This is a genomic window from Maribacter sp. PR1, from assembly GCF_028464145.1.
Lineage (GTDB): Bacteria > Bacteroidota > Bacteroidia > Flavobacteriales > Flavobacteriaceae > Maribacter.
The window spans coordinates 115,343-173,013 of sequence record NZ_JAQPCG010000004.1; the positions used below are offsets into that span (position 1 = coordinate 115,343).

At 42.7% G+C, this 57,671-nt stretch carries 54 protein-coding genes (2 of these 54 running past the window's edge); 50 read left to right on the forward strand and 4 right to left on the reverse strand.

The annotated features are described in order from the left end of the window. Both PP182_RS09445 and PP182_RS09450 read right to left on the reverse strand, forming a co-directional pair. On the reverse strand, positions 1–2,807 hold the 5' portion of the coding sequence (locus PP182_RS09445; RefSeq protein WP_272651002.1) for an efflux RND transporter permease subunit. The gene continues 961 nt to the left of window position 1, outside the view; only the first 2,807 of its 3,768 coding nucleotides appear in the window; the start codon lies at positions 2,805–2,807; the stop codon falls past the left edge of the window. A 104-nt stretch (positions 2,808–2,911) separates the two neighbouring features. Then, positions 2,912–3,328: an HYC_CC_PP family protein gene (locus PP182_RS09450; protein WP_272651003.1), complete on the reverse strand. Its 417-nt coding sequence runs from the start codon at positions 3,326–3,328 to the stop codon at positions 2,912–2,914. A 268-nt stretch (positions 3,329–3,596) separates the two neighbouring features. Between PP182_RS09450 and PP182_RS09455 the strand changes: the two genes are divergently transcribed. Continuing rightward, a complete protein-coding gene (locus PP182_RS09455; RefSeq protein ID WP_272651004.1) occupies positions 3,597–5,831 on the forward strand; it encodes a TonB-dependent receptor family protein in 2,235 nt (744 codons plus the stop codon). Positions 5,832–5,890: 59 nt separating this feature from the next. Here the strand turns inward: PP182_RS09455 and PP182_RS09460 are convergent, their stop codons facing one another. Then, positions 5,891–6,475 carry an RNA polymerase sigma factor gene (locus PP182_RS09460; protein ID WP_272651005.1) on the reverse strand — a complete coding sequence of 195 codons (585 nt, stop codon included), beginning with the start codon at positions 6,473–6,475 and terminating at the stop codon, positions 5,891–5,893. 115 nt (positions 6,476–6,590) lie between these two features. On the opposite strand from PP182_RS09460, the gene PP182_RS09465 reads away from it, so the two are divergent. The 5 genes from PP182_RS09465 to PP182_RS09485 all read left to right on the forward strand — a co-directional run bounded on the left by PP182_RS09465 (position 6,591) and on the right by PP182_RS09485 (position 15,927). Next, positions 6,591–7,745 carry a FecR family protein gene (locus PP182_RS09465; RefSeq protein ID WP_272651006.1) on the forward strand — a complete coding sequence of 385 codons (1,155 nt, stop codon included), beginning with the start codon at positions 6,591–6,593 and terminating at the stop codon, positions 7,743–7,745. A gap of 101 nt (positions 7,746–7,846) precedes the next feature. Then, the gene (locus PP182_RS09470) at positions 7,847–11,110 is read left to right on the forward strand and encodes a SusC/RagA family TonB-linked outer membrane protein (RefSeq protein WP_272651007.1); all 3,264 of its coding nucleotides are present in this window, start codon (positions 7,847–7,849) and stop codon (positions 11,108–11,110) included. A 16-nt stretch (positions 11,111–11,126) separates the two neighbouring features. Beyond that, positions 11,127–12,464 carry a hypothetical protein gene (locus PP182_RS09475; protein ID WP_272651008.1) on the forward strand — a complete coding sequence of 446 codons (1,338 nt, stop codon included), beginning with the start codon at positions 11,127–11,129 and terminating at the stop codon, positions 12,462–12,464. 95 nt (positions 12,465–12,559) lie between these two features. Beyond that, entirely contained in the window at positions 12,560–15,106 is a 2,547-nt protein-coding gene (locus tag PP182_RS09480; RefSeq protein WP_272651009.1) for a fused MFS/spermidine synthase, read from the forward strand. A gap of 56 nt (positions 15,107–15,162) precedes the next feature. Beyond that, positions 15,163–15,927, forward strand: a complete 765-nt coding sequence (locus PP182_RS09485) for a DUF6503 family protein (protein WP_272651010.1) — start codon at positions 15,163–15,165, stop codon at positions 15,925–15,927. A gap of 61 nt (positions 15,928–15,988) precedes the next feature. Here PP182_RS09485 and PP182_RS09490 read toward each other — a convergent pair whose 3' ends face one another. Then, positions 15,989–16,432, reverse strand: a complete 444-nt coding sequence (locus PP182_RS09490; RefSeq protein WP_272651011.1) for a QcrA and Rieske domain-containing protein — start codon at positions 16,430–16,432, stop codon at positions 15,989–15,991. A 270-nt stretch (positions 16,433–16,702) separates the two neighbouring features. On the opposite strand from PP182_RS09490, the gene PP182_RS09495 reads away from it, so the two are divergent. From PP182_RS09495 to PP182_RS09710, 44 genes are all read left to right on the forward strand, one after another. Continuing rightward, positions 16,703–17,125 carry an HYC_CC_PP family protein gene (locus PP182_RS09495; RefSeq protein WP_272651012.1) on the forward strand — a complete coding sequence of 141 codons (423 nt, stop codon included), beginning with the start codon at positions 16,703–16,705 and terminating at the stop codon, positions 17,123–17,125. Positions 17,126–17,306: 181 nt separating this feature from the next. Continuing rightward, positions 17,307–17,888 (forward strand): helix-turn-helix domain-containing protein, encoded by a 582-nt coding sequence (locus PP182_RS09500; protein ID WP_272651013.1) that lies wholly within the window; start codon positions 17,307–17,309, stop codon positions 17,886–17,888. Between the two features lie 114 nt (positions 17,889–18,002). Then, positions 18,003–18,365: a c-type cytochrome gene (locus tag PP182_RS09505; RefSeq protein WP_272651014.1), complete on the forward strand. Its 363-nt coding sequence runs from the start codon at positions 18,003–18,005 to the stop codon at positions 18,363–18,365. Then, positions 18,365–19,522, forward strand: a complete 1,158-nt coding sequence (locus tag PP182_RS09510) for a hypothetical protein (protein ID WP_272651015.1) — start codon at positions 18,365–18,367, stop codon at positions 19,520–19,522. The genes PP182_RS09505 and PP182_RS09510 overlap by 1 nt, the downstream gene beginning before the upstream one ends. Positions 19,523–19,547: 25 nt before the next feature. Beyond that, positions 19,548–19,868 carry a hypothetical protein gene (locus tag PP182_RS09515; protein WP_272651016.1) on the forward strand — a complete coding sequence of 107 codons (321 nt, stop codon included), beginning with the start codon at positions 19,548–19,550 and terminating at the stop codon, positions 19,866–19,868. Between the two features lie 114 nt (positions 19,869–19,982). Next, a complete protein-coding gene (locus tag PP182_RS09520) occupies positions 19,983–20,798 on the forward strand; it encodes a prohibitin family protein (RefSeq protein ID WP_272651017.1) in 816 nt (271 codons plus the stop codon). Between the two features lie 237 nt (positions 20,799–21,035). Then, positions 21,036–21,434, forward strand: coding sequence for a hypothetical protein (locus PP182_RS09525; protein ID WP_330097987.1), 399 nt, complete (start codon positions 21,036–21,038; stop codon positions 21,432–21,434). Positions 21,435–21,466: 32 nt separating this feature from the next. Then, on the forward strand, positions 21,467–21,733 hold the full coding sequence (locus PP182_RS09530; protein WP_272651019.1) for a hypothetical protein: 267 nt from the start codon (positions 21,467–21,469) through the stop codon (positions 21,731–21,733). A 20-nt stretch (positions 21,734–21,753) separates the two neighbouring features. Further along, positions 21,754–21,969, forward strand: a complete 216-nt coding sequence (locus PP182_RS09535) for a heavy-metal-associated domain-containing protein (protein WP_027066207.1) — start codon at positions 21,754–21,756, stop codon at positions 21,967–21,969. Positions 21,970–21,997: 28 nt separating this feature from the next. Next, entirely contained in the window at positions 21,998–22,216 is a 219-nt protein-coding gene (locus tag PP182_RS09540; RefSeq protein WP_093978458.1) for an SHOCT domain-containing protein, read from the forward strand. 38 nt (positions 22,217–22,254) lie between these two features. Beyond that, positions 22,255–22,470: an SHOCT domain-containing protein gene (locus PP182_RS09545; RefSeq protein WP_027066205.1), complete on the forward strand. Its 216-nt coding sequence runs from the start codon at positions 22,255–22,257 to the stop codon at positions 22,468–22,470. Positions 22,471–22,596: 126 nt separating this feature from the next. Beyond that, complete coding sequence (locus tag PP182_RS09550) at positions 22,597–23,043, forward strand: hypothetical protein (RefSeq protein WP_272651020.1); 447 nt, start codon at positions 22,597–22,599, stop codon at positions 23,041–23,043. Positions 23,044–23,096: 53 nt separating this feature from the next. Then, positions 23,097–23,372: a DUF5676 family membrane protein gene (locus PP182_RS09555; protein WP_027066203.1), complete on the forward strand. Its 276-nt coding sequence runs from the start codon at positions 23,097–23,099 to the stop codon at positions 23,370–23,372. An 8-nt stretch (positions 23,373–23,380) separates the two neighbouring features. Continuing rightward, positions 23,381–24,664 (forward strand): multicopper oxidase family protein, encoded by a 1,284-nt coding sequence (locus tag PP182_RS09560; protein WP_027066202.1) that lies wholly within the window; start codon positions 23,381–23,383, stop codon positions 24,662–24,664. 27 nt (positions 24,665–24,691) lie between these two features. Continuing rightward, complete coding sequence (locus tag PP182_RS09565) at positions 24,692–25,846, forward strand: hypothetical protein (protein ID WP_027066201.1); 1,155 nt, start codon at positions 24,692–24,694, stop codon at positions 25,844–25,846. A gap of 4 nt (positions 25,847–25,850) precedes the next feature. Then, a complete protein-coding gene (locus tag PP182_RS09570) occupies positions 25,851–26,555 on the forward strand; it encodes a lycopene cyclase domain-containing protein (RefSeq protein ID WP_272651021.1) in 705 nt (234 codons plus the stop codon). Between the two features lie 46 nt (positions 26,556–26,601). Beyond that, positions 26,602–27,072 (forward strand): universal stress protein, encoded by a 471-nt coding sequence (locus PP182_RS09575; RefSeq protein WP_272651022.1) that lies wholly within the window; start codon positions 26,602–26,604, stop codon positions 27,070–27,072. A 65-nt stretch (positions 27,073–27,137) separates the two neighbouring features. Beyond that, a complete protein-coding gene (locus PP182_RS09580) occupies positions 27,138–28,550 on the forward strand; it encodes an NAD(P)/FAD-dependent oxidoreductase (RefSeq protein ID WP_272651023.1) in 1,413 nt (470 codons plus the stop codon). Then, positions 28,543–29,871: a Na+/H+ antiporter NhaA gene (gene nhaA, locus PP182_RS09585; RefSeq protein WP_272651024.1), complete on the forward strand. Its 1,329-nt coding sequence runs from the start codon at positions 28,543–28,545 to the stop codon at positions 29,869–29,871. Before PP182_RS09580 ends, nhaA begins: the two co-directional genes overlap by 8 nt. A gap of 6 nt (positions 29,872–29,877) precedes the next feature. Continuing rightward, complete coding sequence (locus PP182_RS09590; protein ID WP_272651025.1) at positions 29,878–30,891, forward strand: type II glyceraldehyde-3-phosphate dehydrogenase; 1,014 nt, start codon at positions 29,878–29,880, stop codon at positions 30,889–30,891. A gap of 10 nt (positions 30,892–30,901) precedes the next feature. After that, entirely contained in the window at positions 30,902–31,963 is a 1,062-nt protein-coding gene (locus tag PP182_RS09595) for a class I fructose-bisphosphate aldolase (protein WP_272651026.1), read from the forward strand. A gap of 13 nt (positions 31,964–31,976) precedes the next feature. After that, on the forward strand, positions 31,977–33,341 hold the full coding sequence (locus tag PP182_RS09600; protein WP_272651027.1) for a dicarboxylate/amino acid:cation symporter: 1,365 nt from the start codon (positions 31,977–31,979) through the stop codon (positions 33,339–33,341). A gap of 12 nt (positions 33,342–33,353) precedes the next feature. After that, positions 33,354–35,039, forward strand: a complete 1,686-nt coding sequence (locus tag PP182_RS09605) for an alpha-amylase family glycosyl hydrolase (protein WP_272651028.1) — start codon at positions 33,354–33,356, stop codon at positions 35,037–35,039. A gap of 68 nt (positions 35,040–35,107) precedes the next feature. Next, positions 35,108–36,013 carry an alpha/beta fold hydrolase gene (locus tag PP182_RS09610; RefSeq protein ID WP_272651029.1) on the forward strand — a complete coding sequence of 302 codons (906 nt, stop codon included), beginning with the start codon at positions 35,108–35,110 and terminating at the stop codon, positions 36,011–36,013. A 48-nt stretch (positions 36,014–36,061) separates the two neighbouring features. Next, positions 36,062–38,602 (forward strand): alpha-glucan family phosphorylase, encoded by a 2,541-nt coding sequence (glgP, locus tag PP182_RS09615; RefSeq protein ID WP_272651030.1) that lies wholly within the window; start codon positions 36,062–36,064, stop codon positions 38,600–38,602. A gap of 31 nt (positions 38,603–38,633) precedes the next feature. Next, positions 38,634–38,846, forward strand: a complete 213-nt coding sequence (locus PP182_RS09620) for a hypothetical protein (RefSeq protein WP_036146060.1) — start codon at positions 38,634–38,636, stop codon at positions 38,844–38,846. A gap of 87 nt (positions 38,847–38,933) precedes the next feature. Next, positions 38,934–40,181 (forward strand): acetate/propionate family kinase, encoded by a 1,248-nt coding sequence (locus tag PP182_RS09625; protein WP_051638239.1) that lies wholly within the window; start codon positions 38,934–38,936, stop codon positions 40,179–40,181. After that, complete coding sequence (locus tag PP182_RS09630) at positions 40,157–42,547, forward strand: phosphoketolase family protein (RefSeq protein ID WP_272651031.1); 2,391 nt, start codon at positions 40,157–40,159, stop codon at positions 42,545–42,547. The genes PP182_RS09625 and PP182_RS09630 overlap by 25 nt, the downstream gene beginning before the upstream one ends. A gap of 55 nt (positions 42,548–42,602) precedes the next feature. After that, complete coding sequence (locus PP182_RS09635) at positions 42,603–43,577, forward strand: 6-phosphofructokinase (protein ID WP_272651032.1); 975 nt, start codon at positions 42,603–42,605, stop codon at positions 43,575–43,577. Between the two features lie 3 nt (positions 43,578–43,580). Further along, entirely contained in the window at positions 43,581–44,849 is a 1,269-nt protein-coding gene (locus tag PP182_RS09640) for an MgtC/SapB family protein (protein ID WP_272651033.1), read from the forward strand. 10 nt (positions 44,850–44,859) lie between these two features. Continuing rightward, on the forward strand, positions 44,860–45,849 hold the full coding sequence (locus PP182_RS09645) for a 2-hydroxyacid dehydrogenase (protein WP_272651034.1): 990 nt from the start codon (positions 44,860–44,862) through the stop codon (positions 45,847–45,849). A gap of 46 nt (positions 45,850–45,895) precedes the next feature. Then, positions 45,896–46,669, forward strand: coding sequence for an SDR family oxidoreductase (locus tag PP182_RS09650; RefSeq protein WP_272651035.1), 774 nt, complete (start codon positions 45,896–45,898; stop codon positions 46,667–46,669). Positions 46,670–46,693: 24 nt separating this feature from the next. Continuing rightward, positions 46,694–47,524 (forward strand): universal stress protein, encoded by an 831-nt coding sequence (locus PP182_RS09655; protein ID WP_272651036.1) that lies wholly within the window; start codon positions 46,694–46,696, stop codon positions 47,522–47,524. 15 nt (positions 47,525–47,539) lie between these two features. Next, positions 47,540–48,094 (forward strand): potassium channel family protein, encoded by a 555-nt coding sequence (locus PP182_RS09660; protein WP_272651037.1) that lies wholly within the window; start codon positions 47,540–47,542, stop codon positions 48,092–48,094. Continuing rightward, entirely contained in the window at positions 48,087–48,926 is an 840-nt protein-coding gene (locus PP182_RS09665; RefSeq protein ID WP_272651038.1) for an ATP cone domain-containing protein, read from the forward strand. The genes PP182_RS09660 and PP182_RS09665 overlap by 8 nt, the downstream gene beginning before the upstream one ends. A gap of 38 nt (positions 48,927–48,964) precedes the next feature. Beyond that, positions 48,965–49,219 (forward strand): hypothetical protein, encoded by a 255-nt coding sequence (locus PP182_RS09670; RefSeq protein ID WP_272651039.1) that lies wholly within the window; start codon positions 48,965–48,967, stop codon positions 49,217–49,219. Between the two features lie 198 nt (positions 49,220–49,417). Continuing rightward, positions 49,418–50,794: an MBL fold metallo-hydrolase gene (locus PP182_RS09675; protein WP_272651040.1), complete on the forward strand. Its 1,377-nt coding sequence runs from the start codon at positions 49,418–49,420 to the stop codon at positions 50,792–50,794. Positions 50,795–50,825: 31 nt separating this feature from the next. Further along, positions 50,826–52,328 carry a thymidine phosphorylase family protein gene (locus tag PP182_RS09680; RefSeq protein WP_272651041.1) on the forward strand — a complete coding sequence of 501 codons (1,503 nt, stop codon included), beginning with the start codon at positions 50,826–50,828 and terminating at the stop codon, positions 52,326–52,328. 3 nt (positions 52,329–52,331) lie between these two features. Beyond that, positions 52,332–53,471, forward strand: a complete 1,140-nt coding sequence (locus tag PP182_RS09685) for a hypothetical protein (RefSeq protein WP_272651042.1) — start codon at positions 52,332–52,334, stop codon at positions 53,469–53,471. Further along, a complete protein-coding gene (locus tag PP182_RS09690; protein ID WP_272651043.1) occupies positions 53,413–54,306 on the forward strand; it encodes a ribose-phosphate pyrophosphokinase in 894 nt (297 codons plus the stop codon). The genes PP182_RS09685 and PP182_RS09690 overlap by 59 nt, the downstream gene beginning before the upstream one ends. Beyond that, complete coding sequence (locus PP182_RS09695; protein ID WP_272651044.1) at positions 54,303–54,953, forward strand: hypothetical protein; 651 nt, start codon at positions 54,303–54,305, stop codon at positions 54,951–54,953. The genes PP182_RS09690 and PP182_RS09695 overlap by 4 nt, the downstream gene beginning before the upstream one ends. A gap of 6 nt (positions 54,954–54,959) precedes the next feature. Further along, on the forward strand, positions 54,960–55,253 hold the full coding sequence (locus tag PP182_RS09700) for a phosphoribosylpyrophosphate synthetase (RefSeq protein ID WP_272651045.1): 294 nt from the start codon (positions 54,960–54,962) through the stop codon (positions 55,251–55,253). A gap of 17 nt (positions 55,254–55,270) precedes the next feature. Further along, positions 55,271–57,403 (forward strand): copper-translocating P-type ATPase, encoded by a 2,133-nt coding sequence (locus PP182_RS09705; RefSeq protein WP_272651046.1) that lies wholly within the window; start codon positions 55,271–55,273, stop codon positions 57,401–57,403. Beyond that, a protein-coding gene (locus tag PP182_RS09710; protein WP_272651047.1) for an MFS transporter crosses the window boundary here: on the forward strand, positions 57,403–57,671 show its start. It continues 940 nt past the right edge of the window; the window shows 269 of its 1,209 coding nt (coding positions 1–269); the start codon lies at positions 57,403–57,405; the stop codon falls past the right edge of the window. The genes PP182_RS09705 and PP182_RS09710 overlap by 1 nt, the downstream gene beginning before the upstream one ends.

The window sequence follows — 57,671 nt, forward strand, 5'->3', positions numbered from 1 at the left end:
GCCACCTGCAATACACTTTGTACATCTTCAATGGTAATACCATAGCGGGCTAATCGTTCCCTATCGATATCTATCAAGAGATAGGGTTTGCCGACGATCCTATCGGCGAAGACCGCTTCGTCCTTGACCCCCTCGGCCTGTTTGAGAATGTCTTCCAATTGAAGACCGAAGGCTTCGATTTGTTTGAGATCCTGACCTTTGACCTTAATCCCCATGGGTGCCCGCATTCCGGTCTGTAACATGACCAGTCGGGTTTCGATGGGCTGTAGTTTCGGGGCGGAGGTAACACCAGGGATTTTGGTTACCTTGACAATTTCTTTCCAAATATCGTCGGGCGACTTTATTTCGGGTCGCCAGTTTCGGAAATACTCTCCGTCCTCATCTGGTATCAGGTCTTTTTGCTGTACGGAAAAGGGAGATTTTATCGATGATTCCTTATAATCCGCATCATCAGTATCGACCTCTAAATTCGGATTGGTCACAAAAGTACCGTCCCTCAGTTCGAACATGCCATCTTCATTGACTTTGTAACGTTGCCACTTTCTATCTTCATTGAGCATGTATTCCGGTTTGTACTGAATAACATTTTCGTACATCGAGAGTGGAGCGGGATCCAAGGCCGATTCCGTTCTTCCCGCCTTACCGACTACGGTCGCTATCTCGGGAATACTGGCCACGGCCATATCGAGTTGCTGAAGTACGCGTTTGTTCTCCTCTACCCCTGCGTGCGGCAACGATGTGGGCATTAGCAGGAAGGAACCTTCATTAAGTGAGGGCATAAATTCCTTTCCGGTATTTCGCATAATCATCACACCGAATACAACTATTGCGGTCGGGATAGAGAGAAAAATAAGTTTGTTACGCAAGGCCCAACGTAAGATTCGGGTATAATAATTTCGGAAAACCGTAAAGAAACCCAAAAGCCCGAAACAGATAAGACCCACGAACATCAGGTTCCAGAAAATGCTTTTGTCCAACCCCAAGGGCCTCCAGTATTCGGCCAGGACAAAAACAATGGCAAATGCCGAAATGATGATATTGATCAAATTGGCACGCTTATCGGAAATCGAGAATCCCGATGAAATTTTTGAGGCCAATTCGGGATATTTCAATAGACCTACCACACCAAAGGCTATCAATATCAACCCTAACCAAGAGCCATAGACAATGGCAAGGATACCCAAAACGATAAGCACCCCATTGATACCATAACCCAGCGTATTTTTTATACTCTTTTTACGAAACAGAAATGCTGCAAAGGGCGGTATCAAGAATAAGGCGACGATAATGGATGCAGTCAATGCAAAGGTCTTGGTAAAGGCCAGCGGGCGAAAGAGCTTCCCTTCTGCCCCTATCATGGTAAAGACCGGTATAAAGCTGATAATAGTGGTCATTACCGCCGTTAAAATGGCACCGGACACTTCCGCCGTTGCCGTATAAACGACAGTATTAATGGATTCTTTCCCATCGGATTCGTCCAAATGCCGTATAATATTCTCTGAGAGGATGACCCCTACATCGACCATGGTGCCGATAGCGATAGCGATACCCGACAGCGCTACGATATTGGCATCCACGCCAAATAGTTTCATGGCGATAAAGACCATCAACACTGCAACCGGCAAGAGTCCGGAAATCAAAATGGAAGCCCTTAGATTAAAGACCATGATGATAATGACCAAAATTGTGATCAGTATTTCCAAGGTCAATGCCTCATCTAGGGTTCCAAGTGTTTCCTGAATCAACTCGGTTCTATCATAAAAAGGGACAATGGTCAGTTGCGATGTCGTCCCATCGCTAAGTTCTTTTGAAGGAAGCCCCGCACTGAGTTCATTTATTTGGTCCTTTACATTGTTGATGACCTCCATGGGGTTGGCTCCATATCTGGCCACCACAACGCCACCAACGACCTCGGCACCTTCCTTATCCAATATTCCCCTTCGGGTAGCCGGGCCATGTGTTACCCTGGCAATATCCTTAATACGTATCGAGGTAAAATCGCTCGAAGTAACCACGGCGTTCTCTAAATCAGACAATGATTTGACATAACCCAGCCCGCGAATCAGGTATTCGGCCTGATTGATTTCCAAGGTTTGCGCACCGATGTCCCTGTTGCTCTGTTTTACGGCTTTTACGACTTGTTGCAGACCGATACCGTACTGCTTCATCAATTCTGGATTTACGTCTACCTGATATTCCAGAACATACCCCCCGATGGAAGCCACTTCGGAAACGCCGCTCGCCGAAGAAAGGGCATATTTGACATAGAAATCCTGTATGCTGCGAAGTTCCTGAAGATCCCAACCTCCGGTAACATTGCCATCCTTATCACGGCCTTCGAGCGTATACCAAAAAATTTGGCCTAATCCCGTCGCATCCGGTCCCAATGCGGGGTTAACACCTTCTGGTAACAGTCCTGCCGGTAATGAATTCAATTTTTCAAGGATACGGCTACGGCTCCAATAGAACTCAATATCTTCCTCAAAAATGATATAGATACTCGAAAAGCCGAACATGGAGGAACTACGGATGGTCCTTACACCAGGAATCCCCAATAAAGATGTGGTCAACGGGTAGGTTATCTGATCTTCGATATCCTGTGGGGAGCGACCGTCCCATTTCGTAAATACGATTTGTTGGTTTTCCCCAATATCGGGAATGGCATCAACAGCAACCGGGTTTCTAGGTAGTGCACCGGTATTCCATTCAAAGGGTGCGTTTACGATTCCCCAGCCTACAAAAAGGACAAGGAGCAAAACCGCTACCAATTTATTTTCTATGAGAAACTTTATGCTCTTATTTAGCATGATTTGGATAATTAAGTAATTGGAAATTCAAGTTGAAAAAGTCAACAAAAACAGCTTGACCCGAACAAAAATATGTTGGGCCTAAATGGTCAATTACCTAAAAATCAAATCAGGAAAGTCTGATTTAGAACTTGAACGTCCCGTATCAGTGGAGGGGGGGAATAGTCCCTAAAAGGAACGATTTTCGTATCGAATCCTTCATAAAAGTTTATATAGGAGTATATAAATGAAACAACAAAGAGTTGTTGCTCCGAGCTTAGTTTTTCAAATGAAATCTTTAAATCATCTTGGCCCGCAATGGCCAAGGTCTGATCCTCGCAACAACCTTTTTTATCAAGACTGTCGTCATATGATTCACTGGATTGTTGCATTTCCATACCACAGGATTCCGCTTTGCCGAAAAAAGAAAAATCCACCAAAACATCGCCACAATAATGCTGATCAACGGCAAAGGAGAACGTCGATAACAGCACTACGATTGCCATTACAAAAGATGATATCTTGAAAAAACTTTTTTTCATTCGTATTGCAAAACTACAAAAATTTTAACATATGGTATATGTTTAACAAAATTTTGGCCTAGAAATTTCCCGATTTTCTAAAATGGAAAAATAATCGATTCCGCTTTCTCACAACATGATATATATCATCATTTTGAAAAGGATGCTTCCAGATTGAATCATAGGGCTTCATAAAAATTTATTTAGAATCTTTCTTAATAGTATTGTGAGATATGTGCAAATAAACTACGTTTGCACTTTATTAATATTAAATCTAAATAAATATAACATGTGGAAGCCATTTCTAATATCCCTCTTTTTTATTTCTTTTCACACTAACGTGCTGAGCCAAGACAATCAAGATCGGAAAGATTCTACGGCCTTTAAGACTGAAATGTTGAACGAGGTCATTGTAAACGGTAACGCTATACTAGGTAGTACGTTCGAAGCAAAGAACAGAACAGGTTCTGCGGTCTACATATCAGAAAAAGAACTACTAAAATTTAATTACAATGATATTAACAGAACGCTAAAAAGTGTACCCGGGGTAAATATATATGAAGAAGATGGGTTTGGTCTTCGGCCAAATATTAGCTTACGCGGTACTTCACCGGAGCGGAGTGCGAAGATTAACCTTATGGAAGACGGTGTCTTAATTGCCCCGGCCCCATATAGTGCCCCGGCGGCGTATTATTTCCCTACCATTGGCCGAATGCAAGCTGTCGAAATATTAAAAGGAAGCAGTCAAATTCAATATGGGCCAAATACGACAGGCGGAGCGATCAACATGATTTCAACTCGCATTCCTGACGAATTTTCTGGACGAGCTTCCATTGCCGCAGGAAATTATGGCTCAAGAAACACGCAATTAGTCATTGGTGATAGCTATCAAAACTTTGGATTTGTAACGGATTATTTCAATTACAGCTCAGACGGTTTTAAGGATTTAGATGGTGGTGGCAATACAGGATTTGATAAATCTGATTATTTAGCCAAGTTTAGTGTCAACTCAAATTTAGATGCAAAAATGTATCAGTCACTAACATTTAAAATCCAATATTCTGAAGAAGAGGCAAACGAAACTTACTTGGGATTGACCGATGAAGACTTTGAAGAAAACCCCTTTAGAAGGTACAGGGCATCGTCTGAGGATGTAATGAACGCCGAACATCAACAATACCAACTTACCCATTTTATACAAGTATCCCCATCGCTAAATATAAGTACCACTGGTTACTTGAATAAATTCAAACGGAATTGGTATAAGTTAACCGATGTAAACCTTGGCGAAAGAGTGAGCATAAACAACATCTTGTCATCACCACTGGATTACCCCATGGAATATCAAACTATTTTAGGAAACGAAGACAGCCAAGACGATGTTATGGGTATAAAGGCAAACAACAGAAAATACACCTCAAATGGTGTTCAATCCATAGCCAAATTACGATGGGGTTCGGATTGGTTACAAACCCTGGAAGCGGGAATACGTTATCACGAAGATGACGAGGACAGATTTCAATGGGTGGACAGGTATGCATTTCAAAATAGAGAATTAATAAGGACTACAGTAGGCGTAAAGGGTGAAGATGCCAATCGTATAAGTTATGCGAAAGCCGTGGCTGCGCATTTTTTATATAAATTAAGTATTAACGGGCTTACGGTTACTCCAGGCCTACGCTATGAGAATATAACGTTGGGTAGAACCGATTATGGAAGCAACGATGCCAAGAGGTCGGGCCTTGACCTTTCCGAAAGGGAAAATAGGGTGGATGTTTGGATGCCGGGATTGGGTGCCAATTATAGGTTCACCAATAATTGGTCCGTTTTTGGTGGAATTCACAAAGGGTTTTCTCCTCCGGGGAGTACTGACGGCCAAAATCCGGAACAAAGTATAAATTACGAACTGGGCACACGTTTCAACCATAGTGGCCTAAAAGGCGAAATAATAGCGTACTATAATGATTATCAAAACCTACTGGGCAGCGACCTTGCCGCCACTGGTGGTACGGGCGGCCTTGACCAATTCAATGCGGGCGAGGTACGTGTAAGCGGGGTAGAAGTATTGTTGAACTATGATATTTTAAAAAACAGCTCCGAAAAGTTAAGACTTCCTGTATCGGTATCCTATACCTTGACCGACACCAAGTTCCTAAGTTCCTTTGAAAGTGATACCGATATATTCGGAGAGGTTACAGAAGGGGATGAAATTCCTTACATCGCCAAAAATCAGTTTAATTTGAATCTTGGACTGGAGCATGAGAAATTTTCTTTAAATATGGGTTTGCGATATACCGACGCCTTTAGGACGCAAGCGGGAACGGGCACAATACCGGCAAACCAAAAAGTTGATTTCAACTATGTTATTGACCTGTCGGGTCGATATTTTTACAATAAACACCTTACCTTCTCTTCTAACATTATCAATTTATTGGATGAAACCTATGCGGTATCCAGGGTTCCGGCAGGGCTAAGACCAGGGCATCCTTTTGGCATTAACTTTTCAGTAGCTTATGGTTTTTGACATAAAAATCAAAAATCACGCATTGTTGTATCAATTCTTGTATAAAGTTATTTCTGATTTTATTCACTAGAGTGAAGAATCATTAGTAAGACATGAATTTTATCCTTCAATTTCTCCCTCAAAATTTTAAGGGCTTTAGTAAGATGGCCTTCTACAGTTTTAAGGGAAACTCCCAAGTAATCTGCAATTTCAATATTTGTCAATCCTTCCTTTTTGCTCAAAAAAAATACTTTGGAGCATTTTTTGGGAAGATTTTGAATCTCCATATCAATGATTTCCATCTTGCGTTTTAAAATTTCCTGGTTTTCGGACCGGGCAACAGTATCGAGTGTCTCAACAAAAGCGGTTTCCAATAAATAAGTCTCTTTTCTGTATTTTTTTACGTGGTCCAGGAACTTGTTGCGAACAGATTTGTACAACCATCCCTTAACCACCACCCCATCGCTTAACTTGTCCCTTTTTTTCCATAAGGTAAAAAATGTTTCTTGGGTAAGGTCCTTTGCCAAAGTGTCGTCACGACCTAAACTTTTGGCATACCAATAGACTTCTTTGTAGTACAGATCAATGACCGCCCTAAATGCCGCCTTGTCCCCATTTCGGATTGCATTGACATCAACATTTATGTTACGATCATTTGAATTCATAAGCTATTTTAACAAAATTTTATCAAAATAATAGGTAAATGTAAATAAAAAGCAAGGGTATTGTAAAGTTCGGTCGTTTGGTTAGTATGCATTGGCATTATCTTAATATTTCATAATGAAAAAAAGGAATATCAAAAACATCGTTCATAAATTCCTGAGCAATACCGCCACTACTGAGGAAATTGAATTTTTGACGAAATGGGTCAATAACAACAAGGCCAGCTTTCAAGAAGAGATCAAACTGCACCATCTCGTTACAGGGCTTTTTGAGGAAGAGAAAGCGGAACGCCTGAAAAGGGAATTGTTGGACAATATTGAACAGTTCGAGATTAGGAAAAGAAGAAGTAGAGGGTTCAATGTACTGAAATATGCCGCTGTCTTCATAGGTATTATTACGGTCGGCACTTTATTTTATTTGGGGGGAATTGCGGATAAGGATTTACCCCAAAAGCAAATCACCATTACTTTGGGTGATGGGTCCACCAAGGAAATTTTGGAAGCCAAAACTTTGGAGGTGGTCTCCAGCTCCGGCACGTATGTGGCCGAGCAGGAAGGAAGCAAGATTATTTACAAAAAAAAATCAGAGAACACCCTAAAAAACTTAAGGCCGCTGGTCTACAATACTCTGGAAGTCCCTTATGGTAAGAAATTCCAGATAGTATTGTCCGACGGTACCGAGGTTTACTTAAACTCAGGATCATCGTTGACATATCCCGTGGCTTTTTACGATGAAGGACCTCGGAACGTGGTTTTAAGGGGGGAGGCTTACTTTACCGTCAAGTCAGACTCCTTGAGACCTTTCTCGGTGGATGCAGGTTTACTGGGCACCAAGGTTTTGGGTACCGAATTCAATATTTCCAATTACGCGGACGACGAATATGCCAAGGTTGTTTTGGTAGAGGGCAGTGTAGCTGTAAATGGAGGGGGAAATCCTGATAGACGGGCTATGGTTTTAAAGCCGCATCAAATGGCCTCATATTTCCTCTCCGGCGCAAATCTGACCGTGTCCGATGTTGATGTTAGTAGCCACATCGCATGGAAGGATGGGATATTATTGTTTAAAAACGAGGACTTTTATCGAATCACCAAAAAGCTTGAAAGACATTATGATATCGAAATCAGTATTAAGGACGTAGAGGTGGGCCAAGAAAGATATACCGGAAGATTTAAGACGGAAACCATTGACGAGGTGCTACAAGCGTTCCAACGTATAAAAGATTTTGAGTACTCAATTTCCAAAAACAAAATAGAGATTAACCCTAAAAAGTAGACCTATGATATAAACAAAAGAATCAGGGATTGCGGTAACAATCCCTGGATTCCAAATGAATTTAAAAACTAATTAGCCAATTTCTAAACTCTCTCAAAAGTATGAAAAACACACTATGTAAAAGCTATTTTACGATTAAAATAGACCTGAAAATGAAGATAACCGCATTGTTTTTACTCATTGCCCTATTTCAACTTAGTGCCAAGAATGCGTATTCCCAAAAGGGGAAAATTTCAATGAATATGGAGAACGCAACCATAGAATCCATATTCCATGAAATAGAAAGACAGACGGATTTCAACATCCTGTACAAAAATTCTACCTTGGACACCAGCAGAAAAGTAACGGTAAAGGCGGATAAAGTCAAAATTGAAGATTTAATGGGCATTATTTTAAAAGAAACAAATGTTTCTTTTGAAATAAGGAGAAAACTTATTGTTCTTCTGGAAAAGAAGATGGTTCCGAGAACGGAAATTAAAACGTCATCCTTAGATCCTCCAAAGATAAAGCAGCAGACAATGACGGTAACCGGAATGGTAACCGACCAGCAAAATGTACCCTTGGGCGGGGTAAGTATAGTGATTAGGGGCACCACAAAAGGGGTTTCCACCAATTTTGAAGGACAATATGAAATTGAGGCTTCAGAAGGGGACATTCTTGTATTCTCTTACATCGGTTTCGCCAAACATGAGGTACAAGTAGCACAAGAAACGGTCATCAACGTAGTCATGAAGGCTGATTTGATGGATTTGAACGAGGTAATCGTTACTGCAACCGGTGTACGCCGTAAAGTTGAGATGGGCAATTCCATTGCTAATCTCAATGTTGCCGACGACGTAAAACAACGCCCAATAAGCAATGTTTCAGATTTACTTCAGGGCCAGGCGACCGGTGTTCAAATTTCCAGTAGTGGAGGTTCTACTGGGATGGGTTCCCGTATTAGGGTAAGGGGTTCCAATAGCGCCTCCCTTTCTAATGAACCAGTAATATATATTGACGGAATTCTCATCAACAACGAGGCCAATTCCATCTCGTTTGAAACGGGTGGACAGTCTCCTTCCCGGTTAAACGATATCAACCCGGAGGATATTGAATCTATCGAAATAATCAAGGGGCCTTCTGCAGCGACCTTGTACGGGTCAATTGCGGCGAACGGTGTAATTCGTATTACTACTAAAAAAGGGAAGCAAGGGGAACCGAGATGGTCAGCTTTTATGGAGAGCGGTCTCGTCGAGGATGTGACAACCTATCCACTAAATTATCAGGCACTTGATTCCCAAGGCAATCCTGGCTTCAATTTTGAAGCGGCCGACGGCACTTTTGTCCCCAGTACGGTCAATTCTTTTCAGCCCTTGAACGACCCCCGTACCTCGCCCTTTAGAACAGGACAGTCTTATGGTGCCGGATTAAGCGTATCGGGAGGTTCGGAAGTACTTACCTACTTTCTTTCAGGTAGTCTTACCGACGGTGAAGGTGTCTTACCGGTCAATAATATTAAAAGGACCAATTTCAGGGGGAATTTTGGGGCTAAAATTACCGATGACCTGAAGGTTAATTTAACCACGGGCTACACTAATAGTAATCTAGAATTACCCTTGAACGATAATTTTGCCTTGGCCCTAATGAGTCAGGGACTTAATGGTGCATCTTCGATCGACGTGAACAACGGTTGGGGCGAATTTACACCCGATGAATTGTTCACAATCGATACCCGACAAATAATCAATCGTTTTACTTCAGGTCTTGAGATTTTATGGCAACCTATGGAGAAACTGAATGTAAGGGCTTCTGGTGGACTTGACTTTACTTCGCGTTGGGACAGCCAGTTTTTCCCAACGGGAGAAGCCCCGGCTTTTCTCAACTATGACCAAGGTGCCCGATTTTCCAATAGGTTTAACGATTTTGTTTATACTCTTGATATGGTAGGGTCTTACAAAACAGACTTATGGGAAGGCATAAATTCACGTACTTCCCTCGGGTTTCAATATTTACAGAATTTATCACAGGGTACATTTGCAACCGGGCTTCTTTTGGTTGCGGGTAGCAACTCAATTGCGGGTGCCGCTGTTACACAAAGTAACGAGCAGACCATCGAATCACGCACCGTTGGTGTCTTTTTGGAGGAACAGATTGGCTTTAGCGATAAACTATTCGTAACTGGTGCGGTGCGGGCAGATCGCGGAAGTTCTTTTGGTGCTTCCTTCAATTCGGTATTTTACCCCAAAGTGAGTGCCTCGTGGCTCATTTCAGAGGAGGAATTCTTTAATAATTCCGATAAATATGGAATAAGTTCCTTACGGCTTAGGGGAGCATGGGGTGCCTCCGGGGTTCAACCTGGCACTAATGATGCCTTAAGATTTTTCAATCCTATCGCGGCTACATTAGACGGACAAAGTGTAACGGGGGTAACCATTGGAAGTGTAGGAAATACTGGTTTAAGTCCAGAGAGATCTACAGAGGTTGAATTTGGTTTTGATGCCAAATTATTGTCTGATAAAATCGGCTTTGAAATAACCTATTTTAATAAGCGAACCGAAGATGCCCTTATTTTCAGGCAATTACCCCTATCTCTTGGGGTGGGTGAGGGACGTTTTGAAAATTTGGGCTCCGTAAAAAACTCAGGTATCGAAATAGGCCTGAATACTAGAATCATCGAGACCGACAAGTTTTTCTTTGGACTGGATTTCGTGGGTTCTTTTATCGATAACGAGCTGATTGAACTGGGTGAGGGCATCCAGCCTGTCATTTTTGGACAGCAACGTCATGTTGAAGGATTCCCCCTTGGTGGCTATTGGGACGAAACCTATACCTATAACGATGCCAACGGCGACGGTTTCATTGGGCAAAATGAAGTACAAGTAGGGGAACTAGGTTATTTGGGCACCCCGTTTGCAACGACCGATATTTCTTTTACCCCGACACTGAGTTTTTTCGAAAATCAATTTGTGCTGAAAGGGCTTCTTAACTACAGGGGCGGTCAAAAACTCTATAACAATACCGGTTCATGGAGAAACGGAAACAGTAATAATAGGGAACTAAACGACCCCAATGCCTCACTTGAAGATCAGGCCAGAGCAGTCGCATCAAAATTTTTAGGGACAAATGCAGGTTATATCGAAGATGCCTCTTTTTGGAGGCTACGTGAAATCTCATTGACCTATAACGCACCGGGAACCTTTTCAAGCAAACTTGGTTTTGACCGTATAAGCCTAACACTTTCTGGTCAGAATCTTGGCGTTTGGACAGATTACTCAGGGCTTGACCCCGAAATTAGTTCTGAAGGACAAGCCAATTTTACCACCGAAGAATTTCTCAGTCAACCACCTGTACGTTCGTGGAAAGCAAGACTGAACCTATCGTTTTAATAAAAAAAATAAGAAAATGAAAAAAATAATAAAAGCAAACAACAACGATTCCATATCACTCTTGAATGTCATTGTCTTGATGGTACTGTCGTCTTTATGCATATCATGCGATTCGGTGGTGGAAGTCTCGGATCCCGATATCGTTACCCCGGAATCACTCAACAGTGAGGCCGGTATACAAACCCTACGAGCGGGTTCTCTGGGGGATCTTGCAGTGGCTATGAGCGGTTCCGCTGCGGGTCATGGTGCCACTACAGGGCTAATTGTTATGAGTGGCCTTATGAGCGATGAGTATTCCTATTCGGGAACCTTTCCCACCAGGCGTGAAGCCGACACCCGTAATCTTCAAGATATCAACAGTGACGTAAACACAATTTATGGCAACCTGCATAGATCGCGAACTGGTGCCGAAACTACGGTTGACCTTCTTGCCGATTTCGGTGGAAACCCAGAAATTGAAAGTGAGATGCAAAGCGTTGCTGGCTATGCTTATGTCATGTTCGCGGAAACCTTTTGCGGTGGGGTGCCGTTCAGTAAGGCCCCTGCCAATGGCGGAGAATTGATTTATGGCGATCCTTTGACCACCGAACAAATGTTCAACCAAGCGATAATTTGGTTTGATCAAGCTATCGCCAACGCCGGCAGCAATGATAAATTGGCGAACCTAGGACGGGTAGGTAAGGCCCGCTCCCTTTTGGGTCTAGGTCAGTTTGATGAGGCAGCCAGAGAAGTAGCTGCTATTCCCTCAGATTTTGTTTATAATATTGAGCAATCCGACAACAGTCGAAGACAAGAAAACGGAATTTATATCATGACTACTGTTCGGCGTCAATTTTCTATCGCCGATGGCAAAGGTGGAAATGGTTTAATGTACCGCTCCGCTATGGATCCCAGGACACCTTGGGATGGCGGTACGGAATTTGGGCAGGATGATATTACATTGTACTACAATCAGCTCAAATATGATTCTTCCAATGTGCCCGTAATCCTGGCTTCTGGAACAGAGGCAAGATTGATCGAGGCCGAGGCAGCCGCCAATGCGGATGATGCTATCACCGTGGAGGACATACATAATGCACTTAGGGCTACTATAGGTCTGTCAGATTTAGACCTCTCAGGAATTAGCGGTGACGACCTATTGCTGGCCCATTTTTCAGAGCGTGCATTTTGGCTCTTCAGTACCGGTCATCGACTAGGCGACCTTAGAAGACTTGTGGACGTTTACGGTATGATGCCCTCCAATGTCTTTCCGTGGGGGCCGTATTTCAAGGGAGGGGAATATAGCTCTACCCTTAAATTTCTCGTTCCACAGTCAGAATCGAACAACCCTAATTATGCTGGGTGTTTAGATTAAATTGATCACTTAAAAATAGAGGGAAAAGAGGCTGTTAAAAAAGCCTCTTTTCTTTTTATGTTTGTATAATACCACATTATCAACAACCATTTTTTATGAAAGATAAGTTTATGTTTCCACAATTTGAACGCTCGGGAAACTTCACTTTTTTGTATGCTTTGTTTTTTCTGTCCGGTACAGCCGGTCTAATATTTCAGGTGGTCTGGATGTACCGCTTAGGGCTAGTATTCGGAAACGCCGCGTACGCAACGGCGGCAACATTGTCAGTTTTTTTTCTTGGGCTCGCAATTGGGGGAAGGTTTTTTGGCAATATCGGCGCTCGTTTGAAGAGACCGTTTCGTGTATATGGGGTTATGGAGTTAGGCATTGCATTAACTGCCTTTTTGATACTACCAGGTCTTGATTTATATGAAATGTACTATGTCGAGGTCGTATCCTTTTTGGGCGGTTCAAAAAGTGCCCTTTTACTGGCGAAATTCTTTTTTGGTGCTTTATTGCTTTTGCCTCCAACGTTTCTTATGGGCGGTACTTTTCCAATATTGGCACAGTACATCGGTAAAAATCGCAGGTACCTCGAAAGGCGCGGAACCATTCTATATGCAGTGAATACATTGGGAGCAGCACTTGGAGCTTTTTTTACAGGGTTTTACCTGATCAGGGAATACGGGGTAAGCTCAACCTATGGCCTTGCATTGATACTGGCAGCTTCCGTAGGTGTTCTTGCAATTGTTCTTGATAAATTCCTGGTGTCTTATTCCGTTGCGCCCAGGGTGGCCAAGGTAAAGCCAAAACCCAAAAAAAATACCGAACGTTCGACCAAGTTAAGTTATACCCAGTTTGCCGTGGTGGCTTTTTTTTCAGGAGTATTGGCACTATCGGCCGAAACCTTATGGACCAGGATGTTCGCTCAAGTACTACAAAATTCGGTGTACTCGTTCTCCGTGATTTTGGTGGTATTTCTTTTGGCTTTGGCATTGGGAGGGTTCGTCGCACATCTGCTTGTTAGGTCAAGGATGCCCTCAAAAAGAGCCTTGGCCCTACTCTTGTCCGTATCGGCCATTTTAATAGGGGTTTCCCCGAATGTTTTCAATATCGCTACAAACGGTCTTGGGTATTTGGCAATGGGCGCATCTTGGTACGCCTATATATGGGCCGTTTTTAAACTGGCCTTTTTAGTGGTCTTGCCGCCAACATTTGTTCTGGGCGCGGTGTTTCCATTCTTGCTCAGAGCAGCTCCCATGATAGATAAGCCGTCTGGACGGATTGTGGGCAGGTTGGTACTTTTCAATTCTACAGGTAGCTTTGTCGGCCCAGTGCTATCAGGTTTCGTTCTACTCGACACTTTAGGCCTTTGGGACAGTATAAAAATCGTTGCTGTTTCTTACGGGATCTTGGCCATTATGGCCTCCCTATCGTTTTATGGGCGAAAGAAAATTGGTTGGGCCTTGGCGCCAATTGTTATAATTATGGGGATAATTGTTCTGAAAAATCCACCAATAGTACGCTTGGATGCTGATGGAACCTTATTGGATTCCTGGCAATCGAGCGATGGTGTAGTTTCCATCGTGCAATTACCAAAGAATATTCAGATGCGCATGGATAACTTTTATGTTCTCGGGGATTCCGGCTCGCTGTTGGTCGAACAAATGCAGGCCCACATTCCGTTACTTATCCATCCGGCACCAAAAAAAGTAGTTTTCTTGGGCATGGGAACCGGTATTACTGCGGGGGCTGCCCTCCACCATGAGGTAGAAAAGGTTGTGGCGGTAGAGTTGGTATCCAATGTAATTCCGGCCGCACAGCGCTATTTTGCCCCTTGGACCAACGGACTTTTTAATGACAAACGCGTAACCATTGTTGCCGACGATGCCCGAAACTATCTTTTGGGCACGCACGAGCAATTCGATGTTATTGTTGGTGATCTTTTTACCCCATGGCACGCAGGTACCGGAAGCCTTTACACCCTTGAACATTTTAAAGAGGCGAAAAAGCGGTTATCCCCGGGAGGGATTTTTGCACAGTGGTTACCAATGTACCAACTCACTTCCGAAAACTTCGATATCATTGCCGCTACGTTCGCTTCGGTTTTCCCCCAAGTGACCCTATGGAGGGCCGATTTTTCCGGAACAAGGGCAAGTATCGTGCTTATTGGCCAAGAGACAGGTACGCCGCTGGACGAAAACATCCTTAGGCAAAATAGTGTCCATGTCGTTGGAGGGCAAGGCAGTTCGACCAAAGACGATCATATGGCTGGCCTGTTCTATATAGGGAACTTGGATGCCGTACGAAATCGTTTATCTGGAATTCGCCCGAACACCGATGACAAAAGATCGGTCGAATTCGAAGCCCCCATTTTATCGCAGCAGGCCAATGCCGGGCGTGCCAATTATATTGTTGGAACAGAATTGCAAAACTTTCTCAAAGAACTGGCCGGCAATCTCCCCCCGGAAGAGGATCCCTATCTTTCGAACCTGCCACCTGATGAAATTCGGTACGTAAAAGTAGGTTCGCTCTATCATCGTTATATTCAGCTTATAAATGCGGGGAAAGACAAAGAAGCAAAAATGGTACTTGAACGGATACAGCTTCTGGCGCCCGACTTCTTGAAAAAGAAAACCGGATCCATTGACGAAACAGAATAACAAAGTATCTAAAAACATCAAATATTTTAAAAAACTTTAGAACAATCAAAGAACATATGAAACTATTAAATCACAAACCTTTTTCGTTTTCTATCCCGATAATACTGCTCATGTTGCATTTTAATCCCTTAGTAGCGCAAGAAAGCGTCGTAGACAAAGCCATTGAGGTATCGGGTATGGAAAAAATGAAAAATGCGGAGGCTTCCTTTACCTTCCGTAAACATACCTATAGTTACCAACGCCAAAACGGACAATTTACCTATATAAGAATCGGTAAGAACAAGCACGGCGGCTTGGTTAGGGATGTATTTACCAATAAAGGGTTTATCCGTTATATTGACGATACCGTGGCACCTATAACGGAGGAAAGAAAAAATGCCTATACAAATTCAGTCAATTCCGTAATGTACTTTGCATTTCTTCCCTTGTGGCTAAAAGACCAAGCCGTTGTTCTAGAGAATAAGGGCACCACCTCTATCAAAGGAAAAGAATACCATAAGATCCGCGTAATCTTTAAGAAGGAAGGCGGTGGCGTTGATTATGAAGATGTGTTCCTTTACTGGTTCGATGTTGAGGATTATAGTATGGACTACTTGGCCTATACATATTTTACCGGTAAAGGAGGGATGCGGTTTCGCGAGGCATATAATCAACGTACCGTTAACGGAGTTACCGTGCAGGATTATCGGAACTTGCAACCGAAAATAAAAGATGGAGTTCCTTTCGAACAAATTGAAAAAGCCTTTGAAAATGGAAAACTGGAAGAGCTTTCCATTATAGAATTAAAAAATGTGAAAATCTCAACACTGCCCAAAATTTAGATTTGGTATGTCTAGCTGTTTTTCCAAAGGTAAGACCTATTACTCTCGAAAATGGATCTATCTATTCAAACACGCGCAGTATATTTCCGGTAAGCTCCGTATTGAATATTTTTAGCGGATTACTTGTGATGCTGTTTAACGGTTTTCCCGTCTGGTCAAACCGTGCACCATGCGTAGAACAGTAATAGATGCCCCCATCATTCGAAATAAATCGCACTTCCTCAGTCTGTTGATGGCTACAGATTTGGCTGGCCGCTACATACTGCCCCTCCAAGTTTTTGGCCACTACTACAAATTCCTTTAAAATAAATCCCCCGTTGTTCTGTAATGCTTCCCCTTCCTGAGCGTCAAGGTCAATGGTAAAATCAATTCCAGTAGGTATAGGTCTCATATCCTCCGGGGCAACATCTCCGTTGCCATCTTTCGAACAACCATGGACACAAGGAAAAACTATGGCGAATGCCGCACCGGCACCCAGACTTCGTAAAAATTGCTTTCTTTCCATAACAGATATGTTTATTAAGAAATGAACGACTTTATTGGAAAAATAGTATTAGTCAATACGTCGCTATTAATTATTAGGTCGTTTTCACCGTTCACGGAATTTTTCTTACAAACATGACGATCGTCATGTTTTTGTTTAAACCCTTCATTTATATTTGGACAGATAATTAGCTAAAAAAATAATATAAATTACTTATTTTTAGTACTTTAAGCATCTAAAATATAAATAGGTCATTTTAAAACTTTAAACGTTTTTGACTAACTTTAGAACATGAAACGCTTTTTTCACAAAATATTAGCCTTCACATTGACCCTCGCGGTGCTTTTTTCCACTACCGCGTTTACAGCTGATATGCACTTTTGTTGTGATAAATTGGTGGATCTTGCTGTTTTCAGTAAAGTGAAATCTTGCAATGAAAAAGTTAAGCAACAAGATGAAAAACCTACCAAAGAATGTTCCCTAGGTCAAAAGGGTTGTTGTAGCAACCAAACCTTTGTAAAGCAAGGGGAGGACAATCTAAAATCGGTTTCCTTCGAACTAGATGCCAACAACGTAATTTTCTTAAAAGTATTTTTCTACTCCTATGTAAATTTATTTCAAGGACTTGAACTCAAAACAGTTCCCTTTATTAACTATGATCCTCCCTGGATCGAGAAGGACATACTGGTACTTCACGAAACTTTCTTGATTTGATTTTTTATTTAAGCAGATTATTGTAAGAATAATCTGTGCTTCCCAATGGCCAACAGCCCATTGTTGGTTATCTACTGTCGCGCCTATTTTCTAGCGACAACCTTTTTCGACCTGTATTTTATCAGAGAATCAATCCTCTGACAGCTTTATTGTTCAGTTAGTAACATTAACAATTTCATACATGGAATCCACTAGAATTTATTGGATCATGAATATGGTATGTAGACGGTGTCTGAAGGTCATAAAACATGAGCTTGAAGAAATCAATATTGAGGTGCTTTCCCTTGAATTAGGAAAGCTGACGGTACGTTCAATCAAAAAGATTGATAAAGAAATCGATAGTAAAGTCACTGATGTACTTCACTCCAATGGTTTTGAGATTGCACAAAGCGAGGAGGAAATGTTGGTCGAGGAAGTAAAGATAACACTCATAGCTCTTATTAAGGAGTTGCCAATGCATTTAAAGGAAAAGACCTCGGAACATTTGGCATCGACCTTACATCGTGATTATAAGATTTTGAGCAAACTGTTTTCCAAAAAAGAGCATACCACAATTGAAAAGTATTTTATAAAACTAAAGATCGAAAGGGTCAAAGAACTGATACAACTTCAACAATATACCTTTTCGGATATAGCATATATGCTGGACTATAGTAGTGTAAACCATCTGTCGAGGCAGTTTAAGAACATCACGGGTATAAGCATGACGGATTATAAGAATGCCGAAGGCTGGGAGCGCCAATTCTATGACGAAATTATATAGATAAGAAAGAAAATTATGCAGACGAACACTTTCAATAAAAAATAGATTTGTTAACAACTTAATACCAATAATATGAAAAACAAAAAATTCTTACCAAGCATGACCGTACTGGCGGTGATATGTTTCCTGTTCGTGGGATTCAATACCCATGCACAGGAAAAATGGGTGGCACCCGCGAGTGCTGACAAGATTGTAAACCCACTTAAAGGAGATGCCAATGCCGCTGCATCGGGCAAAAGAACCTATAAGATGCTGTGTGTCGTGTGCCACGGTGCCAAGGGCAAAGGCGATGGTGTAGGAGGCGCGGGCCTCACACCTAAACCAACCGATTTTACCAGTGCCGAAGTCCAGGCCCAGACAGATGGGGCCCTGTTCTGGAAATTGGAAGAAGGCCGCTCACCGATGGCCTCTTATAAAACTGCCATCCCTGAGAAAAAACGCTGGGAAATTATTAACTACATAAGAACCCTTAAGTAATGAAAAAGCTACTAGTATTACTAATCGCAGTTGTTTTTGGCGGTCAGATGTACGGCCAAACATACAACACTTTTGAACCGAGCAAGACCCAGTTTATGATAAGGGGCTACGGCCATACTGGATTTGAATATATGGACTCTGGGGATGAAACCGAATCTACATTCTTAGGCTTAGCCTATGCCCCAATTTTTCTTTATAAACATTCGGACAGGCTGATGTTCGAGGCCGAACTTGAGTTTGTGCTTGAAGGAAATCAACTGGAGACCGGTTTAGAGTATGCCGATGTCATGTACGTACTCAATAAGAACATCACGGCACGGGCAGGGAAGTTTCTATTGCCCTTCGGTACTTTTATGGAGCGATTGCATCCCGCTTGGATCAACCGTCTGCCCAATGCTCCTTTAGGGTACGGGCATGATGGCATTGCACCCTCTTCAGGAATCGGAGTAGAGCTTAGGGGAGCCTTCGACTTGGGCGGTCCAACATTGAATTATTCGGTCTATGCCACAAACGGCCCAAGGCTAAATGACGGAAGCGATGAACCGGAGGAAGCTGGCATCCTTAGGTTTGAAAATTACGAAGATACCAACCTCGCCAAAGCTTATGGAGGTCGCTTGGGATTATTACCCTTTTCCGATTCTTCCACGGAGATTGGTTTTTCTGCCTATTCTACAAGTGACACGGGGGAACAGGACTCGGAATATGAGGATGTCGGGGCATTTTTGTTCGCCTTGGATTTTTCTTTCGTAAAGCAAATTTCCGGGCTTGGTGGCGTTGTGGATGTCAAGGCCCAATACAACAATTCAAACGTGGATACGGCCACTTATTTTGAGATAGTGGATGGTATAGAGGAAGAATATTCCTTTGACAATCAAAGTAACTCCTTCTACGGCCAGCTAAGTTACCGGCCCACTATGGCAAGCAGCGATTTTGTCAAAAAACTGGAGTTTGTGGGCAGATATTCGGACTTTAATGCTCCGGAAGGCGCGGAATGGGAAGAGAAATCGGTCCAGTACGCCTTCGGTCTAAATTATTGGCTGAGCTGGAGATCTGTGGTCAAACTAAGTTACCAGACTACAGAAACGGAAGGTGGTCATGACGGAGATGGTTTAACCAACACGGATGGCCTGTTTGTGCATTGGGCCATAGGATTCTAAAAACATTCATTTAAAAATAGAAAACATGAAAACAATATATAAAACAGTAATAGGAGTCATAGTAATGACAATTGTGGGCATTACGGCCGTGGCCTGTTCTTCCACAAAGAAGGGCTATACCGATGTTCCGGATACGGCCACCGCAGCAGCGAAGGAAGAATTCAAGATCGAAAAATCGGGAGCCCAAATGTGGGGAGAAACCTGTAATCGATGCCACATAGCACCGTCCCCTGCGGATTATAACGATACGGATTGGGAGACCATCAGCCTTCACATGAGGGTCAGGGCCAACCTTACTGAGAACGAAAGCAAGAAGATAGAGGAGTTTTTAAAATCGGCCAATTAAAATGGCCATAAACACTCCAATAGTTGCTTTTATAATACAGCAATAGAGGCAAAATAATGCCCGATTCCAAAAATGGAACAACGCAAAACAGTACTAATTTAAATTATTATGAATATGGAAAAATTACCAAAAATTGCGTTACCAGCAATAATTATTTTTATTGTACTGGTTGTTTTAATCGCAAAATCTGCAGTGACGATTGGATCGGGGGAAGCCGGGGTACTCTACAAAACCTTTGGGGGCGGAGTGGTTACGGATCAGCCGCCTTTGGGCGAGGGTTTTCATATCGTAGCACCTTGGAACAAGGTTTTTGTATATGAGGTTAGACAGCAAGAAGTTTTTGAAAAAATGCAGGTCCTCTCTTCCAACGGATTGGAGATAAAACTGGACGCCTCCGCATGGTTTGAACCAAAGAGAGAATTTTTAGGAAAACTTCATCAAGAAAAGGGTACGGAATACGTTAACCGTGTACTACTGCCCACAATAAGATCCGCAGCAAGAAGCGTTGTGGGGCGCTATACCCCGGAGCAATTATATTCCAGTAAACGAGATGCAATACAGGCAGAGATTTATGAAGAGACCAAAAAAATCGTTGACGGACAGTACATTCAGCTCAATGAGATACTAGTGCGAGATGTTACTTTGCCAGGCACCATAAAAGAAGCTATAGAGCGTAAGCTTAAACAAGAACAAGAGTCGTTGGAATATGAGTTTCGTTTGGTTACCGCCAAAAAGGAAGCGGAAAAAGTAACCATTGAAGCACAAGGAAAGGCGGATGCGAATAAAATTTTAAGCGCTTCCCTGACCGATAAGATATTACAGGACAAGGGTATCGATGCAACATTGGAACTAGCGAAGTCGCCTAACTCAAAAGTAGTCGTAGTCGGTGGTGGCGATTCCGGACTACCGCTGATATTGGGTAATAATTGATTTTTTGTTCAGCACAATGGGACAAAAAGTTGAAGTGAACCCATTTAAAATTTTTGGATCGAAGCGAAAATCAGGGCACAAAATGTGCCTCTGAAACTTCGGAAGTAAGTAAAGGATAAAATTAAAACGAATCGAGTAAATCTTAAATTAAATACAATGAAAACAGCAACACTAATTTTTTTGACGATCGGGTTGTTTGCCTTAAACGGTTGCAACCAGAAAACTGATGTTAACGCAATGCTCGACAACTCCGAGACACGTAGTGAAATTTTTGATGCCATTACGAACAATCACGCATACATGACCGGCCTTATGGAAAACATGCAAGAGAGCGATCATGCAATGCAAATGATGCAGGGCAACCATAAAATGATGGGCGGCATGATGAAAGGCGATGGTATGCAAATGATGATGAAAGACAGTACGATGATGAAGAACATGATGCAATCCATGATGAAAGATGGTAAGATGATGGGAAATATGATGAAAATGATGCATGAAAAAGGCATGATGAGCGAGGATTGTATGGAGTCCTGTAAACAGATGATGGGAGAAAAAGGCATGGACATGATGGGAATGATGGATGATGACATCAAAATGAAATCATCTGAAGATGACCATTCCGAACACCACTAAAAACATAAAATTATAACGTAAATACAGCAATAATGAAAAGTCATTGGATATGGATGGTTATCGGTTGTGGGTTGCCCCTACTACTGATATTTTTTGCCCCGGCATTGGGGATTACGGGGTATAATGGGCTTTTTGCCTTTATAATCGTGATGTTCGTATTACATCTATTTATGCCGCATGGCTCACATGGTCGCAGTGGCCATAACCATGCCGGCCATAGCGATAAGAAGCAAGGAGAAAGTAAAGAAGAAGTGCTAGATGGGGACAAAAAAGGACATGAAGGGCATCGACATCATTAAAAAACAGTAAAACTTGGACAATGAAACGCAAATTTCAAATCGAAGGGATAAGCTGTGGCGGATGTGTGACAAGGGTCAAAAGAGCTTTGGAAGAACATCCAGCAGTAGAGAAAGCACAGATTTTCTTGCAGCCGAAAGGTGCCACTATTATCAGCATGAAGGACGAACTTTCAGTAGATGAGTTACAAGAGCAACTCAATAAACTTGAAGGCTATACCATAACGGAAATCAATTAAAATAATAATAACCTTTAAATCTAATAGTATGTTTTACAGAGACGGAGTTTTTTGGGGCATGCACCTTATATGGTGGGCCATATGGTTTGTATTGCTGGGCTGGATTTTCTTTGCCCCGTCCAGTTCATCCTATGATGAAATTGAAGACGATGACCCACTCACGTCACTCAAAAGGCGGTTTGCCAAAGGAGAGATTACCAAGAGTGAATATGAAGAATCAAAGAAGCTTTTAAAATCGGACGGATAGTCCACAAAAACAAGTATTAACAACTAAAATTCAAAACTATGCACTTTTTCGACGGACATTACGGCGGTATGCACTTTATATGGTGGATCGTATGGTTCATCCTATTGATATGGGTCTTTTTTGTGCCCTACGACCTTCCCTATACCAAAAACAGGAAAGAAGACCCACTACGTATTCTTAAAAAGCGATTTGCCAAAGGCGAGATCACGAAAGAGGAATACGAGGAATCCAAGAAACTTTTAAAATCTGAATAAGGAGTAAACTACCTCGGGGCAAGCCCACGAGGCATTTAACGGAAAAAACATTTGATTTCGAGGCAAGCCTCGGAGTATTTAAATCTCGATTATCGAATAAAATTTTAACACTTAAAACAAAATGAAATGAAAACAAAAATCAAAATGGCAGCGGGTCTGATTCTGGCCATTTTTATACTATCGGCCTGTTCGCAAAAACAAGAGAGTACCATAAAGGACCAACTCAAGGATCAGTCCCAACAAGAGGAAGTCTTGGCATTCATAGCCGAGAACCATGAATTGGGCCAAAAATTTATTGCAAAGATGATGGATAATGACCATGCCACGGGCATGATGGTGGACGAACTCGTAAACGCAGCGGCAAACGATACCATTCTCGCTGATAAACTTAGCGATATGATTACCAGATACCCTGAGCTTATGTTGCTAACCACCCACCATTTTATGCCGGTCATCGCCAACGACAGTCTTTTGAGCGACACCTTTTGTGACCATACCTTGGAGCACGAGAATTTGGAAATGACGATGCACGAGAAGATGGAGTACAGAAAGAGTCTAGAGCAAAATCACTAGTTGCCACTTAGGATGGAACTAGTTGTAAAAACTATTAACACAAAACAATAATCATGAATCGTATCAACGTAAAAAAATTTGGATTTGCCATGGGCTTAACAGGAGCTTTGCTCTATGCAGGCTGTATGATTGTTATGGCAACCGCAGGCCAGGAAGGAAGCATAGCATTTTTTAACAGCCTTTTGCACGGCTTGGATACTACGAGTATCATTAGAATGGATGTTCCCCTTTGGGAAGCCACCATAGGCATCATTCAAACATTTATTGTCGCATGGCTTATAGGTGCCCTTATTGCGGCTTTTTACAATGCACAACTTAAAAGAAGATAAACAAAATTATGGATAGAAGAGATTTTTTGGGAACCGGAGCGGTTTCTTCGGCTGGTATGCTTTTTTTTCCGGGCAACCTATTGGCAACAACTGCCAAGGAACAGAACAAGCAACGTCTTGTACAACCTTTGCCTTACAAAATGGACGGGGGGTGGAAGGAATTTGAACTCTATATAGATATCCATACCCACGAACCGGCACCGGGCTTCGAATACCATACCCTGGCCTTCAACGATATAATTCCCGGTCCAGAGATTAGGGTCAACGCTGGTGACAAGGTACGGGTAAGGTTCACTAACAGAACTGATTTGAACCATACCATTCATTGGCACGGCCTATATGTGCCATGGCGTATGGACGGGGTGCCGTTTGTGACCCAACTACCCGTGATGCCCAAAAATGAATTTATCTATGAATTTGTGGCAGAACCCGAAGGCACACATTTTTATCACTGCCATTGGGGAACGTTGATGCATATGCAGGCGGGCATGTTCGGTAGTGTGATTGTTGAAAATCCTGATGACTCGATAAAAAAGAGGTTTCCTTATGAAAGGGAATATACATTGGTGTATTCCTCACATGATACCAACTATATCCGCGAAGAGATGAACAGTATGTTGGAACGAATGAAACAACGCACCTTTTTGATGAAAGAAGGAAGGTTTACCAGTGAGCAATGGGCGGTTTTCGATAGCAAGGAACAGTTAATGGAGCGCATGGAAAAAGGGTATAAGCCGCCTTATTTGACCAATAGAAGAACAAATTCGGACCTGCCCCAGGCACAATGGTTTACCGTAAACGGAAAGTCGTACCCATCAACACCCTACCTATTTATCAAGTCCGGTGAAAATATCAGGATACGGCTTATTAATGCCGGCGCGGAAACACATCATCTTCATATGCACGGTCATGATTTTTGGATGGTTGCAGATGATGGGGTGCCCATTGAACATCCTTGGAAAAGAAATACGGTGCCGTTGACTCCGGGCAAGACCTTTGATATTATAGTCGAGGGCAAAAACAGGGGCATCTGGACCTTTCATGACCATGATACCCGAAAAGTTACCAATAACGGCTTGTATCCTGGAGGTAATTTGCTGGCCTTGGTCTATGAAGATCTTCCGGAAGAGGAACTCATTATTTCTAAATACTCCGGAAACCCCATGTACAATCCGAATGCCGGAATGACCAATATGGAAGGAATGGAATCCATGGAAAAAGATAAAATGGCACGTATGAACAAAATGATGTTTGGACAGGACAAGCTTCCAAAAATTGCCTTGGACGAGTAATAACCGGATAGAATCAATTATAGCAAAATGAGAAAATTAATATACATAGTACTATTCATTTCTGGTTGGGGATATGCACAGATTACGCCCGAGTTTGAAATAGGCGCAAAAGGGGTGTTTTCCGGAAATCTAATTTTAAACTCGGACGAGTCCAGTGCCGTTTCCGATTTTTCGGATACGCAATTATTAATGGGGCTACAGCAAAAGTTATACAATGATTGGAGGACACAATTTGTACTTGGCCTGCAATTTCCTGATGCAAATTCCAATCTTGGTGAAGTATTCTACAACAACATTTTTGTTCGATTGGAGGATAAAAAGAATGTCGTGAAGGTCGGAAGAACGCTCGCGCAGACCAACTTGAACGAATTTCCTACACTTAGGGATGATGATGCGCAACGTTTTACCTATGCTTTGAACCCCTTTTCAGATGGGGTAAATACCGAGCGTGACCAGTATGCAAATGTGTTGGAATATTCACGTATTTTCAAGCAACGGCTTTTTGTTTCGGTACATGGCGAAAATTTCTACGACAGTAGGGAACCTGATGATTTCAGGTTGAATTCCATGGGATTGACACTCATGTACAGGGTTCCTGAAAACCAGCGATGGAACAGGAACGTTTTGCAGGAAATAGGATTGAGTTTTAATAACTACTTTACCGACAGGCCGGGTTATTCCAACGATTTTGATGCTTCGGTAAAGAACGTATTGTTCAGCACAACGGCCAATCTTAAACCGGATCCCATAAACTTTATCGATTTTAGGTTCCAAGCCATCCAAAATTTTGGATGGGACGAAATAACCCAGCTCGATGACTACTTTGATTATACCCGAACGGAATCGACCACCCTCTTTGGAACCCTTCGTTACCTGAAACAGAAGCTAGAGCGGCCACATTATCAATTTTCTATGGGTGCGGGTTACAAATCCCTATCAAACCTACAAACAGATTCAGATCAATTGTTGTTCATCGCCAACGGATTTTATCGACTTGGGGAAAACTTCGATATAGGGCTGCAATATCGATATACCGAAAATTCAGGTTTTACGGAAAATCTCTTTGGTCAAAACGAGCACAGGGTGCAATTGGCAATTGTCTATTCTTTCAGTAAAATATTCAATAAACAATTTGGTGATAGGGAAGATCTATTGAATTTGGAACACAATTATATCAAATAAATAAATGCAATACGTCTGGTTCATATGGTCCCTAATCATCCTCGCCCTTTGGGCGGTAATCTATCTATTTAAAAAGGATATAAGGATAGAAATGCTCAAAATGAGTTGGATCACCATGCCCTTTGGCCTTACGGAACCCCTGTTCGTACCCGAGTACTGGTTCCCCCCTTCCCTATTCAATCTGGCGGAAAATACGGGGTTCGACATAGAGAGTCTTATTTTTTCCTTTGCCATTGGAGGTATAGGAACGGTGCTGTACAACCTTATTTTTAAAAGAAGGTTTGTTGAAATGCCGCATTCGGAAAGAAGCCACCGGAGGCATTCGCTCCACGTTTACATTCTTTTTGTTCCTGTTCTGATTTTTGCGGCACTAAGCCTTTTTACAGGTCTTAATCATATTTATTGTGGGGTCATCGCCTTGTTTTTCGGAGGACTGGCAACCCTATACTGCCGCCCCGATCTAAAGGGTAAAATCTGGGTCGGTGGTATGCTGTTTACAGTGCTCTACTTTGTCTATTTCGGAAGTATCCTTCCGTTTTACCCCCAATATGTGGAGCTGTACTGGAATCTGGAAAATCTAACGCATATTCTTGTTCTGGGCATCCCCATTGAAGAACTTTTATTCGCCTTCACTTTTGGGATGTACTGGTCAGGGATATATGAACATCTGTATTGGAGAAAAGTAATGAAACCGATAACCATTGATTAATGGTTATTTAATACTAACATAAAGTATCACTTATAAATTAAATGTCATGAAAATACTATTAGCAATAGATGGATCGGAATACAGCAATACAGCGGTGGAAGAACTTTCGAGAATGCCGTTCCCGTCCAATACCGAAGTACGTATCATCTCAGTTTTCGAGAATCCGTTATTGACCGCTCCGGGCGCCGTTCCAATAGGAGGCACTCTTGGCAACTATTATGAAGAAGCCGTGTCAAACGCAAAAAAAATGGCAGAAGACATCGTGCAGAATGCCAGTCAGGTATTGCAAAAGAAGAACGCCGATGTATCCGTTACGACGGATGTTGTGAACGGCCTTCCAAAAATCACGATTCTGGAAGAGGCCGAGGCTATGGGTGCGGAACTGATCGTGGTCGGGTCACATGGCCATGGTGCGTTCAAACGTTTCCTGCTGGGCTCGGTTTCCCAATCCATTTCAGTTCACGCCGATTGCTCGGTATTGATAGTTCGTAAACCCGCTTCAGAAATTGAAAAATGATGGGTTGAGTGCCAATGCTGCTATTGAAAATTAGCATGGATAAAAATGAATACAACAATGTTAACATGAAAAAAGGCAACACGTTGAACACTACTAGAGGAAATACCTGTAAGGTAACAGATTCCATCTGTTTGCCAGACACCAAATTGCCCCGGGCGGTCGTGGTAGGTGGTGGCTTTGCGGGCCTTGCCTTGGTAGAAGGTCTCAAAAAGAAGAACATACAGGTCGTATTGGTGGACAAGAACAATTTCCATCAATTCCAGCCCCTCTTTTATCAAGTGGCCACCAGTGCACTGGAACCCGACAGCATTGTATTCCCTTTCAGAAAACAGATCAGCGGTTACAAGAATGTTCAATTTCGCCTGGCGGAGGTCGAAGAAATACAACCCTCCCGGAATACAGTGGTTACCAACAAGGGCATATTGACCTACGATTATCTCATATTGGCCACGGGAACGGCCACCAACTTTTTCGGACTTGAAAATGTGGAAAAAAATAGTTTGGGGATGAAGGATATCCGCGATTCCCTGAACATCCGCCACATGATGCTGCAAAACCTGGAACAGGCAGCGATTACCTGTGATGATGAAGAACGCGATGCCCTGACCAATTTTGTGATCGTGGGCGGGGGTCCCGCAGGGGTTGAAATGGCAGGGGCCTTGGCAGAGTTTTGCAGGTACATCCTTCCAAAGGACTATCCCGAATATCCCTCTTCAATTATGAAGATCTATTTGGTGGAAGCCATGGACGAACTACTGGGAGCTATGTCCGACAAGGCCTCGGAAAAAACATTGGAGTACCTTAAAAATCTTGATGTTGAAGTTCTATTGAACGAAGCGGTCAGTGATTATGATGGCAAAGTAGTACAGACCAAGAGCGGTAAAATGCTATTGGCAAGAAACCTCGTCTGGACAGCAGGGGTCAAGGGACAATTTCCGAAGGGAATCAGCAAAGAGTCCATAGTAAAAGGGAATCGCTTAAAAACAAACGGGTATTTACAGGTGGACGGACATAAGAACATCTACGCCATTGGAGACATTGCCGCATTGATTTCTGAAGCTACGCCGAAAGGACATCCACAAGTAGCACAGACAGCTATTCAACAAGGAAAATATCTTGCCGAAATGCTGACCGATCTAATCGATGACAAACCATCAAAACAGTTTAAATATAAGGATAAGGGATCGCTGGCCACCGTTGGTAAACGAAAAGCGGTAGCCGATTTGGGCAAGCTGAAGTTTGGGGGATATTTTGCCTGGTTATTATGGTCCGTGGTGCATTTGATGTCCATCAGTGGGTTTAGAAACAAACTGTTGGTAGGCTTTAATTGGGTCATAAGTTATTTTACCTATGAAAAGAGCAATAGGGTCATCATTAGGAATTTCAAACAAGGTTCCCATATAGACCCTCCATCGGATGAACAATTTGGGACATTGGAAAAGTTCGAAAATATGCAAAAAACAAAAATCGATGCTTAAAAACCGAAATAACATAGGCATTCGAAAATTCTTTGGCCATTATGCCAAGGGACTCAACAATAGTGGGGTTGTTCTCTTTGTAACCGTAGTTGTTGCAATGGTCTGGGCAAATTCCCCTTGGAAAGAATTTTATACCGGTCTTATGCAAACTGATATCGGCTTTTACATTGCGGATTTTCGGTTATCGGAACCTTTGCTTTTGTGGATCAATGATGGGTTGATGGCACTGTTCTTTTTGCAGGTCGGGTTAGAGCTTAAACGGGAAATATTGGGAGGCAAACTTTCATCCCCTAAGAATGCTGTATTACCCATAGGAGCGGCAATAGGGGGAATGGTAATCCCCGCCTTCATTTACTATTTGTTCAACGGTTCCGGGGAGGCTTCCCAAGGATGGGGCATTCCAATGGCCACCGATATTGCCTTTTCGTTGGGGGTCCTGGCACTTGTGGGGAAAAGATTGCCCACCGCTCTAAGGGTATTTTTGGTCACATTGGCCATCGTGGACGATTTGGGCGGTGTTCTGGTCATCGCCCTATTTTATACTTCCGGTATTTCGGGAATGGATTTGCTCCACGGGCTGCTCTTCTTCGGACTTCTCATCATAGGAAATTTTGTCGGGGTAAGAAGCACTTGGTTTTATGCTATTATAGGAATAGGAGGCGTGTGGCTGGCCTTCTTTTTTTCCGGGGTGCACCCTACAATTGCAGGAATTCTTACCGCTGTGGCAATTCCGGGTCGGGTAAAAATTAAAGAGGGAACCTTTCTAAAACGTTTGGACGCACTCCATAAAAGATTTCAGGAATCAAAGTCGATCAAAGGCTCCCTTATTTCCAACCAACAGTTGGAAATATTGGAGGATATTAAAACCACAAGTTCAGAAGCCGAGACACCGCTACAAAAACTGGAAAGGGCTTTACACCCTCTGGTCAACTTCATCATTCTTCCTTTGTTCGCCTTGGCAAATGCGGGGATACACCTTCATGGGGATTTGCTGAAGGTACTAACCGGCCCTGTTGGCCTAGGGATTGGTTTGGGGCTGATTTTCGGAAAATTCATTGGTATTGCAGCCTTTTCAAGAATTCTTGTGGCCCTTAAACTTGCCAAACTCCCTGAAAACGTGAGTTGGAATATGATTTATGGGACGGCCTTTTTGGGGGGCATCGGTTTTACCATGTCACTGTTTATTAATGAACTGGCCTTCTCAGATGAATCTTTGATTTTCACTGCAAAAGTAAGCATCCTGTTTGCTTCCCTAATTTCCGGAGTAGTAGGTGCCATACTATTGCATAAAAACAGTAAAAAATTAATAACAATTAAATAAAACAATATGAAAAAAGTAGCAGTAGTAGGATATGGGGTCATCGGGAAAAGAGTGGCCGATGCCGTTAATTTACAAGATGATATGAACCTTGTCGGGGTATGCGACATCATTAGCGATTGGCGCATACAGACCGCCCTGGAAAAAGGTTTTGCGGTATTTGCCGCAACCAAGGAAGCCGATGAGGAAATGCAATCGGCGGGAATATCCGTTGCAGGTTCCATGCAAGAACTCTTGGAACAGGTGGATCTTGTCGTGGATTGTACACCTAAAAAGATTGCGGCAATAAATGTTGAAATCTATAAGAAAAGAGGTATCAAATTCATTGTCCAAGGTGGGGAAAAACATGAAACTACGGGCCATTCCTTTAGTGCCGAGAACAACTATAACTCGGCTTTGAATTTGGATTCGACTAGAGTAGTTTCCTGCAACACCACATCCATTTTAAGAACGTTGACTGCGCTAAAAAGGGCCGATCTGTTGGACTATGCCAGGGGCACTTTGTTAAGACGTGCAACAGACCCTTGGGAAAGCCATTTGGGAGGCATTATGAACACCATGGTTCCCGAGAAGGAAATCCCCAGCCATCAAGGTCCGGATGCCCAAAGTGTAGATCCCGATCTCGATGTAATCACAGCGGCGGTAAAGGTGCCCGAAACCCTGAGCCATATGCATTATTGGAACGTGAAGCTAAAGAAAAAGGCCACTAAAGAAGAAGTACTGGATGCATTTAAAACTTCAAGCCGAATAAAACTGATACACTATGACCAAGGACTGGTTTCCAACAACACCATTAAGGAAATGTATCTGGATATGGGGCGACCTTGGGGCGATATGTACGAAGTGGCCCTGTGGGAAGATATGCTGAAAGTCGTGGGCGACGAACTGTTTTATGCCTATGTGGTGGACAACCAAGCTATCGTAATTCCTGAGACCATTGATGCCATACGGGCATTGACAGGTATCGAAAGTGATGGTCAAAAATCCATCGTCAAAACCAACAAAAGTTTGGGAATCAATTAAAAAAAAGACAATGAAAACATATGAACATATCGTGGAACTCTTAGGGGATAAAGCATCCTACTACCTGGACCACGTGAGCGAGAAAATCACGAAGGACGAATTGCAACTGCCTGAAAAAAATGTGGTGGACAAGGTATTCGTACCCAGTAACCGGAATACACGGGTCCTCGGAAGCCTATCCCAACTTTACGATCACGGAAACCTTTCAGGCACCGGATACCTCAGTATCCTTCCGGTTGATCAAGGCATTGAACATAGCGCGGCTTTTTCCTTCTATAAGAACCCCGATTATTTTGACCCTGAGAACATTATAAAACTTGCTATTGAAGCCGGTTGCAATGGAGTGGCCTCCACCTTTGGGGGTTTGGGTCTTTATGCACGGAAATATGCACACAAAATTCCGTTCATAGTAAAAATAAACCACAACGAGCTCCTCTCTTATCCGAATGCTTATGATCAAACCTTGTTCGGAACGGTCAAGGAGGCTTGGGATATGGGCGCGGTGGCAATCGGGGCGACCATCTATTTTGGATCAAAGGAAAGTAACCGGCAGTTAAAAGAAATCGGCGAAGCATTTTCTGAAGCCCATAGTTTGGGCCTGGCCACCATCTTATGGTGCTACACCCGTAATGACTCCTTTAAAACCGATAAGGAAGACTATCATTCATCGGCCGATCTGACAGCACAGGCAAATCATCTTGGGGCTACCATACAGGCGGATATTATCAAACAAAAATTGCCTACTAACAACTACGGTTTTAAAAACATCCAATTCGGCAAGTATGATGATGCCATGTATGAAACCTTGACTACAGAACACCCCATAGACCTGTGCCGATTACAGGTGGCGAATTGTTATATGGGCAAGATCGGGTTGATCAATTCGGGGGGTGGCTCCAAGGGAGAATCCGACCTGACCGAAGCCATTATTACGGCAATCGTCAATAAACGGGCAGGAGGATCCGGTCTGATTCTGGGAAGAAAGGCTTTTCAGCGACCGTTCAAAGAGGGTGTGGAACTTTTGCACGCGGTACAAGGTGTTTATCTGGAAAAGAAAATAACAATAGCATAACGGATACCAAGGAATGTTTGATACGGACATAAAATCATTAAAATCCCTTAACCACTACCTGCAAAAACTGGTGGAAAACAGGTTATGGCTTAAGGTTATCATCGCTTTGTTCCTAGGGGTCGGCCTTGGACTGTTGTTAAGTCCACAAAATGGTTGGATAACCAAAGGTACAGCTGATGTTTTGGGCAATTGGTTGGCCCTGCCGGGCATGCTCTTTCTCAAGTTGGTACAAATGATCATGATTCCATTGATCGTTGCCTCGATAATTACGGGCATTGCCAGCAACGACAAGGAGAATCTGAAAAAACTGGGGGGCGGTGTGCTCTTGTATTTTATATCCACAACCATTATCTCGGTAACCATAGGTACAATTCTTGGATTGATCTTTAGCCCGGGAAAGTATCTGCACCAACAAGCGGTTGTCGATCATGAACAGGCTTTGGCCAATACCGCCGAAAGTACTGAATTATCATTCGGGATAAATGATATTCCAACTGCCATAACAAATTTGTTGCCTGACAATCCTTTGGCTTCGATGGTAAGTGGGGAAATGTTGAGTATTGTAATTTTTACCATCATCATTGGTGTTGCCGTATTATCCCTTCCCGATGATCTGCTAAGACCCGTAAAACTGTTGTTGGGTGCCATTCAGGAAATCTGCATGACCGTGGTCAAATGGGCCATGTTGTTGGTTCCGGTAGCCGTGTTCGGCTTGATGGCGCAGCTGACCTCCAGCGTTGGTCTAAATTCCCTTTCTGGGCTGGGCTTTTATGTGCTCGTCGTATTGATAGGGTTACTGTTGCTGGTCGTAATTTACCTCATAGTTGTAAGCCTTTTGGGCAAGGTCAATCCGTTCGGGTTTTTACGTAAGATTAGGGATGTCCAACTGCTGGCCTTCTCGACCACAAGTTCTGCTGCAGTAATGCCTTTATCCCTTGAAACGGCGGAAGAAGAACTGGAAGTAGATCCAGCCATCAGTAATTTTATCATTCCTATCGGAGCTACTGTAAATATGGACGGTACGGCACTTTACCAAACCATAACGACCCTGTTTATTGCCCAGGCCTACGGATTGGAAATGGGCCTTATGAACGTTATCGTAGTGGTGATTACTATCGTAGCAGCTTCCATTGGTACTCCGGCAATACCGGGAGGGGGAGTAGTGATTTTGGCTTCTGTACTTTCCAGTGCGGGCATACCTGCCGAAGGAATTATCATCATTATAGGGGTGGAACGGTTACTAGGGATGTTCCGGACCGCTGTTAACGTTACCGGCGACCTTACCGCCTGTATGGTGTTCAACCGCTTCTATGGAAACAAGCCCGCCATAAGTCCAAAAAGTATTTCAAAAACAAAAAAGGAGTATTCCACTGTTTAAAAATTAAAAAAAATGATTAAGTCAATCAACGATATAGATCTTTCTCCAAAACCGAACAAGGAATATTGGGTAAACTGCCATAGGGAATGGCGAGAGGAAATCATCTACTTTCTTATGGTAGACCGGTTTCATGATAGCAACAAACGGAGCTCCTTGGACTTCGATATTCGGCATTCAGGTTTTGGCAATGAAGACGAATTGCAAAAACCCTTTGGGGGCACTATCAAGGGAATCATCGACAATATAGTATACATCAAAGACTTGGGCTGTACGGCCCTTTGGCTTAGTCCTGTTTTTGAAAACAACCCCCAATCTTACCATGGCTATGCCATTCAGAATTATTTGGATGTGGACAAACGCTGGGGCACAAAAAAAGAACTGGAAAGGCTCGTTGACAAAGCACATAAATTGGATATACGGGTTTTCTTGGATGTCGTTCTACACCATTCCGGTGACAATTGGTCGTATCCTTTTGATTATGAGTATTACTATTCAGACGGACAACGTTTTCCGTTGGGAAGCTGGCGTGAGAAAGATAGGCCGCTCCCGATAGAACTAAGAGATCCCGAACTTTACAACCGAAAAGGGCAAATAAGGAATTTCGATAAGTATCCAGAAACCCAAGAGGGCGATTTTTTGACCCTAAAAACATTCCGGAACGATGGTTCCCCTGAAAGCGAGAAGTTAGGGGAACTATTGGCTGCCATACATTGTTACTGGATACGCGAGACCGACGTGGATGGTTTTCGGTTGGATGCCGTCAAACATATGAAGGGACAGGACATTAGCCGTTTTTGTTCCACCATTCGTGAATATGCCTACTCCTTGGGCAAGAGAAACTTCTTTTTGTTCGGTGAGATTATCGGCAATGACGAGACGGGCAATCCGTATCTGGGGCCGAAAATGTTGCCGGAGGACCAGAACGTGTATTACGGGCTGGATTCTGTTTTGGACCATCCCCTACACAGTGTTCTGGCAGGAGTCATTAAGGGTATTTCCTCTCCTGAAAGACTATTGGAACGCTATTCCTCATTGCAATGGAATGCCCTCAGCCGGGGTGAATATGGGGATTTCTTGGTGACCTATATCGATGATCACGACCAAGTGGGCACTGATTTTAAGCACCGCTTTGGCTATAATGCCACTCCAGAACAGATTGTAGCGGGCATGGGCTTTCTGCTCTGTGCCCTTGGTGCCCCATGTATCTATTATGGAACGGAACAAGGTCTGGATGGAAATGGGATGGATGACCGATATATCAGGGAAGGTATGTTCGATCCAAATGATACCGAGACCAACGTATTGAACCGCAATTCGTGGATATACAGGACAATTGCAGATTTGGCAAAACTTAGGCAAACAGAATCTATCCTGAAATTCGGTAGGATGTATTTTAGGGAAACTTCAAAAAATACAGTTGATTTTCACTACCCCAATTGCGAAGAATGTCTTTTGGCCTTTTCCAGGGTACTTCACAACGGGGAGATTTTGGTGGTATATAATTCGTCCCCAAAAGATGTGAAAGAAGAGTATGTCCTAATCGACGCTACCATTAACAACGAACGTGGCCAGATGAAATGTATTTATGGAGGTAAAACCAAAATAAAAGTGCAAAAAAATGCAGATCGGCAAGACAGCCGACTTTATATCAAGTTAAAACTAAAACCCATGGAATTTTTGATATTCAAGAACAGTTAGTTGAACTAGATTTTTTGTGCAAGAAAATTTTATCACGGAGAGAATATGGGTTTTAATCAAGGAGAACTATGAAAGATTTCATTATAAAAACAGGAAAAAGGATACTGGTCTTGTTATTGGTGGTAGCCGTACTTTTTATTTCTATAGGTGGATATCAATACCTTACTGTTGCCGTAGCACCTAAGTATAATCCCGAAACCATGCCCTTGAATTTTGAATTAATGGGCTCAGGGGATAAGGATCTTGTTTTTATCCATGGCCTAACGGGCTCCAAAAACTATTGGAAAAGGGATTTGGATACCATTTCAGGCACACATAAACTTCTGTTGGTCGACCTGCTCGGTTTTGGCGACTCCCCAAAGCCCAATAGCGATTATAGCCTTGAGATGCAGTTAGGAGCTTTGGAGGCGATTATTTCAAGGGAAGGTTTTGATCGAGGCGAGACGTTGCTCGTTGGGCATTCCATGGGTGCTATTATCGCAGTGGCACTTCTCGAAAAGCATCCCGATTGGTTTAGAGGAGCAATAGCGATAGGCACCCCGGTTTATAAGCATATGGGAGAATTTAATGATATAATGTCAGAACATTCTCTTTTTGACAGGCTTACTGCAAACAAATATTCCAAATACCTCTGTTTGCTGCATCCCATTTTTATGACCCGGATATTCAAGCCCGAAAACCTGTCGGATGACGTATTTGCAGATGCAAATAAACACACTTGGCAGAGCTATTACAATTCGTTAAACGAAATAATCCTGGATACTGACCTATATGCCATCGCCAGAAACATCGGAAACAAAAAAGTTGTTTTTATCCATGGCGATCAAGATACCACGGCTCCCCTGGTTAATGCGGTAAAATTGGCCAATACCGTTTCAAATGCCGAATTTCTGACCGTCAATGGTGGCGACCATCAACTTTTTTTGAAAGACCCGAACATCGTCTGGAAAGCAGTCACGGATTTTTTCGGTTGATCGGCAGTAAAAATGGATTAGAATAAGAACTGGAAAATAAAAATGAAGATGAAAAAAACAAAGAACACTACGCATCAACTCTACGGATCGATGCACACCGACATCGAGGGAGTAGAAAACCTCATAGAACTTGCCCTCAATATACGATGGTCATGGAACCACGCTTCCGATGAACTTTGGCAACAATTGGATCCCGAACTGTGGGAATTTACGCGGAACCCTTGGGTCATATTACAAACCGTTTCAAGGGATCGGTTGGAGCAACATTTGTCCGATCCCGATTTCCGGGAAAAACTCGACGGTCTTTTAAGACTGAACAAAGAGGTACTCTCCGCTCCCTCTTGGTTTCAGCAAAAGCATCCAAAGACCAAGCTGCGAACCGTTGCATATTTTAGTATGGAATATATGCTGAACGAGGCCCTGCCTATTTATGCCGGTGGCTTGGGCAATGTAGCTGGCGACCAACTAAAATCGGCAAGTGATTTGGGCGTGCCCGTCGTTGCAGTGGGGCTGCTCTACGACAAAGGGTACTTCCGTCAGGAAATTGATAAATACGGCACCCAGAATGCCCTGTTCCCTTACAATGATCCAGGTCAGTTACCGATTACGCCGTTACGACTGCCCAATGGGGAATGGCTTCGGTTAAAAGTGTCTTTACCTGGCCACCCGATATGGCTACGTGCGTGGCAGGTAAAGGTAGGAAGGTCTAAGCTCTATCTATTGGATAGTAACGATGCGGCCAATTTACCTGTCCACCGTGGCATAACCGATGAACTGTATGGCGGTGGCCCAGATCATCGTATAAAACAAGAAATTGTTCTGGGCATCGGGGGTTATAAATTGCTCAAGGCCTTGGATATCGATCCCGAAGTTTGCCATATGAACGAAGGCCATGCCGCTTTTCTAGTACTGGAACGTGCCAACGATTTTATGAAGGCGAACGGCACTTCGTTCGAAGAGGCCCTTGCCGTAACCAGGGCGGGCAACCTATTTACGACGCACACTGCCGTCCCCGCCGGTTTTGACCATTTCAGCCCATCGCTTATGGAGCAATTTCTTGGCCGGTATGCCAAGGAAGAACTGGGTATCGATTTCAACGACTTGATGGCTCTGGGTCGGGCAGATTCCAATAATCAATGGGAGAGTTTTAATATGGCCTATCTCGCCATTCGTGGAAGTGGTGCCGTGAACGGTGTTAGCCGGTTGCACAGCGAAGTAAGTAGAAATCTTTTTACCAATCTTTTTCCACGATGGCCAATACCCGAAATTCCCGTCGACCATGTGACCAATGGGGTCCATATGCCGTGTTGGGATTCCAAATATGCCGATGAACTCTGGACGGAGTCTTGTGGAAAAGATCGTTGGAGAGGGGAGCTTGCTGACCACGAAGCACATATTTCGAAAATTCCCGATGCAAAATTATGGCAATTCAGGAACCGATCGAGAAATCGGCTTGTGAGTTTTATCAGGGAAAAATTTGAAAGACAAGCTATTGTTTCGGGTCTTCCTTCGGAAATAGTTGAAACAGCAAAAAGGGTGTTTGACCCCAACACCTTGACCTTGGGCTTTGCCCGGCGATTTGTACCGTACAAAAGACCGGACCTTCTATTGCACGATCCGGAACGCTTTATCCGTATCCTTACCAATCCAGAACATCCCGTTCAATTGGTACTCGCCGGTAAGGCACCACCATTCGATGAATCAGGGAAAGCTTTGATACGAAAATGGGTACAATTTATCCAACAGCATAATTTGCACAGGCATGTACTTTTTTTGAGCGACTATGACATGATGTTGACCGAGAATTTGGTACAGGGTGTCGATGTATGGCTCAATACCCCAAGACGCCCGTGGGAAGCCAGTGGAACCAGTGGCATGAAGGTGCTGGTCAACGGCGGCCTTAATTTATCGGAACTGGACGGTTGGTGGGCCGAAGCCTATACCCCGGAGGTAGGTTGGGCCTTGGGAGACGGTCAAGAACATGGCGATGACCCCGCTTGGGATGCCGCTGAGGCAGAAGCCTTGTATGACATATTGGAACAACAAGTGGTGCCCGAATTTTATGCGCGCAACAAAAAAGACGTACCCGAACAATGGGTAGCACGGATGCGAAAAAGCATGGCGACCCTTACTCCCCAATTTTCTGCCAATCGCACCGTACGGGAGTACACAGAACAATTTTACCTTCCTGGGGCGGCAAGATATAAAAAAAGAGCGGCAAGAAAAGGAGCCGCAGGGAAAAGGGTTTTAGATGCTGCGCATGATCTTGGGCAAAAATGGGATGCCATAAAATTCGGAAAAGTTCAAATTGAGAGCGAGCGCCAGAAGCATCATTTTAAAGTCCCGGTCTGGCTGAATGAAATAAATCCTAAAAATATTATTGTGGAGCTTTTTGCAGAAGGCTTGAACGGCAAACCACCTGAAAGAATCAATATGAAATTTGACTGGATGGGAGAACAAGGGGAACATAATTTTTATGCCCAGGTCAATACTCCCCGACCCACCAATCACTATACCGTTCGTATTCTTCCGGATTACGAAGGCGTTGCCGTGCCCTTGGAGGACAACATGATTCAGTGGCAACATTAACTAGATATAAAAATTTTAAAATAAATACGCAATGAAAACACTTGAATACCATGAAGTTGTGCTAAAGAAAGTAAGCTTTGACCATGACCTGTTAAAGAAGGAGTTGGAAAAGGCGGTCAGGAATACCACTTGTTCGGAACAACCTGCGCTGTTGGAATGGTGTGCTAGGGAACTAGGACCAAAATATGAAAAAATCGCTACCTTCTATATGGAGGATAAGGATTGTGCCTTGTCAAAGAATTGATTCATGATAAACGAAAGTAATGGGTCAATCGATTCAATGGGTTGAATCTCATTTCTAAAAGCTAAATTTTTTTATCTAATACAAATAATGTACCCTGAAAATTCAAACATATTTACTATAAATGGTGGTTCGTCCAGCATCAAGTTCGCCATGTATGGAATGGCCAAGACTCCGAAGCCTATATTTTCAGGGAGCATAAACCGTATTGGATTAAAAAATACAAGCTTCAATGTTACCTACGTCGATCAGGATGAAAAGATGAGCTATGATGTATACTGTCCCGGTTTTTACGAGGCCGCCATCTTTTTGATACTCTGGTTAAAAAAACAAGTTGGGTTTGATAAGGTCAAATGCGTCGGCCATCGTGTCGTCCATGGCATGGAACATTCCCGTGCCGAAGTGATAGATGCAATTTTATTAAAGGAATTAAAGCGAATAAGGGATTATGACCCAGAACATTTACCCGCTGAAATCGAAATCATCGAACTTTTTAAAAATAGATGCCCGGGAGTATTACAGGTAGCCTGTTTTGATACTGCCTTTCATACAACAATGCCACGCGTGGCAAAAATATTGCCTATACCAAGGCGATTTGACCGAGCCGGTGTTCATAAATATGGCTTTCATGGCCTATCCTACGCCTATCTCATGGAAGAACTGAAGAAGACAATAGGTGTCAAAGATACTAATGGCCGCATCATTCTGGCCCATCTTGGGAACGGGGCCAGTTTGGCTGCTTTGAAAGATGGCAAGAGTATGGATACCAGTATGGGCTTCACGCCCGCAGGTGGATGTATAATGGGCACAAGAAGTGGGGATTTGGATCCGGGAGTTGCTTGGTACATGATGAACAGTGAAGGAATGAACACCAAAAAGTTCAATCATTTGATCAATCATGAAGCAGGTCTTTTAGGGGTTTCGGAAACGAGTGCCGATATGCAAGACCTTCTGAAAATGGAAAGCTCGGATGTAAGGGCTGCAGAAGCGGTGGCCTTATTTTGCTATCAGGTAAAAAAATGGATCGGCTCATTTATGACCGTATTGGAAGGCCTGGATACCTTGGTTTTTTCTGGCGGCATCGGGGAGAACGCACCCATAATCCGATCAAGGGTTTGCGAAGGCCTTCGTTTTGTAGGAATTGAATTGGACAAATACCGAAACGATCAAAATAAATCCGAAATTTCGATAGAGGGTGGCAAAGTAAAAGTATTGGTAATCCCTACCGATGAAGAGCTCATGATCGCGAAATGCACGACGGACCTCTATATCGAATCAAAAATAAAGAACAACGGTTCAAAATTAAGTAAGACATGGAAAAGCAAAATAGTGAAATAGAACAAGAGGAATTATCCAAAGAACATCTAGCGAAAATAGATGCCTATTGGAGGGCCTCCAATTATCTTTCCGTGGGGCAGATATATTTGCGTGACAATCCGCTGATGCGGGAACCACTGAAACCGGAACATATCAAACCCATGTTATTGGGGCATTGGGGCACTACCCCCGGCCAAAATTTTATATATGTTCATCTGAACCGTATCATCAAAAAATATGACCTGAACATGATATATGTATCGGGACCCGGCCACGGCGGACCGGCTCTTGTTGGCAGCACCTACCTTGAAGGAACCTATAGCGAGGTGTATCCTCACATAAGTCAGGATGAAGAAGGATTAAAAAAATTGTTTACCCAATTTTCCTTTCCTGGTGGAATCCCAAGCCATGTCTCCCCTGAATGCCCCGGCTCCATCCACGAAGGCGGTGAACTGGGCTATTCCCTGAGCCACGCATTCGGTGCGGCCTTTGACAATCCCAATCTCATCGTGACATGTGTAGTGGGCGACGGGGAAGCGGAAACCGGTCCGTTGGCTACGGCATGGCACTCCAACAAATTCCTTAATCCCGTGACCGACGGTGTTGTGCTTCCGATTTTACATCTCAATGGGTATAAGATTGCCAACCCCACTATCTTGGCCCGTATCGGGAATGAAGAACTGGAACAACTTTTTTTAGGGTATGGATGGAAACCCTATTGGATCGAAGGGGAAGACCCAATGGCCATGCACCAAAAAATGGCGCAGCTATTGGATCAGGTAGTCGAGGAAATTAAAGCGATAAAGGAGAATGCCGCCCAGGATGACAATGCGAAACGTCCACGTTGGCCCATGATCATTCTCAAGTCCCCCAAAGGGTGGACGGGACCCAAGTTTGTGGACGGCCTACCGGTGGAAAATCATTTCAGATCGCATCAGGTACCCTTATCGGATGTGGCAAGTAATCCAGAACATCTAAAACAGTTGGAAGATTGGTTCAAAAGCTACGGACCTGAAGCGCTTTTTGATGAACACGGAAGATTTTTACCCGAATTGGCCGAACTGGCCCCTAAAGGTGAACGGCGAATGGGAGCCAATCCGCATGCCAACGGAGGAATTTTATTAAAGGACCTGCACATGCCCGATTATAGGGATTACGGTTTGGACATTCCGGAACGGGGGAAAATGGGAAATGGCGACACCCGTGTTCTAGGCGAATTTGCCAGGGATATAATCAAATTGAACGAAGCACAACGAAACTTTAGGGTTTTTGGCCCTGATGAAACGCTTTCCAATCGCTTAAACTCGGTTTTCGAGACCACTAATCGACAATGGGAAGCCGAAACCATGGCTACCGATGAACTCCTTAAAAAAGACGGTCGTGTGGTGGAAATGTTGAGCGAGCACCAATGCGAGGGCTGGCTGGAAGGGTATCTCTTGACCGGACGACATGGTCTGTTCAATTGTTACGAGGCCTTCATCCATATTATCGATTCCATGTTCAACCAACATGCCAAGTGGCTAAAAGTAACCTCAGAGTTGCCGTGGCGTAGAAAGATTGCTTCCCTGAACATACTTTTGGCGTCCCATGTATGGCGACAGGACCACAATGGGTTTACCCACCAAGATCCCGGCTTTATTGATCATGTGGTCAATAAAAAAGCAGAAATAGTCCGAGTTTATTTGCCGCCCGATGCCAATTGTCTTCTATCCGTCATGGACCATTGTTTTCGAAGCAAGCATTATGTGAATGTTGTGGTCGCCGGTAAGCATCCCGCACCGCAATGGCTCCCTATGGAGGAGGCGGTCATACATTGTGCCAAAGGCATCGGTATCTGGGCATGGGCAAGTAATGATGAAGGTACAGAACCCGATGTCGTTATGGCCTGCGCAGGCGACGTGCCTACCCTTGAAACCTTAGCGGCCGTATCCATACTCCGCGAAAAATTACCGGAACTAAAAATACGGGTTGTGAACGTGGTCGATTTGATGAAGCTCCAGACCGAGACGGCCCATCCACATGGGCTAAAGGATGCCGATTTCGATATGTTGTTCACTAAAGACAAGCCTGTCATTTTCGCTTTTCACGGCTATCCGTGGCTTATCCATAGGTTGACCTACAATCGTACAAACCATGTCAATATACATGTAAGGGGCTATAAGGAAGAAGGCACGATAACTACCGCTTTTGATATGACGGTATTGAACGATATGGATAGATTTCATTTGGTACAGGATGTCTTGGACAGGTTACCGAACCTCGGCGACGAAGTGGCTTACCTGAAACAGGAGATGCAAGACAAGCTGATCGAACACAAATACTACATCCGTAAAAACGGGCAGGATATGCCCGAAGTCAGAGATTGGAATTGGAACGGGCAAGCCTAATATGATAACAAAGCTCTTTTAAATAACAATAATAATAGTTTCTAGAAAAAGGAAAATGGATAATAGTAAAACTAAACATATCGGGGTATTCACTTCAGGGGGCGATTCTCCGGGAATGAACGCTGCGCTCTACGGAACAGTAAAGGTAGCTGAGCAACATGGCATCAGGGTAAGCGGCATCCTAAAGGGGTACGAAGGCATGATAGATGGGCATTTTATCCCTTTGGAAAGCCAACAGCTACAAAAAACGGTACACCGTGGTGGTACGGTATTGAAAACCGCCAGAAGCGAGCGCTTTATGGCCGTGGAAGGAAGGCAACTTGCTTTTAAAAGTCTTCAGAACAATGATATTGATGCTGTGGTAGCCATTGGTGGTGACGGTACTTTTAAGGGTCTACTTGCCTTTTCGGAAATATGTGAAATTCCGTTTATAGGTATTCCCGGGACTATTGACAACGATATTTCCGGCACCGATTACACCCTCGGATTTGATTCCGCAGTAAACACGGCCATTGAAAATATCGATAAAATTAAAGATACCGCCGAATCCCACAATCGGGTATTTATTGTCGAAGTAATGGGCCGGGATAGTGGCTATATTGCCATTCATTCCGGATTGGGCGTTGGTGCCGATGCCATATTGATACCTGAGAGCGGTGAAGATTTTCTCCAGTTGCTTAAAAAGGTCAAGGACTATAAAAGTGAAGATGGGTTTATCGTGGTGGTTTCGGAAGGAGATGAATTGGGAGCAGGACTAGTGGCATCAAAGATCAAGGAAATCAATTCAAAAGTGGACCTGCGGATTACAAAACTTGGTCATGTGCAACGGGGAGGTAGTCCTTCGTCCCTAGACAGAATGTTGGGAATCAGGCTTGGATCGGCCGCAGTGAGGGCACTTTTGTTGGGCAGAAGAAATGCAATGGTCGGGGTTTTGGACAATCAATTGAGCCTTACCCCCTTTGAGCAGGTGGTAAAACAGCACCAAGTGAACGATGAACTGCAAGAACTTTTAAAAATATTTGGAAAGTAAGAAATGATAGAAGTCTTTAATAATATTAACCCATTTATCCTCGGATTGCTAATCAGTCTGGGCATTGGCCTTATTCTGGGGCTGGAACGTGAATACGATAAATTGAAGGATGAACGAGGTTTTGCAGGTATAAGAACCTTCCCTATTGTGGCAATCATTGGTTTTATATTAGGCAACCTTACCACAGCTTACACACCTTGGTTGGTCATTATTATTTCGGCAGCATTTCTTTTGTTTTTATCCTTGAGCCATCTTTCTATCGTACAAAAACACATAATGACGGGTATAACCACTAATATGGCATTGTTCGCTACGCTGATTTTGGGCGTGATGGTTGCCAATCATTTGCACAAGGAAGCAGTTGCCACTGCAGTTATAGTGGTTACCCTGTTATCATTGAAAACTACCTTTAATACCTTCATTAAAAATATTACTTCAGAAGAGCTTTTTGCTTTTATTAAGTTTTCAATTATTACGCTTCTTATATTACCTTTCTTACCAAATCAAGACTATGGTCCAGAAGGATTGCTCAACCCTTTTGAGATTGGAGCAATCATAGTGATTGTCTCTTTTCTGAATTTCATCGGCTACTTTCTTGTAAAATATGTCGGTTCTAAACGAGGTATTTTGCTCACGGCAATTTTAGGAGGATTGATTTCAAGTACAGCCGTAGCTTGGATATATGCTTCAAGAAGTAAGGAATCGCCAGAACTTTCAAAAGAATATGCTGCGGGTATCATTATAGCTTCCGCCATAATGTTTCCCAGACTTGCAATTCTGGCCTATATTTTCAATAGTGCCATACTTTCCTATTTATTAATTCCATTTACTATTCTTACCCTTATTTGCTTGATTAGCGCACTCGTATTCATTAAAAAGAATACAGATGTGCCAAAGACAGCTATCAAGCTTGGTAATCCACTCAATATTTGGAACGCACTCGGGTTTGGGGGTATTTATGTGGCTATCCTTTTTGCCGTTTTTTATGGAAATCAATTTTTTGGCGAAAGCGGTTTATACTATTCAGCCCTCATTGCTGGATTGGCGGATACGGACGCCATTACCATTAGTATGGCAAAATTTGGGTCGTTGGAAGAAAAACTAACGCTGGCCACCAATGTTATTATAACAGCAACGATAAGCAATATGGTTGTAAAGTTGGGGATAGCCTATTTCAAAGGTTCTAAAAAGACAGGTAAACTTGTAATGCTAATTTTTGGAACTGTTGTCATTGTAGGGATAGCCTACATAATAATACAATCAGTAATTTAAAAATGAAATAATGAAAACAACGGTATTTAGTGCACATAAATTTGAAGAAGCCCATTTAGTATCCGCAAACAATGGCAAGCATGAATTAAAACTACTTGAGCTGCGATTAACTGAAAACACGGCATCCTTGGCAGAGGGGGCCGAGGCTATCAGTCTGTTTACAAGTGATGATGCCTCGGAGAAAGTACTTGAAAAGTTAAGTGCCCTGGGGGTAAAATACATCGCGCTTCGTACGGCAGGTTACAATAACGTAGCCAGGGAAAAAGCGAAAGAATTGGGCATCAAAGTTTCCCGAGTTCCAGCCTACTCCCCCTATGCCATAGCCGAACATACAGTTGCCCTGATATTGGCCTTGAACAGAAAACTGATTAGGGCGCACAATAGGGTACGGGACATGAATTTCTCCTTAAATGGTCTCACTGGTTTTGATCTAAACGGAAAGACGGTTGGCATCATCGGTACCGGTAAAATCGGAGCAATCCTTGTTAAAATCCTTCACGGGTTTGGATGTAAGATACTGGCCCATGACACTTCTGAGGATGTAGGTCTTATAGAAAAGTACGGCGTTCGCTATACCGATTGCGAAACGCTATGTGCCGAATCGGATATCATTAGCCTACATGTTCCCTTGACTTCTGGAACTAAGCATTTAATTGACACGAATCAAATTGGAATGATGAAAAAAGGGGTCATGCTGATCAACACAAGCAGAGGGGGCTTGGTGGATACCAAGGCGGTCATCGAAGGTCTAAAAACAGGTAAAATCGGTTATTTCGGGATGGACGTGTATGAAGAAGAGGAAGGGCTTTTCTTTGAGGACCGTTCGGACGAAATACTACAAGACGATGTCATTGCGCGTTTGATGACCTTCAACAATGTTTTGATAACCAGCCATCAGGCTTTTCTGACCGATACGGCGTTGACAAATATTGCCGAGACCACAATATACAATTTGGATTGTTTTGAGAAAGGAAAAAATTCTGAAAATGAAGTCTCTTAATTGAGAAAAACAAAATATGAATACAATAATTATATAAACTTAAGATATGGATCGAGTAAAAAATAAGGTGGCTATTGTCACAGGAGGTGCCTCCGGCCTAGGAAAATCAAGTGCTATTTTGTTGGCGCGGGAAGGAGCAAAAATAGTTGTAACCGATATCGATGAAGAAAATGGAAATCAGGTAGTTCAACAAATAAAGTATAATGGCGGTGAGGCCATATACATTGAACAAGATGTATCCAAAGAAAATCAATGGGAAATGGTCATCGAAACTACGCTCAAAAAATTTGGAAAGCTACATGTTGTAGCTAATGCCGCAGGTATAGGACTCGGTGGAACGGTAGAAGAAGTTAGTCTTGAAGATTGGAAAAATCTTTTGGATATAAACCTCAACGGCACCTTCTTAGGTACCCAATATGGCATCAAGGGGATGAAAGAGACCGGAGAGGGCGGCTCAATCATTAATTTCTCGTCTATCGAAGGACTTATTGGTGATCCCAATCTACCGGCATACAACGCGAGTAAAGGCGGTGTTACCATATTTACCAAATCTGCAGCGCTCCATTGCGCAAAACAAGGTTACAAGATTCGGGTCAATTCTATTCATCCAGCTTATATCTGGACACCGATGGTAGAAAATTTTCTGAAATCCCAAGGTGATGTGGAAGAAGGCAAAAAACAATTGGAAAGTTTACACCCCGTCGGACATTTGGGAGAACCCGATGACATAGGTTATGGCGTAGTGTATCTGGCCTCTGACGAATCTAAATTCATGACCGGCTCCGAATTGGTTATCGATGGAGGTTATACCGCACAATAAATGTTACACCAAAAATTAGAAAGAATGAGAAATATACTAGTACCAACAGATTTTTCCGAAAACTGCAATAAAGCTGCCAATGTCGGAATAGCGATGGCCAAACTTTTTGATGCCGAAATCCATTTTTTCCATTTGATTCAGACCCCTGTGGATTGGGTAAAGCTGGACAAGCAAAAGGAAAAACGGTATCCTGAAACCTTGAAAAAAATCGGTAGTGCAAAATCCGCTTTACGCGAGCTGGAAAGGAAGGCCGAAAAGGAACATCTGAAATGTCAAACCTTCCTTCAATACCAAGTAGACACCAGGAATATTTTAAAACATTCAGGGCATTTTCATCATGATTTTATCATCACGGGGAGCAGTGGTACAAAAGGTACTGTTAGGGAATTGTTCGGTAGTAACGTTGAGCAAATAGTGCGAAAATCGAATGTTCCGGTAATCGTGGTCAAGGAGGACGAGGTTCACTTGCCGTTTAAGAATATTGTGTTCGTTTCGGATTTTGAAGAGGACGTAAGTGAAGCCTTTAAGCATGTAATCTCCATCGCTGACAAATGTAATGCACATATCCGTCTATTACGAGTCAACACAAAAACGGATACCAATAGTATTGAAGCGGGACTAAATCCCATCAAAACATTTGTTGAAAAGTTCCCAGACCTTAAAAATTATTCCATGTTCGTCAATAACGAACCTTCGGTAGAAACTGGTATCAATACTTTCTTAAACTATGAACCGGCAGACTTAATTGCCATGTGTACCCACGGTAGTACCGGTTTTTTGAGCTTGTTCTCAAAAAGTATCGCCGAGGGTGTGGCCAATCATTCCACACTTCCGGTAATGACGATTAAAATTTAAATAAAGCATATTACAATGTCGGGAAGCTTAAATCAAATAGGAGAAAAACCCTTTTACAAATTATTGTTGGGAAGAACGATTTTACCCCTTGTTAGCATTTTGGGTATTGGCATCTTGTATGTTGCTTTAATGTCAATGGTCGACCATAAATCGTTGCCATTCCACATTATCATTGTTACAGCAGCATTGGGCAAGACCATCGTGATTACGATGACCACTTTAAAACGGTTATCAAAACTGATAAAAATCTGTCATTCGTTGGAGCGGTTGCTATGGGTTTTTGGTTTGATAATCATTATAAGCATTTTTTCTTTTGCAACTGATTATGCCTGCCTTTTCCAATTTAGCCATTCTACATTTGAAGGTATACCCGATTATTCAAATTCGTACTTGTACAATTTGTACCACTTTTTCTACTTCAGCGTGATAACTTTTTCAACGGTGGGCTACGGCGATATAATTCCAACGTCCGATGTAGCTCGGTTCGTTGTTATGCTCGAAATATTCTTAAGTTTTTTCTTGATCGTCTTCGCTTTGGCCAATATTAAAAAAATACACATAAATGGATAAGATAAATATCATAAAGGCAAGTGGCGAGAAAGCACCTTTTGAAATAGAAAAAGTGATACGTTCATTAGAACGGGCGGGTGCCGATAAATTGTTGATCAAAAAGATAGTTCAAGATATTGATAAGGAAGTTCGCGATGGAATGACTACAAAAAAGATATATCAAATGGCCTTTAACATATTAAAGAGAAAATCTAGGGTAAGTGCCTCAAAGTATAAGCTGAAAAAAGCCCTGATGGAGTTAGGCCCATCAGGATACCCCTTTGAAAGGTTCGTTGGTAAGGTATTCGGCCATGAAGGTTATGAAACCAAAGTAGGGATTATTGTTCAAGGCCACTGCGTACAACACGAAATTGATGTAATCGCGAAAAAAGATAATAAACACTTTATGATTGAATGTAAATATCATAGCGATCAAGGCCGATTTTGCAATGTAAAGATTCCGCTATACATCCAATCACGATTTCTGGATGTACAAAAGCAATGGGAAAAACAACAAGGCCATAAAACCAAATTTCATCAAGGTGGTGTTTGTACCAATACCCGTTTCACGAGCGATGCCCTACAATATGGGAACTGTGTCGGATTGATGCTTGTAAGTTGGGATCATCCTAAAGGTCACAGTTTGAAGGAACGAGTAGACAGACTCGGCCTACATCCTTTAACCTCTTTGACCACATTGACCAAAGCTGAAAAATCCAAACTATTGGATGCAGGCATTGTGCTCTGCAAGGAAATTATCGAAAACCCATCGCTATTGGAGCAAATAGATATCCCCAAACAAAGACAAAAAAACATTCTCGAAGATTCAAGGGAATTATGTACAGCACATTAAAATAATTAAACATTTAGTAATCCTAAAAAATAATACAGATGAAAACAAAAGAATTGCAAAAACAGAAGAGTACCGAGTTAGAGCCATTTTACCAAGCAATGGAAGACGATCCAATGTTGCTGGAAGAAGCCTTTGAAATACTATTGGAAATGGTCAATTCAGAACCTAAATCTGCTAAGAAACTAGCCCTTTTGATTAAAGAGGACTTTCACGATTTGTATAAGGAAATAGAAGCATTGTGCAAACCGGACCAAGACAAAGGAAACACACCTTCCTGCTGTGGGGGACTCTAGCAACGGACAAATAAAAGACCTCAACAAATGGTAGTATCCATTGAACAGGTCTATACCCCTGCCAAGGCGCGGGTTAGTGAATGTAGTGATAAGTGAAATTAGTATTAATAAAATGTGATGTTGAGTTTGGAGACAAGCGGTAAAACGATTTTAGGAGATTTACAAGAGTTCGGCAACCAGCATTAACGAATAAAAGTAATGGAAACAGATACGATAAAAATCCATTTTTTAGGTGCGGCGGGAACCGTTACCGGCTCCAAATATCTTCTGGATACAGGGGACAGAAAAATACTTGTGGATTGTGGTCTATTTCAGGGGCTCAAAGAACTACGCCTGAAAAACTGGGAATATCCACCTGTCAACATCAACGAAATTGATGCGGTATTGCTTACCCATGGTCATTTGGACCATACCGGCTATCTGCCAAGGTTGGTAAAGCAAGGTTTTAGGGGACCCATTTATGGCACCTACCCCACTCTGGACATCGCCAAGATTATATTGAACGATAGTGCCAAAATACAGGAACAAGAGGCCGAACGTGCCAATAAGGAAGGGTATTCAAAGCACAGTCCCGCAGAACCGCTGTACGATTTAAAAGATGTTGAAAAGACCATTCCGTATTTCAAGGGAATACCGCCCAACCAGTGGCTTCCCCTGTTAAAGAACGTAAAGGCAAGATTTCAGTATAACGGACATATTCTTGGGGCAACCTATATTGAATTGGATGTGCAGGATAAACGATTTGTCTTTTCAGGGGATATTGGTAGAACGAATGATTTGCTCTTATATCCACCCGTAAAACCAGAACGGGCCGATGTTTTGTTTATGGAATCTACCTATGGCGGCAGGTTCCATCCCGAAGAGAAAGAGGCCATCCCTCTTATAGAAAAATTGGTCAACGACACCCTATCTAGGGGCGGTAGTCTTTTCATCCCAAGTTTTTCGGTTGAACGGGCCCAATTGATGATGTTGATATTCTCGAGGTTGCTGGAGCAAAACAAAATCCCGAAAGTTCCCATGATTATGGATAGTCCAATGGGTGCCAACGTATTGGAACTGTTTCATAGAACTCGGGATTGGCACAGATTGGAAGCCCACGAATGTGACGAAATGTGCTCACACTTTACAGTTGTTAGCAGTTATCGTGAAACAATGGAATTAAGAACAGACAACAAACCAAAAATCGTGATTGCAGGAAGCGGAATGCTCACAGGCGGCAGAATGTTGAACTATCTGGAAACGCAGGCACAAAATCCTGATAACACTTTACTCTTTGTTGGATATCAAGCAGACGGGACCCGTGGAAGAAAATTATTGGAAGGAGAAAAGGTACTAAAGGTCTACGGAAAGACCGTGCCCTTCAAAATGCAAGTAACAGAGATAGAAGGACTTTCGGCCCATGCAGATCATGCCGAACTGCTGGATTGGTTGAGCGATATAGAAGAAAGACCGGAACGGATATTCATAATCCACGGAGAAAAGGAAGGAGCGGAAGCCTTAAAAAAGGGAATTAAGGAAACCTATGGTTGGGAGAGTGAAATTCCCCAACTCTATGGTATCGAAGAGATAAGATAGGTAATGAAAATAGACAAAAATTAACACGGAAATGGAAGAAAAATCGAACATCCTTAAATACAAATCGCTAGGCATTTATACGCAAAATGAAAACGTCGTGTACATGCGGCAAGATTGTCATGTCTGCATTTCAGAAGGTTTCGAAGCATTGACCCGAATACGGGTATCTAACATGAGTACCTCGGTAATTGCAAGCCTCCACATTATTACTTCGGATGTACTTAGGCAGGGCGAAATAGGGTTGTCACAAATAGCAGCAAAAAAACTCAAAGTATCGGAGGGCGAAACGCTATACGTATCCCATTTGGAACCCATAGAATCATTGAGTTCTGTAAGAGCGAAAATTTATAATCAACGACTCGATTACAAAGCCTACAAAGACATCATTACGGATATCATCGAAGGGGATTATTCAAACATCCACCTATCGGCATTTATTACGGCCTGTGCTGGCGACCGAATGGATTTAGATGAAATCTCGGACCTTACCAAGGCGATGATAACCTCGGGAAAACAATTGGATTGGAACAAGGAAATAGTGGTGGACAAACACTGCATCGGAGGCCTACCGGGGAATAGAACAACGCCTATAGTTGTCGCAATTGCTGCCGCATACGGGCTGACAATGCCCAAAACTTCATCACGGGCCATTACTTCGCCAGCGGGTACGGCCGATACCATGGAAGTACTAACGAATGTTACCCTCTCTGGCGAAGAAATCAAACGTGTCGTGGAACAGGAAGGTGGATGTTTGGTGTGGGGCGGTACGGCACAATTAAGTCCAGCGGACGATATTCTCATCAAGGTGGAAAAAGCCTTGGATATTGACAGTGAAGGCCAGCTAATCGCCTCTGTATTGTCCAAAAAAGCAGCCGCAGGTTCTACCCATGTGGTCATCGACATTCCTGTTGGAGAAACGGCCAAGGTGCGCAGCGAAGAGGCCGCGCAAAAACTCAAGGAACATATGGAAGCCGTGGGCGATGCTGTGGGGCTTAAAATAAAGGTGGTCATTACCGATGGCAGCCAGCCCGTGGGAAGGGGTATCGGTCCCAATTTAGAAGCGGTTGATGTTCTAAGTGTTTTGCAGAATAAAGAGGATGCGCCACAAGACCTTAAAGAACGGGCAATATTGTTGGCGGGGCATCTCTTGGAGCTATCCGAAAAAGTGAAGCCCGAAAAAGGTCTTGAAATAGCGAAAGAACTGCTGGAAAGTGGAAAGGCCTACCAAAAATTCGAGGCCATATGCACGGCCCAAGGAAGATTTTCCAAAACCTATGTTGCCCCTTATCAATTTGAGATGCATGCACCTAAACGTGGGACGGTCAAAAAAATAAACAATCGAAAGATTGCAAAACTCGCAAAACTGTCAGGAGCGCCACAATCCAAATCGGCAGGCATTTCGATGAACGTCCGGTTGGGCGATGAGTTAGAAAAAGGAGAGTTGGTGTATATACTCCACGCGGAAACAAATGGGGAACTGAACTATGCCTTGGAATATTATGAGAATCATGATGATATTATCGAAATCGAATAATATATGGTAGATAAAGATAAAATATTAATAATCGGAGGGTACGGTACCGTTGGATCTATTGTCTCGCGACAGCTTGCATTGCAATATCCTTCAAAAATCATCGTCGGAGGCAGAAACAAGGATAAGGCCCAAATGCTTATTGAACAAAATGGACTTAATGCCAAGGCCATATATTTAGATGTTGAGAAAGAAAGATTGAAAGAAGTAGATTTCAATGAAATACATACTGCTGTAAGTTGTATAGAAACCATGAATATTTCCTTTATTCTTGAGTGTCTACAGTTCAATATTAATTATACAGAGGTTGGTGCCTCTTTCAAGGCACACAAACGATTTTTTGAACTATCGGATTACATCGACAATGCCGATTGTTTAGTAATTCCCAGTGTTGGTTTGGTGCCAGGTCTTTCAAATATATTGGCATTCAACGGTGCTAAGCAATTTGCCGAAATAGATGAAATACATACTTATGTGATACTTGGTTTGGGAGAATCACATGGTGTTGATTCCGTTAGGTGGATGCTGGAAAAGGCCAATAGTTCCTTCAAAATAAAGACAAAAAAAGGAAGTGTTGGCGTGAAAGGTTTTACCCACCCTAGATCGACCCGCTTATTGAACGAACAAAGAGAACGGACTTTCTATTTGTTCGATTTCTCGGACCATCACGCCATTCCACTTCTTGTGGATACCAAGGCCATAGATACCCGCATTGGTTTCGATTCAAAGGTGATTACGTATTTGTTCTATCTATTTCAGAAAATCGGTGTTTTGAAATGGTTTAAGAATATAAGTCCAAAAAGATTTAAAAAGGTTCTGGATTTTATCCGCATAGGTTCAGAACGGTTTGGGCTACAAATAGAGATTAATGGAAAAGACAGTCTAGGGATGCAGTACAGTATAAAGTATTTGGCGACAGGAGAAAATGAGGCTCTGGCTACTGCAACGGCTACTTCATACGCCTCTGAACTGATGTACTTGAATAAAACCCAAAAAGGATTGAAACACATTGAGGAAGTTTGTGATTTTGATGAATTGAAGGGCTATCTGGAAAAACATAATGTTAAAATTTTAAATACAAGTGATTATGAAAACGATACTGTTCAGCCTTCCGGGAAACCAGGAACTTACGGCACAACTAGCTAAAAAGATGAACGCCGAAATCGGGGAGTGCAAATTGCGCAAATTTCCTGACGGCGAATCCTATACCCGTATCCTTTCCGATGTGAAAGGCAAATGTGTAGTAATGGTCTGTACCCTTCATGAACCCGATGAAAAACTGTTGCCGCTCTACTTTTTAAGCCATACTGCCAAATCATTAGGCGCTATGTGCACCTGTTTGGTGGCACCCTATTTGGCATATATGCGTCAGGACAAAGTGTTTCACGAGGGGGAAGGGGTTACCTCTTCTTATTTCGGGAAATTGATTTCAGGATTTGCGGATAGCATCACTACTATTGACCCGCATTTGCATAGAATAAGTTCTTTGGGCGAGGTATACGATATTCCAAATAGGGTCATCCGTGCCGCGGATGCCATCTCCAAATACATCAAGGAAAATATACACAATCCTGTACTGATTGGCCCTGATTCCGAAAGCGAGCAATGGGTCTCCGATGTGGCAAAAAAAGCAGGGGTTCCGTTTACCGTATTACAAAAGGTTCGTCATGGCGACAGAGATGTTGAAGTTTCCGTACCCGATGTAGAAAAATATAAAGAATCCACCCCGGTTTTGGTGGATGATATTATATCTACGGCCCGGACTATGATAGAAACCACGGAACATTTGAAAAATGCCGGAATGAAGCCAGCGATATGCATTGGTATCCATGCTGTTTTTTCCGAAAATGCCTATCAAGACCTTTGGGATGCCTATGTAGAGAATATCATTACTTGCAATACAATTCCACATCAATCCAACCGCATTGACCTAAGCGATATTATTGCCAAGGAAGTAACAGAGCTGATGCACCATACATGAAAAGAACCTTTTACATATTAACCGTTTTAATGTCATCCTTTTTAGCGCAGGCACAAGAAGAAATGCTTATCGGCCAACTCGTAGACAGATTGGTAGTAAGGGAAAATTATAACGAAAATGGAGTTTTTCTGAACAAGCAAACCTTTCAGGCGGGAGAGCTAAAAGAATCGAAAGGATATTATGAAATTGAAGTGGTAACCGAGCTTTTTGATAAAAACGGAAAATCCACGGATAAATATTCCACCAACTATCGATGTCGGCCCGAAGCATCGAGTGTTATGGTAATGGCCTTTCCCTTTTCCAATCCCAAATCAAAGGAAACCGAAATCAACACCAACTCCAAGAATTTCAAGGAGCTGTACGATTTGGATGATTTGGAAGATGTTGAACTGGAAATGAGTTTCGATTCAGGATTACTGGACTTCTTTGGCTCCAAAAGCAAGATCAAAATTTATGATCGGATTTTAGAGTCTAAAGGAAATAGTATGAACATTAAATCAAAAATCAATATAAAGGCCTATGCGATAGGCATACGATTCAAACAGCTTGACTATGTTGTAAATGAAAAGTTGAACGATAAAGGATTACTGTCCTACCAGAAATTTACTGAAGAGGACGGTAGCTATTTTACAATGACCTATAAATAAGAAACTATGAAAAGTTACGATACACTTTCCGAAGCGGTACAAGACCTTCAAAGAAGGGGCTATACCTATGATTTCAATCTCAAGCCCCATTGTTTGGAATGTGCTTCCCTAAAACTGGAAATACACCCGGAAGATTTTAAAGTTGATGAGGTACATCGTTTTGAGGGAATGAGCAGTACGGATGACAATAGTATCATGTATGCCATCTCTTCCAAAAATGGAATCAAGGGAACCTTGGTCGATGCCTACGGAGTATATGCCGAGAATATTTCAGAAGAAATGCGAAAAAAATTGATATAACCCTAAAATAAAATCATATGGAAAATCACGAACATCATAAGCACGAAAAAATGAATCACGATAAAACAGATCATTCCAAAATGGACCATTCAAAAATGGACCATTCCAAGAGGAAACACAAAAAAGAAGACCATTCTAAAATGAACCACAAAGGTGGCGGCCATTCGGGTCACAATCCGGGACACGGCCAAATGGGTCACGACCATCATAAAATGATGATTGCTGACTTTAGAAAACGGTTTTGGGTAACGCTTGTGCTTACCATCCCCATATTGTTCTTCTCGCCGATGATTCAAGACTTTTTTGGGTATGAATTTTTACTTCCTGGAAATCCGTATATCCTTTTTGCACTTTCCACTGTAGTATATTTTTATGGTGGTTGGCCATTTTTAAAAGGGTTTTGGTCTGAAGTCAAAAAAGGTGCACCAGGAATGATGACCCTAATTTCTATGGCAATTTCTGTAGCTTATTTTTATAGTACCGCTACCGTTTTTGGTTTAAGAGGTGAAGACTTTTTCTGGGAGCTATCAACACTTATAGCCATAATGTTGCTTGGCCATTGGATAGAAATGAAAAGTGTTTTGGGAGCTTCAAAAGCCTTACAGTTACTGGTAAGTATGATGCCTGCGGAAGCGCACAGGGTAAAAGGCGACACCATAGAAGACATTCCTCTGAAAGATTTACTAAAGGATGATGTGATTTTGGTAAAACCAGGTGAAAAAGTTCCTGCTGATGGGATTATTGTAGACGGTTCAAGCTACCTAAATGAATCTATGCTCACTGGCGAATCTAAACCTGTAAAAAAAGATGAAGGCGATAAGGTTATTGGTGGTTCTGTAAATGGCAATAGTACCTTAAAAGTAAAGGTTGAACATACTGGAAAAGACAGCTACCTCAACAAAGTCATCAAGATGGTCGAGGAAGCACAAAAAACCAAATCCAAGATGCAAAACCTATCAGATAGGGCGGCAAAATGGTTAACGTACATTGCTTTGGCTATTGGTTTTGGTACGTTGGCAGTATGGTTGATTTTAGGCTTTCCATTTGTTTATGCTTTAGAAAGAATGGTTACCGTTATGGTCATTGCTTGTCCACACGCATTGGGTCTTGCCATTCCCCTTGTGGTTGCGATTTCTACGGCAGTATCTGCTCAAAATGGATTGCTTATCCGAAATAGAACTGCGTTTGAAGAGTCCAGAAAAATTTCAGCTTTGCTTTTTGATAAAACAGGAACACTAACCAAAGGTGATTTTGGTGTCACTCGAATCGAGTCTGTTAACGAGACTTATTCAACAGAGGAAATTTTAAGACTTTCAAGTGCATTGGAACAAAGTTCTGAACATCCAATAGCTGTTGGGATTATCAAAAAAGTAAAAGAAGACAACATTACCATTCCGAAACCAGAAAATTTTAATGCGATTACTGGTAAAGGTGTAGAGGCAAATGTTGAAGGCAAACAAGTTAAGGTAGTAAGTCCTGGTTATTTAAGGGATGAAAAAATAGATATCCCAAAAGACGCCTATAGTGATGCTGCGGAAACTGTGGTATTTGTATTAATTGATGGGAAACTAGCAGGTTACATTGCGCTTGCTGATGAAATAAGACCAGAATCTGCTGAAGCCATCAAAATATTCAAAAAGAATAATATTAAAGTTTTGATGGCTACCGGGGATAATGAAAAAACTGCCAAGGCCGTAAGTGATAAACTTGGACTGGACGGTTATTATGCCGAAGTTTTGCCCCACCAAAAAGTTGAAATCGTAGAAGAACTACAAGGTAAGGAAGAGTTTGTAGCTATGACGGGCGACGGGGTCAACGATGCCCCTGCATTGGCAAAGGCAAATGTTGGTATTGCGGTGGGATCCGGAACTGATGTTGCCGCCGAGACCGCCGATATTATTTTGGTCAACAGTAACCCACAGGATATCGCTAACCTAATTTTATTTGGGAAGGCCACCTATAACAAGATGATCCAGAACCTGATTTGGGCTACCGGTTATAATGTTGTTGCCATCCCGTTGGCTGCCGGAGTGTTGTATTCTTCTGGGTTTGTTTTAGGACCGGCCGTTGGAGCGGTGTTTATGAGTTTGAGTACGATTATAGTAGCTATTAATGCGCAATTATTGAAGCGGAAAATCGGGAAAAAATAATGAACAAAAAAGAAAAGCTCAACAGGATATTTTTGGTTTTGTTGAGCCTATTTGTGGTAATGTTGGGGTATGGTATTCTGCTACCCATTCTTCCCTATTATACGGAAAGATTGGCGTTGGAGGATAATCTGGATCTCGCCCTAATCAATTTCCACATAGGAATGTTGACCAGTATTTACCCACTTTTCCAGCTTATTTTTGTGATTGTATGGGGTAGACTTTCTGATAAATATGGTCGTAAGCCCATAATTCTGGTTGGGCTTATCGG

What these genes read in the sequence shown, in the direction of transcription:
- PP182_RS09500 (WP_272651013.1), top strand. Translation starts at nt 17,307, where the DNA reads ATGGAATCCACTAGAATTTATTGGATCATGAATATGGTATGTAGACGG.
- PP182_RS09530 (WP_272651019.1), top strand. Translation starts at nt 21,467, where the DNA reads ATGAAAAGTCATTGGATATGGATGGTTATCGGTTGTGGGTTGCCCCTA.
- PP182_RS09650 (WP_272651035.1), top strand. Translation starts at nt 45,896, where the DNA reads ATGGATCGAGTAAAAAATAAGGTGGCTATTGTCACAGGAGGTGCCTCC.
- glgP (WP_272651030.1), top strand. Translation starts at nt 36,062, where the DNA reads ATGAAAAAAACAAAGAACACTACGCATCAACTCTACGGATCGATGCAC.
- PP182_RS09600 (WP_272651027.1), top strand. Translation starts at nt 31,977, where the DNA reads ATGTTTGATACGGACATAAAATCATTAAAATCCCTTAACCACTACCTG.
- PP182_RS09490 (WP_272651011.1), bottom strand. Translation starts at nt 16,432, where the DNA reads ATGGAAAGAAAGCAATTTTTACGAAGTCTGGGTGCCGGTGCGGCATTC.
- PP182_RS09565 (WP_027066201.1), top strand. Translation starts at nt 24,692, where the DNA reads ATGAGAAAATTAATATACATAGTACTATTCATTTCTGGTTGGGGATAT.
- PP182_RS09580 (WP_272651023.1), top strand. Translation starts at nt 27,138, where the DNA reads ATGAAAAAAGGCAACACGTTGAACACTACTAGAGGAAATACCTGTAAG.
- PP182_RS09465 (WP_272651006.1), top strand. Translation starts at nt 6,591, where the DNA reads ATGAAAAAAAGGAATATCAAAAACATCGTTCATAAATTCCTGAGCAAT.
- PP182_RS09535 (WP_027066207.1), top strand. Translation starts at nt 21,754, where the DNA reads ATGAAACGCAAATTTCAAATCGAAGGGATAAGCTGTGGCGGATGTGTG.
- PP182_RS09485 (WP_272651010.1), top strand. Translation starts at nt 15,163, where the DNA reads ATGAAACTATTAAATCACAAACCTTTTTCGTTTTCTATCCCGATAATA.
- PP182_RS09675 (WP_272651040.1), top strand. Translation starts at nt 49,418, where the DNA reads ATGGAAACAGATACGATAAAAATCCATTTTTTAGGTGCGGCGGGAACC.
- PP182_RS09610 (WP_272651029.1), top strand. Translation starts at nt 35,108, where the DNA reads ATGAAAGATTTCATTATAAAAACAGGAAAAAGGATACTGGTCTTGTTA.
- PP182_RS09550 (WP_272651020.1), top strand. Translation starts at nt 22,597, where the DNA reads ATGAAAACAAAAATCAAAATGGCAGCGGGTCTGATTCTGGCCATTTTT.
- PP182_RS09595 (WP_272651026.1), top strand. Translation starts at nt 30,902, where the DNA reads ATGAAAACATATGAACATATCGTGGAACTCTTAGGGGATAAAGCATCC.
- PP182_RS09495 (WP_272651012.1), top strand. Translation starts at nt 16,703, where the DNA reads ATGAAACGCTTTTTTCACAAAATATTAGCCTTCACATTGACCCTCGCG.
- PP182_RS09620 (WP_036146060.1), top strand. Translation starts at nt 38,634, where the DNA reads ATGAAAACACTTGAATACCATGAAGTTGTGCTAAAGAAAGTAAGCTTT.
- PP182_RS09695 (WP_272651044.1), top strand. Translation starts at nt 54,303, where the DNA reads ATGAAAAGAACCTTTTACATATTAACCGTTTTAATGTCATCCTTTTTA.
- PP182_RS09635 (WP_272651032.1), top strand. Translation starts at nt 42,603, where the DNA reads ATGGATAATAGTAAAACTAAACATATCGGGGTATTCACTTCAGGGGGC.
- PP182_RS09655 (WP_272651036.1), top strand. Translation starts at nt 46,694, where the DNA reads ATGAGAAATATACTAGTACCAACAGATTTTTCCGAAAACTGCAATAAA.
- PP182_RS09475 (WP_272651008.1), top strand. Translation starts at nt 11,127, where the DNA reads ATGAAAAAAATAATAAAAGCAAACAACAACGATTCCATATCACTCTTG.
- PP182_RS09460 (WP_272651005.1), bottom strand. Translation starts at nt 6,475, where the DNA reads ATGAATTCAAATGATCGTAACATAAATGTTGATGTCAATGCAATCCGA.
- PP182_RS09680 (WP_272651041.1), top strand. Translation starts at nt 50,826, where the DNA reads ATGGAAGAAAAATCGAACATCCTTAAATACAAATCGCTAGGCATTTAT.
- PP182_RS09455 (WP_272651004.1), top strand. Translation starts at nt 3,597, where the DNA reads ATGTGGAAGCCATTTCTAATATCCCTCTTTTTTATTTCTTTTCACACT.
- PP182_RS09515 (WP_272651016.1), top strand. Translation starts at nt 19,548, where the DNA reads ATGAAAACAATATATAAAACAGTAATAGGAGTCATAGTAATGACAATT.
- PP182_RS09690 (WP_272651043.1), top strand. Translation starts at nt 53,413, where the DNA reads ATGAAAACGATACTGTTCAGCCTTCCGGGAAACCAGGAACTTACGGCA.
- PP182_RS09665 (WP_272651038.1), top strand. Translation starts at nt 48,087, where the DNA reads ATGGATAAGATAAATATCATAAAGGCAAGTGGCGAGAAAGCACCTTTT.
- PP182_RS09450 (WP_272651003.1), bottom strand. Translation starts at nt 3,328, where the DNA reads ATGAAAAAAAGTTTTTTCAAGATATCATCTTTTGTAATGGCAATCGTA.
- PP182_RS09640 (WP_272651033.1), top strand. Translation starts at nt 43,581, where the DNA reads ATGATAGAAGTCTTTAATAATATTAACCCATTTATCCTCGGATTGCTA.
- PP182_RS09685 (WP_272651042.1), top strand. Translation starts at nt 52,332, where the DNA reads ATGGTAGATAAAGATAAAATATTAATAATCGGAGGGTACGGTACCGTT.
- PP182_RS09705 (WP_272651046.1), top strand. Translation starts at nt 55,271, where the DNA reads ATGGAAAATCACGAACATCATAAGCACGAAAAAATGAATCACGATAAA.
- PP182_RS09525 (WP_330097987.1), top strand. Translation starts at nt 21,036, where the DNA reads ATGCTCGACAACTCCGAGACACGTAGTGAAATTTTTGATGCCATTACG.
- PP182_RS09625 (WP_051638239.1), top strand. Translation starts at nt 38,934, where the DNA reads ATGTACCCTGAAAATTCAAACATATTTACTATAAATGGTGGTTCGTCC.
- PP182_RS09590 (WP_272651025.1), top strand. Translation starts at nt 29,878, where the DNA reads ATGAAAAAAGTAGCAGTAGTAGGATATGGGGTCATCGGGAAAAGAGTG.
- PP182_RS09630 (WP_272651031.1), top strand. Translation starts at nt 40,157, where the DNA reads ATGGAAAAGCAAAATAGTGAAATAGAACAAGAGGAATTATCCAAAGAA.
- PP182_RS09520 (WP_272651017.1), top strand. Translation starts at nt 19,983, where the DNA reads ATGGAAAAATTACCAAAAATTGCGTTACCAGCAATAATTATTTTTATT.
- PP182_RS09670 (WP_272651039.1), top strand. Translation starts at nt 48,965, where the DNA reads ATGAAAACAAAAGAATTGCAAAAACAGAAGAGTACCGAGTTAGAGCCA.
- PP182_RS09555 (WP_027066203.1), top strand. Translation starts at nt 23,097, where the DNA reads ATGAATCGTATCAACGTAAAAAAATTTGGATTTGCCATGGGCTTAACA.
- PP182_RS09545 (WP_027066205.1), top strand. Translation starts at nt 22,255, where the DNA reads ATGCACTTTTTCGACGGACATTACGGCGGTATGCACTTTATATGGTGG.
- PP182_RS09575 (WP_272651022.1), top strand. Translation starts at nt 26,602, where the DNA reads ATGAAAATACTATTAGCAATAGATGGATCGGAATACAGCAATACAGCG.
- PP182_RS09480 (WP_272651009.1), top strand. Translation starts at nt 12,560, where the DNA reads ATGAAAGATAAGTTTATGTTTCCACAATTTGAACGCTCGGGAAACTTC.
- PP182_RS09570 (WP_272651021.1), top strand. Translation starts at nt 25,851, where the DNA reads ATGCAATACGTCTGGTTCATATGGTCCCTAATCATCCTCGCCCTTTGG.
- PP182_RS09560 (WP_027066202.1), top strand. Translation starts at nt 23,381, where the DNA reads ATGGATAGAAGAGATTTTTTGGGAACCGGAGCGGTTTCTTCGGCTGGT.
- PP182_RS09510 (WP_272651015.1), top strand. Translation starts at nt 18,365, where the DNA reads ATGAAAAAGCTACTAGTATTACTAATCGCAGTTGTTTTTGGCGGTCAG.
- PP182_RS09605 (WP_272651028.1), top strand. Translation starts at nt 33,354, where the DNA reads ATGATTAAGTCAATCAACGATATAGATCTTTCTCCAAAACCGAACAAG.
- PP182_RS09540 (WP_093978458.1), top strand. Translation starts at nt 21,998, where the DNA reads ATGTTTTACAGAGACGGAGTTTTTTGGGGCATGCACCTTATATGGTGG.
- PP182_RS09645 (WP_272651034.1), top strand. Translation starts at nt 44,860, where the DNA reads ATGAAAACAACGGTATTTAGTGCACATAAATTTGAAGAAGCCCATTTA.
- nhaA (WP_272651024.1), top strand. Translation starts at nt 28,543, where the DNA reads ATGCTTAAAAACCGAAATAACATAGGCATTCGAAAATTCTTTGGCCAT.
- PP182_RS09700 (WP_272651045.1), top strand. Translation starts at nt 54,960, where the DNA reads ATGAAAAGTTACGATACACTTTCCGAAGCGGTACAAGACCTTCAAAGA.
- PP182_RS09660 (WP_272651037.1), top strand. Translation starts at nt 47,540, where the DNA reads ATGTCGGGAAGCTTAAATCAAATAGGAGAAAAACCCTTTTACAAATTA.
- PP182_RS09470 (WP_272651007.1), top strand. Translation starts at nt 7,847, where the DNA reads ATGAAAAACACACTATGTAAAAGCTATTTTACGATTAAAATAGACCTG.